The following is a 57,433-nucleotide window of genomic DNA, read 5'->3' as shown; positions in this document are numbered from 1 at the left end:
AGGCGTATCAAAAATTGTTCACGTTATTATTTCTTTTGCGCCATTTGGTGTATTCGGTTTAGTAGCTGAAACCTTATCTGATAAAGGTTTAGTCGCATTAGGCGGTTATGTGCAATTACTTGCAGTATTAATCGGTACAATGTTATTCACTGCTTTTGTTATTAACCCAGCATTAGTTTATTGGAAAATTCGTCGTAATCCGTACCCATTAGTATGGACTTGTGTACGTGAAAGTGGTGTAACTGCATTCTTCACGCGTAGTTCTGCGGCAAATATCCCAGTGAATATTGAATTAGCAAAACGCTTAAATCTTGATGAAGAAACCTATTCTGTTTCTATTCCATTGGGTGCGAACATCAATATGGCGGGTGCTGCAATCACGATCACAATTTTAACGTTAGCTGCAGTACACACATTAGGTGTGGAAGTATCTTTTGTTAGTGCGATTTTATTAAGTATAGTGGCTTCTCTTTGTGCTTGCGGTGCATCTGGTGTGGCAGGTGGTTCATTATTATTAATCCCATTAGCATGTAGCTTATTTGGTATTTCTGATGATGTAGCAGCACAAATGATCGGTGTTGGTTTTATTATCGGTATTTTACAAGATTCAACTGAAACAGCATTAAACTCATCAACTGACGTATTATTTACTGCGGCAGTATGTATGGAAGAAGAACGTAAAAATGCAGCATAATTATGATGCAAATAAGAGAGCGGGCTATGCCCGCTTTTTTTATGTGATTTTATATGCAAAGTGCGGTCTATTTTGGTAGACTTCTGCCACGTTTTATTTCCCTACAAATAGATAAGAAAAATGAACCACTTAATTATTTTTGCTCATCCTAATTCAGCGCATAGTTTTGGACGATCGATTGCCAATCGTATTGAGCAAATTAGTCAAGAAAATGGTGTAAATGTATTTTTTCGTGATCTCTATGAAATGAATTTCAATCCAATTTTATCTCATGAAGAATTGCAGAATGCGAACAAAGGTATTATTCCGGAAGATATTCAGCAAGAGCATGATTTTATTCTTCAAGCGGATTTAATTACGTTGGTTTATCCCCTTTGGTGGATGGGATTTCCATCAATTTTGAAAGGCTATTTAGATCGCGTATTAAGTCACGGTTTTGCCTATAAAACGGAAAACGGCGAATCGGTTGGATTGCTCAAAAATAAGCAAATGCAGCAATTTATTACTATTGGTAGCAATCTCGATAAATATAAAGAATTTGGAGTGGATAAATCGCTTAATCATTGTTTAATTAATGGATTATTTAATTACTGTGGCATTGAAAATGTCGAGTTTGAATTGTTTGGTGATATTCATTTAATTGATGATGGGGCGCGTAAAGCAATGATTGAACTTGCTGCTCAAAAAACAAAAGAAAAATTGACCGCACTTTTAAAGGAAAAAGCGTAATGTCTGAAAAACAAATTAATAATTTTTCATTAATTAGTCGATTATTCGGTAATCTTTTTTATCGTTCTCCTACCGATGAAGTACTTGCAGGCGCGTTTGCTTGGTTACAACAAAAAGGGTTGAGTCAAGTTTGGGCGTTAGATACTGATAAAGAAAGTGAATTAGCGCTGAATAGCTTACAAGCTAAGATTGATCTCGATCTATTGAACCAAGAGTATCAAAAATTATTTGGTACCCATGGTAAAGTCATGACCTCTATTTCAGCTTATGGCATTGATGTTGAAGAATTTATGAATTTTCGCCTTGTACGTAATATGCCAGAGGTGGAAAGTGCGGATCATTTTGCTTTATTATTGCTTACAGCCTCTTGGCTTGAAGATAATTCGGATTCTTTAGTGGCTCAACAAGAATTCTTTGAAACCTTTTTATTGCCTTGTGCAGCGAAGTTTTTAACTCAAGTAGAAAATCAAGCAACTTTGCCTTTTTATCGTGCATTAGCCCTTCTTACACGAGAAATATTGGCAGCAATGGCGGATGAATTGGAAGAAGAATAGGCAATATCTTGCTTTCCTCTAAGTCTTGAGGAAAGCAAGAAATATTTTATAGATAGGTTACAAAATCTTTTGTATCGATAACACGGCATTCACGTTCTGCTTTCTCCATGCCTGTGCCAATCATGACTAACGCAATCACACGATCTTGTTCACGGCATCCGAAAGCTTCTCGTAATGCAGTGCCATTAACCCATTTCCCTGAAATCCACACATTATCAAATCCTTGTGCTTGTGCAGCTAGTTGTAATCCATAAGTTGCACAGCCTGCACTCAACATTTGTTCCCATCCAGGTACTTTAGCGATAGTTGGATCGATTTTTACTACCACACCAATGACCATAGGTGCCCGATGTGCTAAATATTCGGCTTTCTTTAATTTTTCTTCACCCAAATCAAATTCCACAACTGATGATTTGAGTAGCGTTTCCAATTTATTTAATCCATCATTTTCCATTACAACAAAATGATAAGGATGTAATTTCCCATGATCTGGTGCGTGCATTGCTGCTTGGAGAATAAGTTCAAGTTGTTCAGTATTAGGCGCAGGTGCGGTCAATTTTTTGTTTGATTTTCTTGTTGTTAAAAGAGTTAACGCATCCATTTTATTATCTCCTATAAGTAAAAGTGCGGTGGATTATAGCATAGTTTTTGACAAGGCTTTGTGATACGCTAGCGTAAATTTTTTAAAGGTAATTCGTATGTTTCGAGTATTAAAATTATGTTGGAAAGCGCTGTGTTTCATTCGTGATCTCGTGATGAATGTGGTGTTTCTAGGTTTTGTCCTATTGCTAATGGCGATTATTAGCTTTTCAAGTGGTGGAAAAAAATCTACAACATTAACAGAGGAAGGCGCATTATTACTGAATTTAGATGGCTATCTATCGGACAACCGAGATGAAACACTTCGTTGGCAAGATGCATTAAGCGAATTGAATGGTGAGCACGTTCCTAGAAAAATTTCGACGTTTGATGTGGCATTTGCCATTAAACAAGCGGAAGATGATCCTAAAATTAAAGGATTAGTGATTGATCTTAATTATTTTGAAGGGGCAGATTTACCCGCATTAGATTTTATTGGTGACGCTATCAGTCACTTTAAAGATGCAGGAAAACCAGTGATCGCCTATGCAGATAATTATTCACAAGGACAATATTATTTAGCGAGCTTTGCTGATGAAATTTATTTAAATTCAATTGGAAGCGTCGATATTCACGGTTTATCGCAAGAGAATTTGTATTTCAAAGAAATGCTCGACAAATTAGCGGTTACACCACATATTTTCCGCGTAGGGACTTATAAATCAGCGGTTGAGCCATTTTTACGCAACGATATGTCGGCTGAGGCAAAAGCAAATATGCAGCGTTGGTTAGGTGAAATGTGGAATAATTATGTTTTATCTGTCAGCGAAAATCGCAAGATTAAGAAAGATAATGTTTTGCCGAATTCGAAACAATATTTATCGGATATTAAAGCATTAAAAGGCAATAGTACCGCTTATGCCCAACAACGTGGATTAGTAACCGATGTTGTAACTCGTTTAGATTTAGATAAAAAACTCACCTCACTTTTTGGTAAAGGGAGTGACGGGAAAGCGAATCTGATTGAACTTGATGATTATTTGACTCAACTGCCAGATCGTTTAGAACATTACAATGTACCGAATAAAATTGCAGTCGTGAATGTTGAGGGGACGATTATCGATGGTGAAAATGATGAAGAAAATGCAGGTGGTGATACCATTGCACGAATTCTCCGTAAAGCTCACGATGATAACTCAGTAAAGGCCGTTGTTTTACGCGTCAACTCACCGGGCGGTAGTGCTTTTGCTTCTGAAATTATTCGTCAAGAAACAGAAAACTTACAGAAAATCGGTAAGCCTGTTATCGTATCTATGGGCGAAATGGCTGCGTCTGGCGGTTATTGGATTTCATCCACTGCGGATTATATTATTGCCGATGCAAACACTATTACGGGCTCTATCGGTATTTTCGCGATGTTCCCAACTTTTGAAAATAGCATTAAGAAAATAGGCGTGAATGCTGATGGTGTTTCAACCACTGAATTAGCTAATACATCCGCGTTTTCTCCGTTAGCAAAACCAGTGCAAGATATTTATCAGACAGAAATTGAGCATGGTTATGACAGATTTTTAGAAATTGTCAGCAAAGGTCGCCAGCTTTCTAAAACACAAGTAGATAAACTTGCTCAAGGTCAGGTTTGGTTAGGCAGTGATGCCTTCCAAAATGGTTTGGTGGATGAGATTGGTTCTTTTAATGACGCAGTCAATAAAGCAGAGCAATTAGTGAATCAACGCCAAGATACTGCCGTACAAGATTTTAGTGTGGAATGGTTTACAGATGATAACGTTAGTTTAATTAGCACCTTATTGCGCGATACTAAAAAAGGGGCGCAAGAACAGTTAGTTAAATGGCTTGGTCTGCCAGCTCCAATTCAAAAATTACAAAAAGAATTGAATGTATTAACTAAATTTAATGATCCTAAAGGTCAATATTTGTATTGTTTAAATTGCGGGAAGGTTAAGTAATAATTGAAAAAGGGCAGAATTAAATCTGCCCTTTCGCTTATAAAATATACGCTTCTTGAATATGGTGTGGCTTTTGCTCTTCTTCTGGTGGAAGTTTCATATACTCTCCATAATATTGCGTTAAGTGTTCGTGATATCCATTCATTACTTGAAATTGTCGCCCCTCAAATTCTTTATAAATAACGTGATTAAAATATTCCTTCGGCATATAAGATTTTTGCCATCCTCCGCAATCGTCATAATCAGATAATACAAGACCAATATAATCGCATTGTTTTATCGGATATGTTATTTGAAATTGCTCTAGATTTTTTTGCATTTTGGAAAATATTAAATGGCTCAATTTATTAAGTATTGCTTTCCATAAGGTATTTTCTTTTTCTCTTAACCATCTTTTCTTGCAAGAATAGAAACGACGATGAGTTCTTCTATATTTTTTCATAAAAGAGCAGATGATCTTTGGATCATTTGGCACCCCATCATAGATGAATATATCTATAAACATTGAGCTTTTTTTTCCGTCAATTTCGGTTATTTGAGTACGACAATCAAAGATTTTTGCCATTTCTCCAGTCTTTTGAGCAAGGATGTCTTCTGCTGTTTCCATATTGTAGTATTCGTGAGTTTCTTGAAACCAAACATCAACGAACCTTTGATATTCATCACGGTGCATATAAACATCAATGTCATCATCCCAAGGGATAAAACCTTTGTGGCGTATTGCGCCTATTAATGTTCCACCACCGAGAGAATAGCTGATTTTATATTGTTCACACAGTGCGTGGAAATAATCTAATATGTCTAGACAAACGAGTTGTTGTTCTCTAAGTGTCAATTTTTTCATTATTTTTCCTTGTTTGGTGTCAATTTTTGTAAAATGTGGTGATAGTCATCAAGGTTATCCATTTCAAATATATCATCACTGTTAAGTTGTTCCGTATAGATATTCAATTTCTCTATATATTTCATTGGAATTGTGTCCCAATAAAGTTTTGGATTTTTTAACCGCACTTCATTTAAGTAATTTTTGATTAAATTTAGAATGGTATTGCAATCCTGTGTGGTCCAGTATGATATTCCTGACAAACTGGGTTGATTTAGTGAACCAATATCAATGCGTATTACTTGCCCATTACTATTTAAAATCGGTAGCCACTCATTATGCGTTTTAGAACGGATAACCGTGAAATATTTGCTGTGTGATGGCTTAGTTAGAAAAATATTTCGATTAAGTACAACATCCGCATCAATAACATAACAATCATTAAAGAAGTCTTGAGCTAGTGAAAAGGAATAAATACTATTGTATTCTCTATATTTTTCATTATGAATTAGAGTGCAACTATATTTTTCTTGTAGATAATTGAATTGTTCGTGTAAATACCCTGTAACAATGACAATATTGTCGATATTTGCTTGACGTAGAAAAGTGAGTATCCTTTCTAAGTTAGGTGTTCCATGAATATCTAATAGCGCTTTATGAGTGGTTTGTGTGATTTCTTTAAATCGGCTGCCTAGGCCTGCTGCTAAAATGATTGCATTCATTTTTGTTCCCCTTTGTAATAAAGTGTAATGATCACTCCTGCACTTAATAATAAGGTGAGTAGTAAGGTAATGGGCTTAATTGGCTGTTTATAGAGCAGATAACCAAGTCCAATTGCCCATACAGAATATGTGATATTTAATGCCATTGCTTTGATTGGCTTTAACAGATAAATCGTTTGGTAATAGCAGCAGTAAGATAATGCACCAAAGATTATTACACCAGCAATTTGTACATAATTAAAACTAAGTATATCTAGTGAGAAATCTTTCAAGGAAAGAATAAATAGAATCAATAAATAACCAATAGTTGAACCACATAGTCTTAAAAAATACACTTGAAGTCCAGAGAGAGAACGCATTGTATAGGAGGATATCACTATTTCAGATGACCACCCCAATATACAAATTATTAAAAAAATAAAACCGATAGTATTAAAGGTTATTTCTTGTCCTACTTCAATAGCAAGCAACGAAGAAGAAATAATAGCCAAGGCGAATCCGAATTGGGCTGTTTTGCTAATTTTTTCTTTTAGAATCCAATAAGACATCAGTGCTGCTAAAACTGGGAATAGAGAAGAAAGCGGCGCAGCATAATATATCGTTAAATAATGAATGCTTAATAAATATGCCGACATCCCCAATGGTCCGCCTAATACTCCCGATAATACGGGGGACCAAAAAATCTTTTGAAAATTAACCGCTCTTTTTCTCCACAATGTTATGCCTATTGCAAATAGTGAAAAAAAATCAATTAAAAAGAGTAACGAAATTACTTTTCCCAGTGCAGAGAATCCACTTAATGGTAATTCGTTATACATCAGTCCTGATAATGCCCAAAATATAGCGGATAGTATGCCAAATAGATAACCATGCATCATGGCAATTCCTCTAAAAGTTTAAATGCTGCGTCCAATCGTTTTAATGCATAATCGCCAAAATCCTCACCATGTTCTTCTTTTACTTTTGTCCATAAAAACCATAGTACATTTTGGCAAAAACGATGGATTTTTAATCGGTTATGGGCTGTTTGAAGTTCTGTTGAATTGTATTTATTTGTATGATTGCAATAGAGTTCTAATAGAAAATCAGCAGCTTCTATTGATAAATTACCTTCCTCAATAATCGTCGCTATATCAAATAACGGATCATTTAAGCCTGAATATTCCCAGTCGATAAAAAATAACTGGTCGTCTTGCAATAGCATATTTTCAGGGACTAAATCATTATGACATGGACGTAAAATTAAGCCCTTATTGATATTTTCAAACTGCCAGAATACGGTTGAAAGTTTATCCATTCTAGGATCTGCTTGAAAAAAAGCAGATTTGTTTTCTAACAATGAAAAATACTGGCGAAACTCATCAAATACACTAAACACATTGCGGAAAATAAATTCACTATTGTGTAAACGATATAAATTATTCGCAACTTGAGACAAACAACTTTGTTCGTTTAATTGCGTTTGACTTAAAGGCTTGCTATTTTCTAAATAACGAGTCAGTTTTACCCCACTTTTTGCATCCAATACGGGAGTTTCTACATTTAAACCAGCACGATATGCCTGTGCATTATTGAATGCCTCATATTCACGATTAATAAGTGATAAATTAACGGCATTAGGGATTCGCAATACAAACTTCATCCCTGAAATATCAAGTAGAACATTTTGATTGGTCATTCCCCCAATATAAGAAAAAGGAATGGAATGTTGATTAAGAAAATCAAACAGTTTTTCTGGTTTATAGCAAGTTTTAACAAATTCTATAATTTTATTGATTGATTGATTGATTGATTGATTGATTGATTGCATGGCATTTTTGTATTCATTCTTATATTTACGTTTTATTTAATTTTAACACTTCAAAGTTCTTTTTGTAAGATATTGAATCTTATCAATTTATTCAACTTTCGAACCTTTCAACCACTTTCTCACCCAAGCTCGGTTAGCTGAAAGATTATGTAATATAGCTTCGCTTATTGGTAATGGCTCGCCATAAATGATTGAAGCTAAGGTTTCACCTAAGAGTGGGGCGGAGGTAAGCCCACGAGAACCTAAGGCTGCCGTTAAGAAAAGATTCTGAAAATGGGCCGCACTTTGAATAGGTTGTTTACGGCGGCGGAGGTTGAATAAATTGTAATAATCCGCTTGTTGCTGTTCAAAATGGGGTACGTTTCCAACCATTGGGGCAAGATCTCTTACAGAGCAGCGGATGCCTACACGAGCGAGATTACCTGATGTATCCACATCTTGAGTCCAAGGTTGGACGATATTTTGTTGGAGTTTTTGTTGATTTTCTTGTTGTTCTTGTTCGCTAAAATGGCGATCAACATTATCACGAACATGGCTTGCGCCAATGCAATGTGAGGTTCTTAATTGATCGGCTGGGGTGAGATAGCCATCATAACAAAGCACAGATTTCAGTTTGAGTAAATTTTCTGATGTTGGAATTTGGCTGACTTGCCCTCGGATAGGGTAGAGCGGTAGCTTTTCTGTTTGAACAAAATCAGTAATTTTATATCCATTCGCAAGAATGACGACTTCATGGCAGTATTTTTGACCTTGCGTATTTTCTAGTTCCCAACCTTTTTCTTGTTGAGATAGTGCGGAAATTTTTTGTGAGGTTTTAATAACGATACCCTGCTTTTCAAGAAATGAAAAGGCATTTTGAACAAATTGTCTTGGTGCAAGCCAAGCCCCTTGTTTAATCCAACCGCCTTCGCAATTAAGTGGTAATCCCACTTTTTCACTGAGTTGTTCAGCATTCAGCATTTGAAAGATTTCGTTCGGTAAACCAAGTTGAGAAATTTTTGTTAATTTAAGCGCACTTTTTTCGTTGTAAGCACATAGTGCCACGCCACAAAATTCGTGCTCAAACTCTATGTTTTGTTCGATTGCCCAATCAAGTAATTGGCGACCGTAACTGAACGCGTGCAGGTAAAAATCAACGGTGATCCCATTATCATCGCTAAGTTGCGGATAAAACGCGCCTTGTTTATTGCCTGAGGCATTGAGTACGAGCGCGTCATCCTCACAATAAATGGTAACCTTTGCCTCTCGTTTAACTAAGGAAATGGCAGCATAAAGAGAAGCAATACCACCGCCGATAATAGCGACATCTTGTTTTTCCATTTTCGCAGGCTGAGCAAGATACCAAGGTGTCGAAAGTGCGGTCGATTTTGATTGTATTTTTATCCCACTTAAACATTCTCGCTTTTTGCCGAAGCCTTTACGTTTTGTCACATTAAAGCCTGCGGATTCAAGTCCTTTTCTGACAGCACTTGCTGCGGTGAAGGTGGCAAAAGAACCATTGGGTTTCGTGAAACGAAACATCAAGTTATAGAGATCATCATTCCACATTTCAGGATTTTTGCTTGGTGCAAAGCCATCTAAAAACCAAGCATCAATACGTTCATTCATATAATCGCCAAGTTGTGGCAAGTTTTCTGATACATCACCAAGCCATAAATCTAACGTGGTCTCTTCAAAATGAATACGATGACAACCTAGAATCAATGAAGGCCAATAACCTTGCAAATGAGTGCTTAAATCTTCAAATTGCGGATAGGCAAGATGCGCTTGTGAAAGTGCGGTGATTTTTAGTGGATATTTTTCAAAGGAAATAAAATTAAGGCGTTTTAAAGGATGATTCTCGTGTTGCTGGCGAAATTCACGGAACAATTTGGTTGCCGCAAAGAAATTTAATCCTGTACCAAATCCTGTTTCGGCGATGACAAAATTAGCCTTGTTGTGGCTTATCCAACGTTCCAAAAGTTGATTACCTTGTAGAAAAACATAATCTGTTTCTGCCAATCCATTTTCGTTAGAAAAATAGACATCATCGAATTGATCTGAGACGGGAATATGGTTTTGATTGAAGTGAATCTCAGCATGTTGGACGCTAAAGGTCATTTTTTATTCCTTCCTAGCCTAATGAAATTTGCGTATAATAACGCGATTTTCTAAACTGGTCGAACAAATGAATTATTGCTTGAAATATTTTTATTTCGTAGTAATTTTGAGCCGTTATTTTTACATATAAAACAATAAGGAAGAAGCAATGAGAAGAGCTGTAATTACAGGCTTTGGGATTATTTCAAGTATCGGTAACAACAAAGAAGAAGTATTGGCTTCATTAAAAGCAGGAAAATCAGGTATTGAAGTTGTGCCTGAATTTGTGGAAATGAATATGCGTAGCCATGTTGCCGGAACAATCAAATTAAACCCAAGCGAGCACATTGATCGTAAAGTGTTCCGTTTTATGGGTGATGCAGCGGCTTATGCTTATCTTTCTATGCGTGAAGCGATTGAGGATTCTGGCTTAACAGAAGACCAAGTTTCTAATGATCGTACTGGTTTAGTGATTGGCGCAGGTACAGGGTCTGCACATAATCAATTAGTGGCGTGTGATGCGGTACGTGGCCCTCGCGGTGTAAAAGCGATTGGTCCTTATGCTGTAACGAAAACCATGGCATCAAGTGTTTCAGCTTGTTTAGCTACACCTTATAAAATTCGTGGTGTGAACTATTCAATCAGTTCAGCTTGTGCAACTTCTGCACATTGTATTGGTCATGCGGTTGAGTTAATTCAATTAGGCAAACAAGATGTTGTTTTTGCTGGTGGTGCAGAAGAATTATCTTGGGAATGTGCAACTGAGTTTGATGCAATGGGTGCAGTTTCAACTAAATACAATGACACGCCAGAAAAAGCATCGCGTGCTTATGATGCAAACCGTGACGGCTTCGTGATTGCTGGTGGTGGTGCAGTTGTAGTTGTGGAAGAATTAGAACATGCACTTGCTCGCGGTGCAAAAATCTACGCTGAAATTGTAGGTTATGGCGCAACTTCTGATGGTTACGATATGGTTGCACCAAGTGGAGAAGGCGCAGAGCGTTGTATGAAACAAGCAATGGCAACGGTAGATACGCCAATTGATTATATTAACGTACACGGTACATCTACACCCGTAGGTGACGTGAAAGAATTAGGTGCGATCAAAAATGTATTTGGTGATAAAATACCAGCGATTTCTTCAACTAAATCAATGACCGGTCACTCTTTAGGTGCGGCAGGTGCACACGAAGCAATTTACACGTTATTAATGTTAGATAATGATTTTATTGCACCAAGTATTAATATCGAAACCTTAGATGAGGCCGCTGAAGGTTGCAATATCGTTACTGAGACGAAAGAAAATGCAGGATTACAAACTGTCATGTCAAATAGTTTTGGTTTTGGTGGTACAAATGCGACATTAATTTTTAAACGTTATAACGGTTAAAATTCTTCTATGAAAAAAGCCACTTTCGATTGAAAGTGGCTTTTTTGTAAATTAAAAAGAAAAATTAAGCAACAATACCAAATTGTTCTTTCATTAATGCTTCAAAGTCAGTGCAACCACCGATTGGTTTTTCATCAATAAAGATTTGTGGTACGGTTTCTACTGGTTTACCAACAGATTTTGATAAATCTTCTTTAGTAATACCTTCTGCGTGAATATCCACATAACGATAGTCAAAATCAGCAACTTCGCCTTTTAATTTTTCAGCAAGGTTTTTTGCACGCACACAGTAAGGGCAGCCAGGACGACCAAAAATAACAACGAACATAAGATTTCCTTTTTTGAGTTAAAAATTCCAGGCAATTCTACCTGATTTTTATCGTCTACATAAAGTGTTTTTATTCGTGTAATATACGGAACATCGTAGACAATGAGTTAAATATTATGAAATTACTAATGCTTTGCCGCGAACCTCGTCTTTACAGTTGCCAACGCTTAAAAGAAGCGGCTAAACGTCAAGGGCATGAGATGGATATTTTAGATCCGAATAGATGTTTCTTAAAACTCTCACAAAATCCACCGCACTTTCAGATTTTTTATCAAGAAAATTCCGAGTCGAAACCTTATTTATTACCTGATTATGATGCTGTTTTGCCTCGATTTGGCACAACAAGTACGCAAATGGGATGCTCAGTCTTACAGCATTTTGAAGGCAAAGGGACTTTTTGTTTGAATTCATCTCAGGCATTTTTAAATGCACGTGATAAATGGAAAAGTTTGCAACTTTTGCTGAATGCTGGTGTTTCTATTCCCAATTCACTTTTAAGCGGCGGTGAAGTGCAAGCTCAGGCGGCGGTACCTCACATCAGTTCGCCGACAATTTTAAAAACGCTAAATGGTTCACAAGGAATTGGGGTGATTTTAGCTGAAAAGCCACAAAGTGCGGTGAGCATTATGGAAGCTTTTAAACAAACCAATATATCTATGTTGCAGCAAGATTTTATCGAAGAAGCGGGCAACGCGGATATTCGTTGTTTTGTGATTGGTGATCAAGTCGTGGCAACGATGCAGAGAATTGGACAAGATGGTGAGTTTCGGGCAAATTGTCATCGTGGCGGAAAAACCGAAAAAATTATCCTAAGCGATGACGAGAAACAGATAGCCATTCAAGCAACAAAAGCTATCGGTTTAGATATAGCTGGTGTGGATTTAATTTGTTCAAAAAATGGATTATTGGTTTTAGAGGTAAATGCAAGTCCAGGCTTGGAAATGATTGAAAAAACAAGCGGGGTTGATATTGCGTTACAGATGATAAATTATGTTGAAAAGAAGATTCATTTGAATAAGAAAAATAAATAAAATTTGATATTTTTATAGCCTTATTATTCATACCAATTTTTATACACCTCTTCTAATGACCTCACTATCAAAAGTGCGGTCATTTTTCTTTGAGTTTTCTCAGAATATTAAAAAATTATCTAAAACCTGTTTTATATCAAAAAATCCACAGAATTTATAAGCCTATGTTCTTTATTTAGGCGTATTATATTACTCGGAATGAGTATTCATTCTGGTTATCTAAAATAAGGACATTACTATGGCAATTAAAAAAGTGATTACTGTCTGTCCGTATTGCGCTTCAGGTTGTAAGATCAATCTATTGGTTGAGAACAACAAAATTGTGGGTGCTGAAGGTGCAAACGGTAAAACAAACGAACGAGAGCTTTGCCTGAAAGGATATTATGGCTGGGATTTCGTGCATGACACAAAAATCCTCACTCCTCGCCTAACTCAACCGATGATTCGCTACAAACGTGGCGAGCCGTTCACGCCAGTGAGCTGGGAAGAGGCTATTTCCTATTCTGCAAAACGTTTACAAGAAATTAGAGAAAAATATGGCAACGAGTCAATTATGGTAACGGGTTCTTCTCGTGGACCAGGTAACGAAGTGAATTTCGTTATGCAAAAATTTGCTCGTGCGGTATTAGGCAATAACAACATTGACTGTTGTGCACGTGTCTGACATGGCCCATCTGTAGCAGGTCTGCTCAAATCAGTGGGTAATGGCGCGATGTCCAACTCAATCGTTGAGATTGAAGACACTAAATGTGTGTTTATCTTTGGCTATAATGCCTCAACGTCTCACCCTATTGTAGCGCGTCGTATTAACCACGCTAAAGCAAAAGGGGCGAAGATTATTGTTTGTGACCCTCGTAAAATTGAAACCGCTCGTATTGCTGACATTTATGCGCCACTTGCTAACGGCAGTAACGTCGCATTTTTGAATGCAATGATGAACGTGATTCTTGAAGAAGGATTACAAGATCAAAAATTCATTGATGAACATACCGAAAATTTCGATGCGTTCTATGAAACTGTAAAAGCTTATACACCTGAATCAACTCAACATATCACTGGCGTTGAGCCTGAAATGTTGAGAGAAATTGCCCGCACTTATGCGAAAGCAGAAACTGCGACAATTCTCTGGGGTATGGGGGTATGTCAGTTCCGTCAAGGTGTGGAAACTGTACGTGCGTTGGCAAGCTTGGCAATGCTTACTGGTAACTTAGGTAAACCAAATGTTGGTGTAAACCCTGTGCGTGGGCAAAACAACGTACAAGGCGCATGTGACATGGGGGCTTTATATAATACTTTACCTGGTTATCAAAGCTATGCGGATCCAGAAATCAACGCTAAATTTGCGAAAGCATGGGGCGTGCCGTCTATTCCAACCAAACCAGGTGTACCATTGAGTGAAGTGCCACATGCAGTGGCAGAAGGTAAACTCAAAGCATTCTATATTATGGGTGAAGATACTTTACAAACTGAACCTGATTTGAATGCAATGAAACAAACCTTTAAAGATCTTGAGTTTATTATTGTTCAAGATATCTTTATGACTCAAACTGCAGCGGAAGCAGATGTGATTTTACCAGCAACATCTTGCGCAGAACACGAAGGTGTTTATAGTGCGGCTGACCGTGGTTTCCAACGTTTCTATAAAGCGGTGGATCCTGTTGGTGATGTGAAAGACGACTGGGAAATCATCAGCCTTATGGCACAAGCTTTGGGTTATCCAATGCATTACAACAACACCAAAGAAATTTGGGATGAGTTGCGTGAGCTTTGCCCAATTTATAAAGGTGCAACTTACGAAAAAATGGAAGGTTTGGGTTATATTCAATGGCCATGTACAGATGAAGGCCCTGAAGATCAAGGCACTACATACTTATATGAAGGTCAAATCTTCGACCGTCCAAATGGTAAAGCTGAATTCTTTGCTTGCGATTGGGAACCACCAATGGAAGAAGTTTCTGAAGAATATCCATTAGTCCTTTCTACCGTGCGTGAAGTTGGTCACTATTCTTGCCGTTCAATGACGGGTAACTGCCGTGCACTTGCTGCATTGGCTGATGAGCCAGGATTTGTTCAAATGAACGACCAAGATGCGAAAGCTTTAGGCATTAAGAATAATGAGCTTGTGTGGATTTCTTCATCTCGTGGTAAAGTTATATCTCGTGCTGATGTAAGTTCTCGTACTAACAAAGGTGCGTGTTATATGACTTACCAATGGTGGATCGGAAAATGTAACGAACTCACTGCTGAACATTTAAATCCGGGATCTCGTACTCCGGAATATAAATACAGCGCGGTGCGTATCGAAAAAATTGAAGATCAACGTTGGGCTGAGCACTATGTTGTCACTGAATATACTAAGCTCAAATCTCGTTTAAAAGAAACCGCACTTGTGGCTTAATATAATATTTATCATGATGAGGACAGGCTTCATGCCTGTCCTTTTTTATGTCTAATGAAATATTATATAGGTAAGAATATTAGAAATGTTAAAAAGAGCGGTTTATTCAAAGGCAATTTCTTTAATACGTAATTCATCACCACTTTGTCGTTGCAAGTGTATGCTGCCGCAATTTGGACAAGAATCATGATGAGCTTGTATCTCAACTAATTTTTGGCACTGCCAACACCAGGCTTGTGCTGCTATAGGAATGAGATGAAGTTTGCAGCCTTCAGCAGCCGTACCTTGAAAGGTTATGTCAAAACAAAATTCTAATGCGTCAGGTTCTACACAAGAGAGTGCGCCAATTTCTAGCCAAAGATCCGTGACTTTTTTTATATCGTGACTTTTACATTGTTGTTCTACTATTTCCAGCATATTTTGACAAAGAGACAATTCGTGCATAGTTTTTCCTTTTGTTTTTCTTCCTTAAAATAAATGCCTTTATCAATTCAAGATAAAGGCATTTCTCTAAAAAACATTGTCAATTTCAACCGCACTTTACGCGAGCATATTTACAACTGCAAATGAAACTTTTAATAGCGCAGCGTTGATTAAGTCGATAAAGAATGCACCGACCATTGGAACGATTAAAAATGCTTTGTGTGATGGCCCAAAACGGCTGGTAATGGCTTGCATATTTGCAACGGCTGTTGGTGTTGCACCTAAACCGAAGCCACAGTGACCAGAGCTTAATACAACCGCATCATAATCTTTACCCATTGCGCGATAAGTAACATAGATAGCAAATAGCGCCATAAAGACAACTTGTACTGCAAGGATGATTAATACATCTACCGCTAAGCCTGCAAGTTCCCAAAGTTTTAATGACATTAAGGCAATAGCCAAGAAGATAGATAAACCTACGCTACCCAATACATCAATAGCAGATTCAGCCACTTGGAAACGGAAAATGTTGGTTAAAATATTGCGGATAATTACACCGGTAAATAAACACCATACGAATGTTGGTAATTGGAATGCGGTGCCTTTTGTTTGAGCATCTAAATATTGGCCGATAAGCAAACAGATAGACATCATTGCAATAGTTTCAATCAAAGAGCGTGAAGTAATTTTACGTTTGTAAGTTGGATGTTCAAAAGCCTCTTGGATATCATCTACTTCATCATTTTCAGGATTTTCACCTTGTTTTTGACGATTTAATAAGAAACGAGCAACAGGACCACCGATGATACCACCAAAGACTAAACCAAAGGTTGCACATGCCATCGCGATTTCAGTAGCACCTTGTAAATTGAATTGATGAACGAATGTATCAGCCCATGCTGCACCAGTACCATGACCGCCAGTTAATGTGACAGAACCTGCTAATAAACCGTATGCTGGGTGGATACCTAATGCTAATGAACCTGCGATACCGATGATATTTTGGCAAATAATTAGCAAACCAGCGACGAATAAAAATACGATAAGTGGTTTTCCACCTTTAATTAAACGGGAAAAGTTTGCACTTAAACCAATGGAAGTGAAGAACACTAACATCATGGTAGTTTGCAAATTCTTATCGAAGTTAAAGGATGTCCCGTCAACTTTATTCCAAATTAAAAGAGCAATGGCAACAATAAAACCACCAACAACTGGCTCAGGAATGTTGAAGGTTTTTAAGATGCTGATTCGTTTAACGAGAAAATAACCCAAGAGCAAGACTAAGCTTGCTAGTGCAAGGGTTTCATACGTGCTAAATGTATGACTCATAAATTGGATCTCCCTATGTTGTGTTTAAATTATGTGTTGTGTTGCGGTTCGATTACCACTATTTCAACATTGGTATGTAATCCACGTGGTAATGTCGAACCTTTTCTGCCTCGTTCAGCACGGAACTTCTGCAGATCCTCCGGTTTTAATACAATTTTTCGTTTTCCGGAATGAAATTCAAGACTTGCTTGATCTGAAATGAGCAATAATTTCACTAACAATTCACTGCGCTCTTTTGCATTTGCTGCAGGAATTGTCACAATTTTATTGCCTTTGCCTTTTGATAATGCCGGTAAATCTTTTGCCGGGAAAATTAACATTCTGCCAGCGGATGTCATAGCGACAACAAGTGCGGTGGCATTCGCCAGCGTCTTAGGCTCCATCACTTTGGCATTTTCCGGTAAAGAAATCAAGGTTTTTCCTGCTTTATTACGTGCAATTAAATCTTCAAATTTACAAATAAAACCATAACCCGCATCAGAAGCCATCAATAATTCTTGCTGTTCGCTGGCCATTACGACATATTCAATGGTCGCACCAGCTGGTAAATTTAGTTTACCTGTGAGAGGTTCACCTTGAGAACGTGCGGAAGGCAATGAAAGTGGATCGAGCGCATAACTCCGCCCTGTACTATCAATGAATACAACGGCTTGATTACTCTTACCACAAGCGTGAGCTCGATAATTATCACCCGCTTTGTAGCTCAATGATTTAGGATCGATATCGTGTCCTTTAGCACAACGTACCCAGCCCATTTCTGATAAGATGACAGTAACAGGCTCTGCTGGCGTCATATCACTTTCAGAGATCATTTTGGCTTCTTCACGTTCGACCAGTTGAGACATACGTGGACTTACATATTTTTTCGCATCTTCTTGAATTTCTTTTTTGATAAGCGTATTCAAACGGCGTTCCGATCCTAAAATTGCTTCTAAATTTAACCGCTCTTTTTCAAGTTCATCTTGTTCAGCTTTGAGTTGGTTTTCTTCTAATTTCGCTAAATGACGTAAGCGTAAATTTAAAATTGCATCGGCTTGTTCATCGCTTAAATTAAAGCGTGCCATAAGCTCTGCTTTTGGATCATCTTCATGACGTATAATTTCAATAACCTCATCAATATTTAAAAAGGCTATCATTAAACCTTCTAAAATATGCAAGCGAGAGAGTACTTTATCTAAGCGATATTGAAGGCGACGAGTTACGGTTGTACGACGGAAGGCAAGCCATTCATTTAAGATTTCTAATAAGCCTTTTACCGCAGGTTTATGATCAAGCCCGATCATATTCATATTTACACGGTAGCTTTTTTCAAGATCTGTAGTCGCAAATAAGTGTGCCATTAATGCATCGGTATCGACGCGATTTGAGCGAGGAACTAGCACAATCCGAATTGGATTTTCGTGATCCGCTTCATCACGAATATCTTCTAGCATTGGCAGTTTTTTTGCCGTCATTTGTTCGGCTATTTGGGCAATAATTTTGGATGGCGAAGATTGATGCGGAAGTGCTGAGATAATAATTTCACCGTCTTCTTTTTTCCAAGTTGCACGCATTTTTATTGAGCCACGACCTTGCTCATAAATTTTACAAATTTCTGATTTGGGCGAAATAATTTCCGCTTCTGTTGGAAAATCTGGACCTTGAACAATTTTAAGTACATCATCTAATCCCGCTTTCGGATTATCTAGCAACATTACTGCCGCATCAGCAATTTCGTTAATATTGTGTGGTGGAATATCTGTCGCCATACCCACTGCAATACCTGTTGTGCCGTTCAATAAAATATGAGGTAAACGAGCAGGTAAATATTGTGGTTCAGCCAAGGTTCCATCAAAGTTTGGTTGATAATCTACCGTTCCTTGTCCGAGTTCACTCAGCAAGATTTCAGAGATTTTAGATAGGCGCGATTCCGTATAACGCATGGCTGCGAAGGATTTTGGATCATCTGGTGCCCCCCAGTTACCTTGACCATCTACAAGTGGATAACGATAAGAGAAGGGTTGTGCCATTAACACCATCGCTTCATAACAAGCACTGTCGCCATGTGGATGGAATTTACCGAGTACATCACCGACGGTACGGGCAGATTTTTTGTATTTTGCCGTAGCGTTTAAGCCAAGTTCAGACATCGCATACACGATACGGCGTTGAACGGGTTTTAAACCATCGCCGATAAAAGGCAACGCACGATCCATGATGACATACATGGAATAGTTGAGATAAGCCCTTTCGGTGAAGGTACGTAGAGGCATTTGTTCAATGCCTTCATAATTGATATTTGTCATTTTGGTTTCTGTTAATTGAATATATTCTTAATTTATTAAAATTCGGATTTGCTGAGATTAATTTAGTCTAAACAGATAAATCAACCTGATCGCCTTTCGCTTGTAACCAATTTTTACGGTCTTCGGAACGTTTTTTCGCTAATAACATATCCATGAGTTCTAATGTATTCGCGCCTTGGTTTTCCTCTAAATCATAAGTTAATTGAACAAGGCGACGAGTGTTAGGATCCATTGTTGTTTCACGTAATTGCGATGGGTTCATTTCACCCAAACCTTTAAAACGTTGAACATTCGGTTTGCCTTTTTTATTTTTCAACCGATCTAAAATCGTCTCTTTTTCACTTTCATCTAATGCGTAGAAGACTTCTTTATTTAAGTCAATACGATAAAGTGGTGGCATTGCGACGTAAACGTGACCGTCTTGTACTAATTTCGGAAAATGGCGTAAGAACAAGGCGCAGAGTAGGGTGGCAATATGCAAACCATCCGAGTCAGCATCCGCGAGAATGCATACTTTACCATAGCGAAGTTGTGATAAATCATTGCTGTCAGGATCGATCCCTAGAGCCACAGCTATGTCGTGAATTTCTGTTGAACCTAATACTTGATCAGGTGAAACTTCCCATGTATTTAAGATTTTTCCACGTAACGGCAAAATCGCTTGATACTCGCGATCACGCGCTTGTTTTGCTGAGCCGCCCGCAGAGTCGCCCTCCACTAAAAATAATTCCGTTTTTTCTAAATCCTGTGAGCCACAATCTGCTAATTTTCCTGGTAATGCAGGCCCACTAACAAGTTTTTTACGTACGACTTTTTTAGCTGCGCGTAATCGGCGTTGTGCAGAACTGATTGCAATTTCTGCTAATTTTTCAGCATCTTGTACGTTTTGATTTAGCCATAGACTGAACGCATCTTTTAAAACACCGCTGACAAACACCGCACTTTGGCGTGATGATAAGCGTTCCTTAGTTTGCCCCGCGAATTGCGCATCTTGCATTTTAAGGGAAAGAATGTAAGAACAACGCTCCCAAATATCATCAGCGGTAAGTTTTACGCCACGTGGTAATAGATTTCTAAATTCGCAAAATTCACGAATGGCATCTAACAAGCCTTGGCGTAGGCCATTAACATGTGTTCCGCCTTGAATTGTTGGAATTAAGTTTACATAGCTTTCGCCAATCAGTTCGCCACCTTCTGGTAACCAAAGTAATGCCCAGCTAACCGCTTCATTTATTCCTTTAAATTCACCAACGAATGGTTTTTCTGGAAGGGTTTCAAAGCCGTTAACTGCTTCGATAAGGTAATCGGAAAGACCATCTTCATATAACCAAATGTCTTGAGTATTGTTTACTTTATCAATGAATTTGATTTCAAGCCCTGAGCAGAGTACCGCTTTCGCTCTTAATAAATGGCGTAGGCGGCTAACGGAAAATTTTGCGCTGTCAAAATATTTTGGATTCGGTTTGAAGTGAACGGTTGTTCCAGTTGTGCGTCTACCACAAGTCCCAATAACTTCCAATTCTTCTACTTTACTGCCGTTTTCAAAGGAAATTTTATACACTTCACCATTGCGTTTGACTTGAATATCCACGCGTTCAGAAAGTGCATTCACCACAGAAATCCCCACACCGTGTAAACCACCCGCAAATTCATAATTTTTATTAGAGAATTTACCACCCGCATGTAGTTTAGTCAGAATTACCTCTACGCCGGAAATGCCTTCCGTAGGATGAATATCCACAGGCATACCGCGACCATTGTCTGTGACTTCAATGGATTGATCAGGGTGTAAAATTACTTCAATTTTTGTGGCAAAACCCGCAAGAGCTTCATCCACGCTGTTATCAATAACTTCTTGTGCGAGGTGATTAGGGCGAGTGGTGTCTGTATACATACCGGGGCGAATTTGCACCGGCTCGAGATCTTTAAGAACGGTAATTTCTTGAGCTGAATAATTGGTTGTCATGGTTAGATGAGTCGTTAATTTTTAAATTTGAGAAAATTCTATCAAAAAGTGCGGTGATATTCGACCGCACTTTTAATCGTATAAACTAGGCGTATTTTCATCTGGACGCGTTTTGAAACGACGATGTAGCCACATGTATATCGTTATGTCCTTCATTATTTCCTTTTCAACGATTTGATTCATTCGCGTAGCAATCGCTGTTTCATCTTGTAAATCCGTAAAATCAACAGGCGCTGAAATGCTCACAGTATAGCCTGAACCATCTTTATTGCGTAATGGCGCAAATGGAATCACTTTGCTGTTTTGTGAGGATTTCAATAAATAATAACTACCCGTGGTTGTGCAAGCATCGGGCACAGCAAAAAATGGTACAAAAACGGCATTTTTTCTGCCGTAATCATGATCAGGCGCATACCAAATAGTTTCTTCATTGCGTAAAGCTTTGATCATTCCGCGTAAATCTTTACGATCAAGCATATCTTTATTAGAGCGTAAACGACCTTGCGTTTGTAGCCAATCAAGCAAAGGATTATCATTTGGACGATAAACGCCAATGCCGGGATGGTGCAAACCAAGAATGCGTGCGCCAAGTTCTAGCGTTAAGAAATGAACACCGACGAGAACAATTCCATCTTTTTGATTTTCTTTTAGATAATGTAATCCTTCAACTTTTGACCATTTTTTGATACGTGAATCCGACCAAAACCAAGCCATACCTGTTTCGATAATTGCCATGCCTACTGAACGAAGATTTTCTTGCAAAATCGCCTCACGCTCGTTTTCAGGCATATCAGGGAAACAAAGTTCAAGATTACGGCGTGCAATGGCAGCTCGGCGTTTGCCTACTTTTAAATGTGAAAACAGCCAACCGAGACCATTACCAATATGGCGCAAAATAGGATAGGGAAGACATAGAATACTTCGCCAAATTGCCATGCCTAGCCAAAAGAGCCAGTATTTTGGAGCTAAAAAGTGCGGTTGAAATTGAGGGAGTTTTTCGTTTTTCATTGTTCTTTCCACGTAAGTTAGGGGCGTAGTTTATCGTAAATTTGAGTTGTGGTAAAATCGTCACAATTTTGGTTATTCAAATAGAGAGATTTTAAAATGGCTCAATATTCAGCAGAATTTAAGCAAGCAAAAGTACTCGTATTAGGCGATGTGATGCTTGATCGCTATTGGTTCGGCGCAACCAACCGCATTTCACCAGAAGCACCTGTGCCAGTGGTTCGTGTACAGGAAAATGAAGAGCGCGCGGGTGGTGCGGCAAATGTCGCGATGAATATTGCTTCACTCAATGTACCTGTTCAGTTAATGGGATTGATTGGACAAGATGAAACTGGTTCTGCGCTTTCCCACTTATTAGAAAAACAAAAAATCGATTGTAATTTTGTTGCATTAGAAACCCATCCAACCATTACTAAATTACGTATTTTATCTCGTCATCAACAGCTGCTCCGCCTTGATTTTGAAGAAGATTTCAATAATGTAGATTGCAAGGATTTATTAGCGAAGTTAGAAAGTGCGGTGAAAAATTACGGTGCTTTGATTCTTTCTGATTATGGTAAAGGCACGCTAAAAGATGTTCAGAAAATGATTCAAATTGCACGCAAAGCGAATGTTCCAGTATTGATCGATCCAAAGGGGACTGATTTTGAACGTTATCGTGGTGCGACATTATTGACACCAAATATGTCTGAATTTGAAGCCGTTGTGGGCAAATGCAATACAGAAGAAGAGATCATAGAGAAAGGTTTAAAATTAATTTCTGATATTGAATTAACCGCACTTTTGGTAACTCGTTCTGAAAAAGGGATGACATTATTACGTCCAAATCAAGAACCCTATCATTTGCCAACTGTCGCAAAAGAAGTGTTTGATGTGACGGGAGCCGGTGACACCGTTATTAGTGTATTAGCAACTGCATTAGCAGATGGACGTTCTTTCGAAGAATCTTGTTACCTAGCCAATGTCGCCGCTGGAATTGTGGTGGGTAAATTGGGAACTTCAACGGTTTCGACTGTGGAACTTGAAAATGCGATTCATGCTCGCCCTGAAACTGGATTTGGCATTATGAGTGAAGCTGAATTAAAAGATGCTGTCGCACAAGCAAAAGCGCGCGTTGAAAAAATTGTGATGACTAATGGCTGTTTCGATATTTTGCATCCAGGGCATGTTTCTTATTTAGAAAATGCACGCAAATTGGGCGATCGTTTAATTGTCGCGGTAAACAGTGATGATTCCGTTAAACGCTTAAAAGGTGATAGTCGCCCAATTAATAATCTTGAAAATCGAATGGCGGTATTGGCTGGTTTGGCATCTGTGGACTGGTTGGTACCATTCACTGAAGATACACCACAACGTTTAATCAGTGAAATTCTACCGGATCTTTTAGTCAAAGGTGGCGATTACAAACCTGAAGAGATTGCTGGCGCAAAAGAAGTTTGGGCAAATGGCGGTGATGTTAAAGTGCTAAACTTTGAAAATGGTTGTTCAACAACAAATGTGATTGAAAAAATTAAATTATTGAAAAATTAGATGAAAGGTTGGGGAGTCCCAACCTTTTTTGTTGCTTTAATATTCATATGAAATTATCAGAGAAAGTATCGTTTTGAAGTAACAGGTTTATTTATATCAAGGACAACTAATTTGAGGAGTTACGATGATTTATTTTTCAGACAAAGAATTGGATGATTTATTACTCGAGGATATTTATCGTGGTGATTTAACCACTCACGCCCTTGGTATTGAAAATATTCCAGCAAACATTCTTTTTAAGCGTAAAAATGCAGGGATTGTGGCGGGCGTTTCTGTTGCGGAAAAATTATTAAAAAAATTGGATATTCAACCGCACTTATATGTAAAAGAAGGGGATTGGGTTGAATCAGGTGCTTTGCTGATAAGTGCGGAAGGAATGTCTGAACAATTACATCAAGCTTGGAAAGTGGTTCAATTGGTGCTTGAATGGTCATGTGGGGTTGCGCAATATACGGCAGAAATGATTGCGAATGCCAAAGCGGTTAACCCAAGCGCTGTTGTGGCTTGCACACGTAAAAGTATTCCTAATACGCGTAAACTTGCGACGAATGCTGTATTAGCCGCTGGTGGGCATATTCATCGACAAGGCGTCAGTGAAACTCTTTTGGTTTTCACTAATCATCGAAATTTACTTTCTGATCCAAATGATTGGGTGAAAATTGTGAATAGATTACGTCGAGAAGCACCTGAAAATAAAATAACTTTAGAAGCAGATAATTTTGCTCAATTTGAGCAAATGTATGTAGCAGAGCCTGATATTATTCAACTTGATAAATGGTCATTAGATGATGTGAAAAAGGCTTTAGATCTACTTCACTCAAAACAGAAAGATATTCTGCTTTCTGTCGCTGGAGGAGTAAATAAAAATAATGTATCAGATTACGCCAAATTAGGTATTCGTTTATTTATTACTTCTGCACCTTATTATGCACCACCAGAGGATATAAAAGTGGTGATTGAAAAGATATAAGTATATAGTTTATCATTATATAAATAAGTGTATAATGATGCTTTCTTACTTAAAATAAGGATGTGCTATGAAACTTAAATCATTGTTAATTGCCGGCTTGCTCGGTTCCCTTTCTTTTTCAGCATTAGCTGATCGCATTATCACAGACCAACTCGATCGAAAAGTGACAATTCCCGATCACATTAATAGAGCTGTGGTGTTACAGCACCAAACTTTGAATATTGCTGTGCAGTTGGATGCCACAAAACAGATTGTGGGAGTGCTTTCCAACTGGAAGAAACAACTAGGCAAAAACTATGTTCGCCTTGCGCCGGAGTTGGAAAATATGGCTATGCCGGGCGATTTGAATTCCGTTAATATTGAAAGTTTGTTGGCGTTAAAACCAGATGTAGTGTTTGTGACTAACTATGCACCGCCCGAAATGATCAAGCAAATCAGTGACGTGAATATTCCTGTGGTAGCCATTTCCTTGCGTACCGGTGAAGCGGGCGAAAAAGGTAAACTTAATCCAACATCAACTGATGAAGATAAAGCTTATAATGACGGCTTAAAACAGGGGATTGAATTGATTGCTGAGGTGTTTGAGAAAAAACAGCAGGGTAATGAATTGATCAAAGCGGCTTTTGCTAATAGAAAATTATTGGCTGATCGTTTAGGAAATATTCCAGTAGACAAACGTATCCGTACTTATATGGCAAATCCTGATTTAGGCACTTATGGTTCTGGTAAATATACGGGGCTTATGATGGAGCATTCGGGGGCTTATAACGTCGCAGCGGCAACTATTAAAGGTTTCAAACAGGTTTCTCTAGAAAATGTGTTGGAATGGAATCCTGCAGTGATTTTAGTGCAAGATCGTTATCCTGATGTGGTACCAAAAATTTTGAATGATCAAGGTTGGGCAAATATTCAAGCGGTAAAAGATAAAAAAGTTTTGTTGATGCCGGAATATGCTAAAGCCTGGGGATATCCGATGCCGGAAGCCTTAGCGTTGGGTGAAGTATGGTTGGCGAAAGCGCTTTATCCGCAACGTTTCCAAGATGTGAATTTAGATAAAATGGTGAACGATTATTATCAAAAATTCTACCGCACATCTTATAAAGCCGACAATGCAGCCCAATAGTTACCCTAAAATTCTCTTTGGCTTAATGCTATTGCTTGTGATTACCGCCGTCATTTCTTTGGGAATTGGGCGGTATTCCTTGTCTGTAGCGCAAATTGGACAAATTCTGTGGGCAAAAGCGACCGCACTTGAGATCGACCCAGTGCAGCAGCAAGTGATTTTTCAAGTGCGTTTACCTCGAATTTTAACCGCACTTTGCGTGGGTGCCGGTTTGGCATTGAGTGGTGTGGTATTACAAAGCATTTTTCGTAACCCGTTAGTGGATCCGCATATTATCGGCGTGACCTCCGGTTCAGCCTTCGGTGGCACCTTGGCAATTTTCTTTGGATTCAGTTTATATGGCTTATTTGCTAGCACTATTTTATTTGGCTTCGGCACGCTTGCCTTGGTTTTTCTATTTAGCTTCAAATTTAATCAACGCAGCTTGTTGATGCTTATTCTTACCGGCATGATTTTAAGCGGGCTTTTTTCAGCCCTCGTCAGTCTATTGCAATACATTTCCGATACAGAAGAAAAATTGCCAAGCATTGTGTTTTGGTTGATGGGGAGTTTTGCCACCTCTAACTGGGAAAAATTCGCTTTTTTCTTTGCCCCGTTTTTGGCGTGTAGCTCAATTTTACTCGGCTTAAGTTGGCGCTTGAATTTACTGTCTTTAGATGAGAAAGAAGCCAAGGCATTAGGTGTGAAAGTGGCGCCATTACGTTGGTTAGTGATCTTTTTAAGCGGTTCGTTAGTAGCGTGTCAGGTGGCAATTAGCGGTAGTATCGGTTGGGTCGGTCTGATTATTCCTCATCTTAGTCGTATGCTGGTGGGCGCCAATCATCAACGTTTATTGCCTTGCACCATGCTGGTCGGCGCAACTTATATGTTACTCGTGGACAATGTTGCGCGTTCCTTGTCTGATGCTGAAATTCCGATCAGTATTTTGACCGCACTTATCGGTGCACCCTTGTTCGGCGTATTGGTGTATAAACTAAAAAGCGGAGGCATGAATGAATAAAGCGCTCTCCGTGGAAAATTTAGGCTTTTATTACCAAGCGGAAAACTTTCTGTTTCAAAAACTGAATTTTGATTTGAATAAAGGGGATATCCTGGCGATTTTAGGGCAAAATGGTTGTGGGAAAAGCACCTTGTTGGATTTACTGCTTGGTATTCACCGCCCGATTCAGGGCAAGATTGAGGCGTATCAATCTATCGGTTTTGTGCCCCAATTCTTTTCTTCGCCTTTTGCTTATTCGGTGTTGGATATTGTGTTAATGGGACGCTCAGCCCATATTAATACTTTTGCTAAACCCAAAATGCATGATTATCAAATCGCCATGCAGGCACTGGATTATTTGAACTTGACCCATTTGGCAAATCGCGAATTTGCTTCGCTTTCAGGTGGGCAGCGACAACTGATTTTAATTGCTAGAGCCATTACTTCCGAATGTAAATTAATGCTGTTGGATGAGCCAACTTCAGCATTAGATCTTGCAAATCAAGATATTGTACTGTCTTTACTTATAGATTTGGCACAATCACAGAACATGACTGTTGTATTCACAACACATCAACCTAATCAAGCTGTAGCGATAGCCAATAAAACTTTATTGTTAAATAAACAAAATTTTAAATTTGGCGAAACAAGGAATATTTTAACCTCAGAAAATTTGACCGCACTTTTTCATTTACCGATGTTTGAACAACAAGCCCAATATAAAGAATCTTTTTTTACGCATTTTGTTCCCTTGTATAAAACGTTATTAAAGTAAGGAAAACTTGTGGAATCAATTACTGTTTTTAGTGCAGGTAGTTTTCGTTATGCTCTGCAAGAATTATCTGATATTTTTCGACAAATTCATCATATAGAGATTAAAGCATTTTGTGGTCCAGCCGGAATATTGCGTCAACAAATTGAGCAAGGGAATAGATGTGATATTTTTATTAGTGCAAATCCTGAAAATGTGCTTCAATTAGCTGATTCTAAAAAAATTTATCAAAAATTAACGATAGCCTTTAATCAATTAGCATTAACTATGTTAAATTTAGAACACTTCCGTCATAAATCCATTTTTGAATTGCTATTTGATCGCTCTTTACGCCTCGCAACATCAACGCCATCTTGTGATCCTTGTGGAGATTATACTTGGCTGTTATTTGATAAAATTGAGCAATGTTTTCCTGGTGAAGGGGAGGCATTGAAACGACGAGCGTTGAAATTAGTAGGCGGAAATTCTTCAAATATAGTTCCAAAAGGGAAAATTGCATCTCATTATTTATTATTGAATGGTTATGCTGATATGATGATCGGTTATGCACATTATCAATTAAGATCTGAAGTTAAGCCAAGTAAATACGATGTATCTATAAATACAAATTCTAGTATTGGTCTGAATAATCAAGCATTTTTGACTCATATGTTCCCTATTGAATTTGAGGTAAAAGCTGAATATGTCATGGCTTTATTAAACAATGTTGAAAGTGCGGCTAAATTTTTTCAATTTTTACGATCTGATATAGCTAAACAAATCATTAAAAATCATGGCTTTTTGCTGGAATAAACCTTGCATTTGAATTTATTCATCGCTAGAATGCAAGCTCCTTGTCATCGCTGAGTTAGAGATCGGCGAATGATGTATTAACAACACTACCTTTTAGGAGTAAAAAATGTCTCTAAGTACTGAAAAAAAAGCAGCAATCGTTGCTGAATTTGGTCGTGATGCGAAAGATACTGGTTCTTCTGAAGTTCAAATCGCACTATTAACTGCACAAATCAACCACTTACAAGCTCACTTCGCAGAGCACAAAAAAGACCACCATGGTCGTCGTGGTTTATTACGTATGGTTTCTCGTCGTCGTAAACTTTTAGACTACTTAAAACGTACTGATCTTGCTTTATACCAAAGCACTATCGCTCGTTTAGGTTTACGTCGCTAATTTTTATTACGATAGTAAAAAACCAAGCCCTCGAATCTCGAGGGCTTTTTTTATGATTTTATTTTAATTTTATAGGCGCTCTTTAGACTAGCATCAAAATATTTGGTTTATATATTCTTAACTTGCCATCTTCTAATTTTCACATAATAAACATACATCTAATTTTAGTTGTTTGTTATGAAATTGCTGTAATGTACTACGATGACCTACGCTGAGAATGATCATTTTGGGCAAACCCTCTTTAATTGTTTGGTAGAGTAAATGCTCGGTTGTTTCATCCAATGCTGAAGTTGTTTCATCAAGAAATACGACATCTGGTTTTGTGAGTAAAATACGAATAAACGCCACTCTTTGAAGTTCACCAGGTGATAAAATCGCTTGCCAGTCATTTTTTACATTAAGCGCGTGTATATATTTTCCTAGCGCACAATCCTTCATGGTTTGTTCTAATTCTGCGTGACTTGGATTGATATTTGGATAACAAATTGCCTCTCGTAAAGTACCCTGCGGCATATAAGGTCGTTGTGGCAGGAATAAACTTCCCATGCATGGATGCTCCGCAATACCTATGGTTTCAAAAGGATAGATTCCTGCAATTGCTTTTAGCAGCGATGTTTTTCCTGTTCCAGATGCACCTTGAATCAATAGGGCATCTCCATTTTCTAAATGAATATTTAAATTATTGAGTAGAACATTGCCTTGTTCATCTTTAATGCCAAAGTTTTTTAAGGCCACACGATGAGAACAATGAAAAGGATGATGAACGTTTTGTTTATCTAATTCATCCATTTTTGTTATAAAACCATAAAGACGATTCAAGCGTGCTTGATAGAGTGTGAATTGCTCATAGAATAAGCGGAAAAATGAGAGTGCGGTCATTAATCGGTTAAATGCTTGGACCGTTTGATGCATATCTCCTAACTTTATTTGACCAGAAAAGAAACGTGGTGCTTGCAACATTAAGGGCAATAATTTGGCCACGCGAGTTACCCCTGAGTTGAAACTATTCAAGCCCAACATTTTTAATACAATGGACCAACGGTTATGAATAATTTGACGGAATTGATGTTGTAAGAAAGTTTGTTCTTTTGGCTCGCCATTATAAAAAGCAATGCTTTCTGCATTGTCTCGTACACGGATTAAGGAATAACGATAATCGCCATTGAGTTTCTCTTTTATAAAATTCAGCTTAATTAGAGGGCGACCAATCCACACGGACATGAGTGTTGCAAAAATAATAAAAGCATAAATGAAGAAAACAACGCCTTTTTCGATATTAAATCCGAATAAAGTTAATACACCAGAAAGTGACCATAAAATAATCGTAAATTCAATGGTCGTGAGCACCGAGTTAATCACGCCTCGCACAATTTGTACGGTACTGGTAATAAATTCTCTCGCATCTTGTTCAATACGTTGATCGATATTATCTGGTAAATCTCGTTCGTATTTTAGTCGATAGTATTTTTTCTTATTTAGCCAGCGTTTAACAAGTGTTGCATTAAGACTTTCCAACCAACGAATTTCAAAAACTTGTTGAAAGAAGTAATCAGCAATGGCATGTATAACTTGTGCTACCACAAGAAGAGCATTTAGTTTTGCAAAGAACCAAAATTTCTCAATGTTTAATTCTTGCATTGAGCTATACAATCCATTGTAAAAAAATGAATTAAGCACACTAAATCGTACTTCCAACAATATCATTATAAATAGCACTAACAACATTAAAATTAGTTTAATGCTAGTTTTTTTATTAATCGATGGTGACACGATACACCAGAATTTTTTGCCGAAAGTAGTTTGTTTTAAGGCTAACATTGTTGTGCTAAAGCATAATATCACCCAAAAAAGAGCGGTTAAAATCCAGTTTAAACTATTATTAAGTTCGGTTTGCCAGTTCATTGATTATCCATAAAGTAAAAAACGAAAAAGGGCGAAATATTCGCCCTTATTGTGCACTCAATTAAAATTCAACTTTAGTGTTAAAGATAAATTCACGTCCATAACCTAATGCAACAGGGATTAACGTGTTTGTTGCATTACCAGAGGTGGATGGATAATAAGTTTTATCTGTTAAGTTTTTACCGTTAAGTTGGAAAGACACTTTCTTGCCAGAGATTTTAGTATCGTAAGCAATAAAGGCATCATATACCACGGCATGAGGTAGTTTATATGCTTTCGTATAAGTATTGTTGTAGGCATACCAGGAACCTAAATAACGAGCGCCTCCACCAACACGGATGTTGCCAAAATCAAATTCACCCACGTTATAAGCTAGGAATAGGGAAGCTTGATGTTTTGGTACACCAGAAAGTTGTTTACCAACAGCTAACTTATTGTTGTTATTTTCTAAAGTTTTTACTTTTGTGTAAGTGTAGTTTGCAGCAATACTTAGGTTGTCTGTAAGTTGTCCATTTAGATCAAACTCAATACCACGAGAGCGTTGTTTACCTACAATTTGCAGTTCACTTTTATTATTTACTTCAATTGTTTCAGCAACATTACGCTTGTTTATATCAAATAAAGCTACAGTTGCGTTTAAATATGAGTTTTCATATTTTAAACCAGTTTCAAAAGATTTACCTTGTTCAGCGGGAAGCTCTCCATTGACAATAAGTGTTCTATTATTTTGAGGACGGAATGATTCTGCATAGTTAAAAAATGTTGCAATATTTGGAGTAAATTTGTATACGCTGCCTAATTGATAGAGAAGTTTCCCATCTTTTTGAGCTAGATATCCACTTCTAGTGTTATTTAATGTTGAGCGACCAACAATTTGATCAAAATATTCATAACGAAGACCGCCTGTTATAATAAAATTATCAGTGATATATGCTGTATCTTGAATATAAAGCCCTAACGTTTTTAGGTGATTAAATTGGTAGGCGTTACTATTTTCATTTTTCTTGAACGCTACTGGATTTGTATAATTTGGGTTATCAATATTGATAATCTTTCCATCATTTATATTTCTAGTGTTATAAATTGGTCCCAAATCCATTTTATTTCTCATAAGATCTGTACCAACAACTAGGCGATTTGCAATATCTCCGATAGCAAATTCTCCAACAGCATTTACAGAAATGCTATGGATTTGTTGATCTCCAATTTGTTGTTCAATATCTCGAGTAGCACTACGAGCTTTTAATTTAAGAGCTGTAACTTTGCCTTGTTTATTACGTTTTTCTGGTAAATCAAAGTTTGAAACATTTATATCTTTAATACGAGCTTGGTTATAAAAATATTTATAGCGAGAATAACTATAAGCAGCATTTAATTTCCAACTATCACTTAATTTGTGCTCAATTTTAAAATCAATGTTATCGGTTTTTGCGGTTGTTTCATTATTTGGTTCATCTAAACGACGCGATACAGGAATATCTGGTAATGCATTAGTTGCTGTTAAAAGATTTGTACCACGATCAAATGGCTCAAGAATATCTTTGTGTTCATAAGAAAGAAGCACTTTAGTTTTATCATTTTCCCAAGAAAGTGATGGTGCGTAAGTCGTATTTTTCACTTTGCCAAAATTACGCCAGTAGTCTTTTTCTTGTTTGTCATAGATAAAGCGGTAAGCAAAACCATTTCCCAAACCACCAGTGAAATCTAATTGTGTTCCCCAGAGGCTATGATTACCTAAGGTTCCACCAACAACATAACGTGGCGTTTGTTGTGGTTTTTTAGTAATGATATTAACTACACCACCTGGATCTTGAATACCATAAAGTACAGATGCAGGTCCTTTTAAAACTTCAACGGTTTCAGTTGTCGCGCTAAAGTTTTTAGCTGGGCCGGCTTGTAAACCGTTACGCATAATTGAGTTATCGCGGTTTCCACCAAAACCACGTTTTTGGATGGCATCAAACATACCTCCTAGCGTATTCGCTTGACTCACACCACTGACGTTATAAAGCGCATCAATAAGTGATTCAGATTTGCGATCTTCTAGTAGTTTGGTCGAAAGAATATTTACTGTGTTTGGCGTGTCGAATACTGGTACTTCAGCTTTTGATACGACGGATGTTCCTGTCGTTTGATAGCCATTTTGTTTAATACCTGTATCTTGAACATTAATTTGTTCAATCGTTTCAGTACTAGCTTTATGTTGTGTTTCCGCTAACACAGAAACAGAAACTCCGGCAAAAAGTGCGGTGTAAACTAAGCTTAATTTAAAATTCATAAATTGCTTCCCAAAAGTTAAATCTAGGTTAAAAAAGAGTGGCGAGTATAAAAAAATATAACAATTCAAGCAATGAAAATTATTATTATTTAATGGTATTGCATTAATCAATAGTATTTTTAAAAAGGCTATAAAAAAACACCGCACTTTGGATGGCAAAGTGCGGTGTTTTTTAGAAGGCTTTATTAGTATTTATAGATTTCGTTATATAAGCCACTCTCAAATTGTACTAATGGGGCTCGTTTGGTTTTGCTTTCCAAATCGCCTGTTGAGTAGCCATTAATAAATTGTACAAAGGCCACTTTTTCCCCTCGAGCATTTGTCATAAATCCGGCTAGGTTATAAACCCCTTTCAAAGAGCCGGTTTTAGCAATCACATTTTTGACTAATGGCGGGCTAATTAATCCACCACGACCACTGATCGTGCCATCTACACCTGCGATGGGAAAAGTTTCCATTAAATGCAATTTATCTTCGTTTTTAGCGATGTATTCTAAAACGGACAGCATCGTTTTAGGTGCTACAAGATTATGGCGAGACAGACCCGAACCATCGGCTAAAATACTGTTACCAAAACGAATTCCTTGTTTTTGCAATATGGATTTAATCGCTAATGTACCTAATTGAAAGGATGCTGGGCGTTTATAGTAATTGAATGCCACTGCTCGGAATAATGAATCGGCAATTTGGTTATCCGATTTTTTCATCATTTTTTTCAATAAATCTGGTAATGGTTTGGATAAATGTTTCGCTAATAGCTGACCTTGTTGTGGTTTCTGTGGCAACATGACTTTGCCATTAAACTCAATACCTAATTGTCTTAATTGACGTTGAATAATCGCGGCCGCATAAGCATCCGTATCTTGCACAGCAAAGCTTAAGCCAAAAGGTTTAGATTGACGGGCTAAACATCCTTTTACTTGATAGCGATTATTGTCGTGTACAACAACGTCGAGCTGACAATAAGGCGCTTCATTGCTATCCACTACATAGACTTGTCCGAACACTTGAATTGGAAATTGTGCAGGCACATTGATTTTTACTGTTTCACCAGGATTTTGATTGGCATCTAGTTCTGCATAAAAACAGTTGTTATCAATATTCGCAGCGGATGGCGGAGAGTTGAAACACATTGTGAGATCGTTCCAAATCCAACCTAATCCCCGGTCGTGACTGGAAAAAACAGAGGTATCTAATACTAAATCGCCATTAATTTTTTTGATACCTTGTTTTTTTAATTCTGCAAGTAAGCTATAAAGCTGGCCACTTGTGAGATCTGGATCGCCTGTGAAACGCACGATTAAGTGACCCTCTAAATTCCCATTTTGAATTTTCCCATTACTCAAAAGAGCGGTCTCAAATTGGAATTGATCACCTAATGCAAGTTTAGCGGCAACAGCTGTAAAAACTTTTTGTGTGCTCGCAGGAAGCATAAAGGTTGAACCATTATAATCCGCAATAATTTGGTTTTGATTTATATTTTTTGCGATGAAACCTACGCTAGAGCCTTCAGGCAGTTTTTGTATTAAGTCTGAAACATTAATGTTTGCGAAGGTTGGAAGGCTAAAGCTTATGGAAAGTAAAAAGGATCCAAGTACGGTGGAAATTGAAGATAATTTTTTCATATTAGGTTTGTTATGGTTGCTATTTTTTTTTAGACGAACAATAATAAGCCCTGAATGAAATTGAGTAAATCATTTTCTCATTTCAAGTTTATTTTTAATAATACTGCGGCAAGATTTTAGGATTTTGTCGTGGTTTTTGTTTTATTTAGTAAAAGGAAAAACAATGCAACAAATTCCAATGACTGTGCGTGGCGCAGAACAATTACGTGAAGAATTGGATTTCTTAAAGAATGTACGTCGTCCAGAAATTATTAAAGCGATAGCAGAAGCCCGCGAGCACGGTGATTTAAAAGAAAATGCAGAATATCATGCGGCTCGTGAGCAACAAGGTTTTTGTGAAGGCCGTATTCAAGAGATTGAAGGTAAACTTGGTAATGCTCAAATTATTGATGTAACAAAAATGCCAAATAACGGTAAAGTTATTTTTGGTGCAACAGTTGTGCTTGTAAATACGGATACAGACGAAGAAGTCACTTATCGCATTGTGGGCGATGATGAGGCTGATATTAAATCTGGTTTGATTTCGGTTAATTCTCCCATTGCGCGAGGTTTAATTGGTAAAGAATTAGATGATACCGTTAATATTACAACGCCTGGCGGTGTCGTTGAGTTTGATATTATTGAAGTGAATTATATTTAAATAAAAAAGTGCGGTTAAAAATGACCGCACTTTTGTTGTTATTTGCGTGGAAGCTGAATTTTTGCTTCTTCGCTTGGGCGATAAAGCACCAAAATATGCCCGATAGTTTGTACTTGTGCAGCTTTAGTTTCACGCACAATCGCATCGATAATAAGTTGTTTTGTTTCGCGATCTGCACCAGCAACTTTTACTTTAATAAGTTCGTGATGATTAAGTGCATTTTCAATTTCAGCCAGTACGCCTTCGGTTAAGCCATTTCCACCAAGCATAACGACTGGGTTAAGATGGTGAGCAAGACCTTTTAAAAATTGTTTTTGTTTGGTTGATAAGGTTGTCATAAGGATTCCTAATTAAAAAGAGCGGTTGATTTTCTCAATGTTTTTCACTGATTTCAATCAGCCTCGGCTTGAATTCGGCAGATTGTAACCAAATATAAGCAAAACTACTACCAAAAATAGAAGATTATGGGAAAGAAAAAACGTTCAGCGAGTTCTTCTCGCTGGCTAAATGAGCATTTTAGTGATCAATTTGTGCAAAAAGCGCATAAACAAAAGTTGCGTTCACGTGCTTATTTTAAGATTGATGAAATTCAGCAAACAGATAAATTATTTAAACAGGGAATGACTGTGGTCGATCTTGGTGCAGCACCTGGCGGTTGGTCGCAATATGTGGTGGGGCAAATTGGTGGCAAAGGTCGAGTGATTGCTTGTGATATTTTGGAAATGGATCCCATTGTAGGCGTTGATTTTCTACAAGGCGATTTCCGTGATGAAAATGTTTTGAATGCTTTATTAGCGCGCGTAGGCGAAGATAAAGTTGATGTTGTGATGTCTGATATGGCACCCAATTTTAGTGGAATGCCATCAGTGGATATTCCACGCGCAATGTATTTGGTCGAGCTTGCTTTAGATATGTGTAAACAGGTCTTGGCAACCAAAGGAAGCTTTGTTGTTAAAGTTTTCCAAGGTGAAGGCTTTGATGAATATTTAAGAGAAATTCGTTCTTTATTTAATGTGGTGAAAGTGCGTAAGCCTGAAGCATCACGCGGACGCTCTCGTGAAGTATATATTGTGGCGACAGGCTATAAAGGTTAATTGCTTTGATAGCTTTTCATCGCTAATGATGTGTAGTATCTTGTAAAAAATTTTTTAACTTAGGAAAGGTAGGTTAGACTTTGAACGATATGGTCAAAAATCTGGTGCTTTGGGTGGTAGTGGCAGTCATTATGATGACAGCATACCAGAGTTTTAATTCCTCTTCGGTAGATAATTCTACTGATTATACAACCTTTGTTTACGATGTCAGCAATGGACAAGTGACAGAAGCGCGTTTTGATGCCAATGAAATTACGGTAACGAAAACGGATGGTTCTAAATATTCAACCGTAATGCCGCCACTTGAAGATAAAAAATTGCTTGATGACTTGTTAAGCAAAAAAGTGAAAGTGGAAGGTACGCCATTTGAAAAACGTGGTTTCTTATCCCAAATTTTAATTTCTTGGTTCCCAATGTTATTCCTTGTTGGTGTATGGGTATTCTTTATGCGCCAAATGCAAGGCGGTGGTGGCAAAGCAATGAGCTTTGGTAAAAGCCGTGCCAAAATGCTGAATCAAGATCAGATTAAGGTGACTTTTGCGGATGTCGCAGGTTGCGATGAAGCAAAAGAAGAAGTGGGCGAAATCGTTGATTTCTTACGTGATCCGAATAAATTCCAAAACTTGGGCGGTAAAATTCCAAAAGGTATTTTGATGGTTGGTCCCCCAGGTACTGGTAAAACTTTACTTGCTCGTGCTATAGCAGGAGAGGCAAAAGTTCCATTCTTCACTATTTCTGGTTCTGATTTCGTAGAAATGTTTGTGGGTGTTGGCGCATCTCGTGTACGTGATATGTTTGAACAGGCTAAGAAAAATGCACCTTGCTTAATCTTTATTGATGAAATCGATGCGGTGGGGCGTCAACGCGGTGCAGGTTTAGGTGGTGGACATGATGAACGTGAACAAACCTTAAACCAAATGCTCGTTGAAATGGATGGGTTTAGCGGTAATGATGGTGTAATTGTTATTGCAGCGACTAACCGCCCAGATGTACTTGACCCAGCTTTAACTCGTCCAGGCCGTTTTGACCGACAAGTTGTTGTTGGTTTGCCTGATGTGAAAGGTCGTGAGCAAATTTTAAAAGTGCATATGCGCAAAGTGCCTGTAGCACAAGATGTTGATGCAATGACATTAGCGCGTGGTACGCCGGGCTATTCTGGTGCAGATTTAGCAAACTTAGTGAATGAGGCTGCTTTATTTGCTGCTCGAGTGAATAAACGTATGGTCACCATGCTTGAGTTTGAAAAAGCGAAAGATAAGATCAATATGGGGCCAGAGCGTCGTACCATGATTATGACAGATAAGCAAAAAGAGTCGACAGCTTATCATGAAGCAGGTCATGCGATTGTAGGTTATTTAGTTCCTGAGCATGATCCTGTACACAAAGTGACTATTATTCCTCGTGGTCGTGCGTTGGGTGTGACATTCTTCTTGCCTGAAGGTGATCAAATTAGTATTAGCCAAAAACAATTAGAAAGTAAGCTTTCTACCTTGTATGCGGGTCGTTTGGCAGAAGATTTGATTTATGGTGAAGAAAATATCTCAACGGGTGCATCAAATGATATTAAAGTAGCGACTAATATCGCGCGTAATATGGTGACGCAATGGGGATTCTCTGACAAATTAGGTCCGATTCTTTATACGGAAGATGAGGGCGAGGTTTTCTTAGGCCGTTCAATGGCGAAAGCAAAACATATGTCAGATGAAACCGCTCATGCAATTGATGAAGAAGTTCGTGCAATTGTAAATCGTAACTATGCGAGAGCAAGACAGATTTTGATCGACAATATGGATATTCTTCATGCGATGAAAGATGCATTAGTCAAATATGAAACTATTGAAGAAGAACAAATCAAACAATTGATGAATCGTGAACCAGTCACTCCGCCATCAGGATGGGAAGAGCACACTGGGCAAGCTGCTTATGTAAATAGCAATAATGCTCAAAGTGCGGGTGAAAATTCGGTAGATTCTAATTCCTAATCAACTATCTAATCAACAAGGCCTTTCTTCGGAAAGGCTTTATTTTTCCCTAATGATTTTTTTCTTCAGTGTATTCCGTTATAATCGCTCGACTAAAATTAATCTAAAAATCTACCGCACTTTATGAAACTTTACGCGAACAATAAATGTCTTGATTTAAGCGTGCCTCAAATTATGGGGATCCTTAATTTTACGCCTGATTCTTTTTCTGATAGCGGACAGTTTTTTAGCTTGGATAAAGCGCTTTTTCAAGTTGAAAAAATGTTGGAAGAAGGTGCGACAATTATTGATATTGGTGGTGAATCTACGCGCCCTAATGCAGATGAAGTATCTGAACAAGAAGAATTGCATCGTGTTGTGCCAGTAGTGGAGGCGGTGCGAAGCCGTTTTGATTGCTGGATTTCTGTCGATTCGTCAAAAGCAGTTGTGATGCGTGAAGCGGCAAGTGTTGGAATGGATTTGATTAATGATATTCGTGCTTTGCAAGAGCCAAATGCGTTAGAAACCGCAGTAAAACTAGCTTTACCTGTTTGTATTATGCATATGCAAGGTCAACCTAGAACGATGCAGGCAAATCCTCATTATGAGAATGTTGTACAAGATGTATTCGCTTTTTTACAGAAACGTACCAATGAATGTCTTTCTGCTGGTGTTAAAAAAGAAAACTTAATTTGGGACATGGGATTTGGTTTTGGTAAGTCTGTACAGCATAATTATCAATTATTAAAAAATCTGAATGAATTTTGTCAGATAGGCTATCCAGTGTTAGCGGGATTATCTCGCAAATCAATGATTGGCGCTGTGCTTGATAAACCCGTCGATCAGCGAGTGATAGGTAGTGCGGCAGGTGCGCTTATTGCAGCGCAAAAAGGTGCAAAAATTTTACGCGTACATGATGTTGCAGCAACATCAGATATGCTCAGAGTTTGGCAGGCAACAGAAAATGCCTGATGGTTTTATAACTATAAAAAATTAAAGGAATTTTATTATGGCAAATCGTAAATATTTTGGAACAGATGGTGTACGTGGAAAAGTGGGCACTTATCCAATTACACCAGATTTCGCATTAAAATTAGGTTGGGCCGCGGGAAAAGTGTTGGCTTCTCAAGGTTCGAAAATGGTTTTAATCGGTAAAGACACCCGAATTTCGGGATACATGTTGGAATCAGCCCTTGAAGCAGGTTTAGCTGCTGCGGGGTTATCTGCTGCATTTACTGGCCCTATGCCTACACCTGCCATTGCTTATTTAACCAGAACTTTCCGTGCTGAAGCGGGTATTGTGATCTCAGCCTCTCATAATCCTTATTATGATAATGGCATTAAATTCTTTTCAGCAAAAGGCACTAAATTACCTGATGAAATTGAAGAAGCCATTGAAGCGATGTTAGAGCAACCGATGGATTGTGTGGAATCTGCCGAATTAGGTAAAGCAAGCCGTATTAATGATGCGGCAGGACGCTACATTGAGTTTTGTAAAGGCACATTCCCTGCACACTTAGGATTGGAAGGTTATAAGATCGTGGTAGATTGTGCAAATGGTGCAACCTACCATATTGCGCCTAATGTATTGAGAGAGCTAGGTGCGGAAGTCATTGAAATTGGTACGGATCCAAATGGTTTGAATATTAATGAAAAATGTGGTGCAACTGATGTGACAGCATTGCAAGCCAAAGTAGTTGAAATGAAAGCTGACGTTGGCTTAGCTTATGATGGTGATGGTGACCGCATTATGATGGTCGATCATTTAGGAAATAAAGTCGATGGCGACCAAATTCTCTTTATTATTGCGCGTGAAGCATTGCGCTCAGGTCAATTAAAAGGCGGTGTCGTTGGCACATTAATGAGTAATATGAGCTTAGAGATTGCGTTGAAAATGCTTGGCGTTCCTTTCTTACGTGCAAATGTGGGTGACCGTTATGTATTGGAAAAAATGGTTGAAAACGATTGGACGCTTGGTGGTGAGAATTCAGGTCATATTATCATTGCGGATAAGAATACAACGGGTGATGGCATTATTGCTTCATTAGCTGTATTGGCGGCGATGGCTCAGCATAAATTATCATTAAATGAATTAGCGAGTGCGGTTAAATTATTCCCTCAAGTGCTAATCAATGTACGTTTTGCAGGCGGGGAAAATCCACTTGAAAGTAATGCCGTAAAATCTGTTGCCGTAGACGTTGAAAAACGTTTAGAAGGCAAAGGTCGTATTTTATTGCGTAAATCGGGTACGGAACCACTTATTCGTGTTATGGTGGAATGCCAAGACGCTGAACTAGCACAACAATGTGCAGAAGAAATTGCAGAAGCAGTTAAATCGCATTAATTTTTTAACCGCACTTTATTTAGTGCGGTTTATTTTTATTAAATACTTAGGAAAGCAAATGAATATTTTTATTATGCGTCATGGAGAGGCTGAAGTAATAGCTAATAGTGATAAAGCTCGTCGCTTAACTGCCTATGGTATTAAACAAACTTTTTCTCAAGGAGAATGGTTAAAACAGTATTTAAGTACGCTAGTAATTAATTCACTAGACCGTATTTTAGTGAGCCCTTATGTCAGAGCTCAAGAAACCTTTCATCAAGTTAATCAAGCTTTTGATTTTGTATTAGAAAATAAATTTGAAACTTGGGAAGGAATAACCCCTTATGGCCATGCGCATTCAGTCATTGATTATTTAGAAGTGCTGAAACATGATGGGGTTAAATCTGTGTTGATTATTTCTCATTTACCTTTAGTGGGAGAAATCGTTGCTGAACTGTATGGAAAACGAAATCCAATACCATTTTATCCTGCAACGATTGCTCAATTATTATGGGATGGTAATAAATCAGAAATATTGATACATCAAGCATCTAGAGAAATTCATAAGATTGATTAAATCTAAAACATATATTCATATACATTTCTTTACAAAAAATAAAGTTTTTCTATGGAACTTTTTAAAATATATTTAATATCAATATGTTAATGCTCTTTTTGCACTTGTTTATTTATCAGAAATGTAAATTTTTGTATTAGCTATTTTCTTTTAATAAAATTTCCGTAAACTACGCCCTATCAAAGCAATAGGGCTTTGCCGTAATCGAGATTTATTCTATGGAGAAAATTATGAAAAAATTAACACTAGCATTAGTTTTAGGTTCAGCTTTAGCGGTAACTGGTTGTTTCGATAAAGAAGAAGCTGCACAAAAAGTTGACGCAGCTAAACAAGCGGCAACATCAATGGTTTCTGAAGCAAAAGACGCAGCAACTAATGCTGTTGCTGATGTTAAAGATGCGGCTAAACAAGCTTCAACTGAAGTGAAAAACACTGCAGTAGATAAAGCTGCTGAAGTTAAAGATGCTGCAATGGCACAAGTTGAACAAGTAAAAGATGCTGCAGCAGCTAAAGTTAGCGAAATGAAAGATGCTGCAACCTCTAAAATTGATGAAATGAAAGACGCAGCATCATCAAAAATGGATGCAATGAAAGATGCTGCTACTTCTAAAATGACTGAAGTTAAAGATGCAGTTTCTGAAAAAGCAACTCAAGCAGCTGATGCAGTAAAAGAAGCTGCAAAATAATGCTTTAATCAATTTAAATGATAAAATCCCTGTTAAAGAAATTTAATAGGGATTTTTTATTTAGGAAAACAAAATATGTTATGTGCAATTTATAAAAGTAAAAAGAAACCGGGAAGTTATCTGTATATTGCGAAAAGAGAGGATTTTTCTCAAGTGCCAGAAGTGTTACTGAGCCACTTTGGAAAACCAGAATTAGTCATGATGTTTAATTTACTTGGGAGCAAACCGCTACATAATGTAGATAGTAATGAGGTATTGGAAAAAATTAAACAACAAGGATTTTATTTGCAAATACCAAAACAAGATGATGGTTTATTTAATAGCTTGAGTGAGATCAAATAAATTGTTTATTTTTGATACGAAAAAGAGAAAATTTGCGTTATCTCAAATTTTTAAAGGAAAAATTCTTTTAAAATCCACCGCACTTTTTAAAGGAGAGAAAAATGAGTAGCTTTTTTGTTGCGGGGACAGATACAAATGTGGGAAAAACCACGGCAACCCGCGCGATTATTCAAGCCTTGCAAAAGCAAGGTGTGCAAGTTGTTGGGTATAAACCCATTGCTTGTTGCGGTGAGGAAAGTATTTACCCTGCGATGCAAGAAGAAAATACATCAGATTATGATAATTTATCAAATTCAGATGTATTAACATTAATGGATTCAACAAAAGAAAATGTGTCCTACAAGGATATTAATAGTTATACCTTTAGCCATAGCGCACCGATGCTGACACAAGATAGGACGCGTATTAAGTTAGATAAAATTAATCATGATTTAACTCGATTAAATCAAAATTATCAGTCTGTGGTGGTTGAGGGCTCGTTTGGTTTAATGACTCCAATGGCGGAAGGAAAAAGTTTTGCTGATTGGGTTGCTCAACGAAAAATGCCTGTAGTTCTTGTGGTTGGTATTAAAGATGGTTGTGTGAATCACGCGTTGTTGACTGTGCAAGCGATTCAACAGCTAGGTGTGCCTCTATTGGGCTGGATAGCTAACCGTGTTAATCCATTATTAAGCCATTATGCAGAAATTGTTGATTTGCTTGTTGAGCATATTGATGCTCCACTTTTAGGTAAAATTCCTTATTTGCATAAAGCAGAAGAGCAAGAATTGGGACATTATTTGACGGATATTGATCGATTAATGTATATGCAAACAGAGTTAGTCAAATAATAAAGTGCGGTTAAAGTTTTTTATATTTAGATAAGGGCGTAAATAACGCCCTTATTTCATGGAAGAAAGATATCTTATCTTTAAGTTATTCTGGTCTTACACCTAACATATGACAAATTGCATAAGTTAATTCACTACGATTTAGCGTATAGAAATGGAAGTCATTCACGCCTTCGCGAGATAAAATTTTCACCATATCCATCGCAACACTAGCCGCTACAAGATTACGAGTAGTTTGATCATCGTCTAATCCTTCATAAGCGTTAACAAGCCATGCAGGAATTTTCACATTAGTGAAAGAAGCCATTTTTTGTAATTGCTTAAAGTTAGTTACAGGTAAAATGCCCGGCACGATTTCAGTATCAATACCAATTGATGCACAACGATCACGGAAACGTAGGTAGCTTTCAATATCAAAGAAAAATTGAGTGATAACATGATTTGCACCTGCATCAATTTTACGTTTTAAATTAATCAAGTCTGCTTGTGCTGATTTTGCTTCTGGATGAACTTCTGGGTAAGCTGCTACAGAAATATCAAAATCAGCGACAGAGCGGAGTAGTTCCACAAGATCTGACGCATAAAATGGTTTTTTAGCATATCCTTTGGGTTCGTCACCGCGTAACGCAACGATGCGACGAATACCACTGTCCCAGTAATCTTTAGCAATTTGTTTTAATTCTTCAGGTGTGGCATCAATACCAGTTAAATGCGGAGCAGCCTCTAAGCCAGTTTCTTGTTTGATTGCTTTTACAATACCATGAGTGCGGTCACGCTCGCCAGAGTTTGCGCCGTAAGTAACAGAAACAAATTTCGGTTTTAACACTTTTAAACGATGAATCGAATCCCATAAAAGCGTTTCCATTTTTTCATTTTTGGGTGGGAAAAATTCAAAAGAAACATTAATTTTTTTATTAAAGTCAGCGATGTGCTGATTAAGCGTGTCAATTTCTTTAGCGTAGCTCATAAAAATTCCTATAGCTAGTATGATGATATTTGAGTTAACAATAAAATAACTTTATGTATGAGTCAATTTTAATAAATTCATTAAAAACATTAATTTAGTTAATGTAAATAGGTTTCAGCAAAAATACTAAAATATTGCATAAAAAATTAGCATTAATGAAATAAATATGTATAATACACCGACCCTGTAAATGTGCGAATTCCCATCGTACATTATTTTATCGAGATCTCACTCGAAGGGGTGGCGATTAAGATCAATGGTTGTGTTCATAAGAACACTGGGTATCAAACTAATTTTTGGTAATTAATTAATGAAAACTTTTGTAGCAAAACCAGAAACGGTTAAACGCGACTGGTACGTAGTAGATGCGACAGGTAAAACTTTAGGTCGTTTAGCGACTGAATTAGCACGTCGTCTTCGTGGTAAACACAAGGCTGAGTACACTCCACACGTAGATACTGGTGATTACATCATCGTTATCAACGCAGACAAAGTGGCAGTAACTGGTCGTAAAGAAACAGATAAACTTTACTACTGGCACACTGGCTATGTAGGTGGTATTAAACAAGCGACTTTCAAAGAAATGATCGCTCGCCGTCCTGAAGCAGTGATTGAAATTGCGGTTAAAGGTATGTTGCCAAAAGGTCCATTAGGCCGTGCAATGTTCCGTAAATTGAAAGTGTACGCGGGTGCTGAACACCAACACGCTGCACAACAACCACAAGTATTAGATATTTAATCACGAGGTTTAGAAAATGGCAGAGAATCAAAACTACGGCACAGGTCGCCGCAAAAGCTCTTCAGCTCGTGTATTTATCAAACCGGGCAGTGGTAAAATCACTATCAACCAACGTGAATTAGACGTTTACTTCGGCCGTGAAACTGCGCGCATGGTAGTACGTCAACCATTAGAATTGGTTGAATTAACTGATAAATTAGACCTATACATTACTGTTAAAGGTGGTGGTATTTCTGGTCAAGCGGGTGCAATCCGTCACGGTATCACTCGTGCATTGATGGAATACGATGAAACATTACGCCCAGCACTTCGTGCAGCTGGTTTCGTTACTCGTGACGCACGTCGCGTTGAACGTAAAAAAGTGGGTTTACACAAAGCACGTCGTCGTCCACAATACTCAAAACGTTAATTTTTATTTTTGTTTCGAAAAAGAAAAGCAGAGAGAAATCTCTGCTTTTTTGTTATCTAACTTATTGATTATAAAACAATAAAAAAGAATTGTTTGGCAAATGACTTACGCTTTGTGGTAGAATACACACCCCTTATAAAATATAGAATATTTTTGGATCTTCGGAGGAATAAATGTCCAGCGCATCAAGTAAACGTTCAGTAATGACCCTTTTTTCAAATAAAGATGATATTTACTGTCATCAGGTAAAAATTGTTTTAGCTGAAAAAGGTGTACTTTATGAGAACGAAGAAGTTGATTTGCAAGCATTACCAGAAGATTTAATGGAATTAAATCCGTATGCTACGGTGCCTACGTTAGTTGATCGTGATCTTGTTTTGTTTAGTTCACGAATTATTATGGAATATCTTGACGAGCGTTTTCCGCATCCACCATTAATGCAAGTGTATCCAGTTTCTCGAGCAAAAGATCGTCTTTTGATGTTACGAATTGAACAAGATTGGTATCCAACTCTCAAGAAAGCAGAAAATGGTACAGAAAGTGAAAAAGCTGAAGCACTCAAACAATTAAAAGAAGAACTTTTAGCGATTACACCAGTTTTCCAGCAAACGCCTTATTTCATGAATGAAGAGTTTGGTTTAGTGGACTGTTATGTTGCGCCATTATTATGGAAATTAAAACATTTAGGTGTGGAATTTACAGGTCCAGGTAGTAAACCGATTAAGGGATATATGGATCGTGTATTTAGTCGAGATTCATTTTTGCAGTCTGTAGGTGAAGCTGCACCAAAAAATTTAATGGATGATAAATAATGGAATACAAAGCTTCCCCTAAGCGTCCCTATTTATTACGCGCCTATTATGATTGGCTAGTAGATAATAGTTTCACGCCTTATTTAGTTGTTGATGCGACTTACTTAGGCGTCAATGTTCCTGTCGAATATGTAAAAGATGGACAGATTGTATTGAATTTGTCTGCCAATGCTACGGGAAATTTACAACTTACAAATGATTTCATCCAGTTTAATGCCCGATTTAAAGGTGTCTCTCGTGAATTGTATATTCCAATGGGCGCAGCGCTTGCGATTTATGCTCGTGAAAATGGTGATGGCGTGATGTTTGAGCCAGAGGAGATTTACGATGAACTTAATTCTGAGCCAGATACTGAACAACCAACAGGTTTTCATGAGGCTGTAGAGAGTCCTAAAAAACGAGAAGAAAAAAAGAAAACAAAATCAGCTTCTCATTTAAGAATTGTTGATTAAGAAAAAACGCGATGAAGTTATCGTCGCGTTTATTTTTATAAATTGTCCTGTTTTGCAATAAAGTTGAGAATTTTTTCTTCAATTCCTTTTGAATCTAATCCCAAATCTTTCAATGCCTCTTGCTGTGTTGCTTGTGGAATAAAATAATCTGGCAAACCAAACTGTAAAAGTGCGGTTGATTTTCCAGATGAATTTAGTACTTCCGCTACAGCAGATCCAGCTCCACCTTGAATTGCATTTTCTTCTAATGTGACTAAATAATCGTGAGTTTGTGCAAGCACATTAATCATTTCAATATCAATCGGTTTCACAAAACGCATATCGACAACTGTTGCATTGAGTTTTCCTGCAGCCTCTAAAGCAGATGGTAACAGGGTACCAAAATTTAAAATCGCAATTTTTTGACCTTCTCGAATTAAACGTGATTTACCGATAGGAAGTATTTCTAAAGGTGTTAGTTCAACACCAATGGCATTTCCGCGAGGATAGCGCACTGCCGCAGGTTTCCCACATTGATAACCTGTATAGAGCATTTGACGGCATTCATTTTCATCACTTGGCGTCATGATGATCATATTGGGAATGCAACGCATAAAGCTGAGATCAAATGCCCCTTGGTGTGTTGGACCATCAGCGCCTACGATACCCGCTCGATCAATCGCAAATAATACAGGCAGATTTTGAATAGCAACATCGTGAATCAATTGGTCGTAAGCACGTTGTAGAAATGTCGAGTAAATCGCAACTACGGGTTTATATCCGCCAATAGCAAGTCCAGTGGCAAACGTAACGGCGTGTTGCTCTGCAATCGCTACATCAAAATATTGTTCTGGGAAACGCTGAGAAAATTCCACCATGCCAGAACCTTCACGCATTGCTGGTGTGATACCAATAATTTTGGAATCTTTTTCTGCCATTTCGCATAGCCAATCACCAAAAATTTTCGAATAAGTTGGTTTAGTATTGTGTTTAGGCAATTCACCACTGATTGGGTCAAATTTTGGTACGCCGTGGAAACCAATCGGATCTTTTTCTGCTGGCGCGTATCCTTTACCTTTTTTCGTTTTGATATGTAAGAATTGTGGTCCCTTCAGATTGCGCATATTCGTAAGTGTTGCCACTAATTCATCAATATTATGCCCATCCACTGGGCCAATATAATTAAAACCGAGTTCTTCAAATAATGTACTTTCTGGCGAGAACATCACTCCTTTCATATGTTCTTCAGTTTTTTTCATAAAGTTTTTTACAGGTGGAACTTTATCGAGAATTTTTTTACTTCCATCTCGTAATGTGGAGTAGATAGAACCAGAGAAAATACGAGCAAGGTGATTATTTAACGCGCCAACATTTTCTGAAATAGACATTTCATTGTCATTTAAAATGACCAACATATCAGTGTGAACAGAACCTGCGTGATTCAGCGCTTCAAAAGCCATTCCTGCAGTAATTGCGCCATCACCGATGACGCATACCGTTTTTCTACCAGCATTTTCTCGCTCTGCGGCGACAGCAATACCTAATCCAGCACTAATAGAAGTAGAGGAGTGGCCAACACTTAATACATCAAATTCACTTTCTTCACGCCAAGGGAAAGGATGAATACCATCTTTTTGGCGAATTGTGGACATTTGATCTCGACGACCGGTTAAAATTTTGTGGGGATAAGCTTGATGTCCAACATCCCAAATTAACTGATCAAATGGTGTTTTATACACGTAATGTAGTGCAACAGTTAGCTCTACAGTGCCTAAACCTGATGCTAAATGCCCGCTAGTTTGACTAACAGATTCTAAAAGATAACCACGTAATTCTTGGCAGAGTTGTGGTAGCTGCTCTTTATTTAAAAGACGCAAATCTTCTGGTGAATTAATCAAAGATAATAAGGGGTAATTGTTCATATTGTTAGTCATTTTAAAAACGTTATAATTTTAACCGCACTTTGTCAGCATTGATGCGGTTGGTATTAACTTTTTCTAGTAATAATGAATTCAGCTAATGCACGAAGTGCGGTCGTATCAAAAGGAATTTTTTCTAATTCAGACAAAGCACTTTGATATAGATCTTGCGCTTTTTGTTTTGCGCCACTTAATCCAAGTAATTTTGGATACGTACTTTTATCTAAATCAAGATCCGCGCCGACTTGTTTGCCAGTTTCTGCACTATCACCCTCAATATCTAAAATATCGTCTTGAACTTGAAAGGCTAAGCCAATGGCTTCCGCATATTGTGTTAAGGATTGTTCTAACCTTTTGTCGGCAAAATGCGGAGAACAAATAAAACCTAATTTTAATGCGGCAATCAGCAATGCGCCCGTTTTGTTACGATGGATTAATTCTAATTTGCTTAAACTAATTTGTTTATGTTCAGAGATAAGATCTAAACTTTGCCCTAAGCACATTCCTTGTACGCCAGAGCCTTGAGCTAAAATTTTAACTAAAGCCAGTTTTTGTTCAGAAGAAATATTTGGCGTTTTAGTTAACATTTCAAAAGCAAAACTTTGCAGCGCATCGCCCGCAAGAATAGCCGTAGCTTCATCAAATTGGATATGACAAGTAGGATGCCCACGACGCAAATTATCATTATCCATTGCAGGTAAATCATCGTGAATTAAGGAATAGGCATGAATGGCTTCAATAGCAGCGGCAGCGTAATCTAAGGTTTGTTTCTCAGCCCCAAGCATTTGACCTGTTGCGTAAACTAAAAAAGGTCTAACCCGTTTACCACCAAGTAATAATGCGTATTTCATCGCGTCAAGCAAAGGTGCATTATAACTTGCAATACCCTCAAATTGGGCTTCTAAAAAGCGATTGATACGAGTTTGAACCTGCTGTAATTCTTCAGAAAAGTTACCCATTAAGCATTCCCTTCATAATCATTCAGTGGGGCATCTTCAGTTTTTTGCAATAAGATCTGAATACGTTGTTCTGCTTGTTGTAAACGTTCTTGCCCTAACTTAGCCAGTTGCACACCTTGTTCAAATTCTTTTAACGCTTCTTCTAACGGCAGATCGCCATTTTCTAAATGTGTAACAATATTTTCTAACTGCGCTAATGTTGTCTCAAAATCTTGCGAAGATGCGGGTTTACGCGCCATGGAATTATCCTTTTTCACGGTAAAAATTGCTTGCCATTGTACTGTATTTTACTTGAGTTGTTAAAAAATTATTTCAAGCTAGGACCAGTGGACTTTTCACTATCTTTGCGTAAAATACTCGCCACTTTAAATACCCAAGCTATTCATATGAAATTTATCGTTAAACTTTTTCCTGAAATCATGATTAAGAGCGAAACTGTGCGTAAACGTTTCGCAAAAATTTTAACCTCTAATATCCGCAATATTTTACAGAAATATGATGAAGAAACTGCAGTTGTGCGTCACTGGGATTACATTGAAGTGCGGTCAAAAAATGAAGAAAATCGTGAAGAATTAATCGCCTTGTTACAACGTATTCCCGGTATTCATCATTTTTTAGAAGTTGAAGAAAAACTGTTTACCGATTTACATCATATTTTTGAATTGACGCTTGCTGATGTCGCGCAACAACTTCAAGGCAAAACCTTTTGCGTTCGAGTAAAACGTAAGGGAAAACATAAATTTAGTTCGATTGAAGCAGAACGTTATATCGGCGGTGGATTAAATCAACATATTGAAAGCGCAAAAGTGCGGTTAAAAAATCCAGATGTAACAGTTCGTATTGATATTGAAGATGACAAAATGATGTTAGTTAAAGCACGTCACGCAGGGATTGGCGGTTATCCGATTGGGACGCAAGAGGATGTGCTTTCTTTGATTTCAGGGGGATTTGATTCAGGTGTATCGAGTTACATGTTGATTCGTCGTGGTTCTCGAGTTCATTATTGTTTCTTTAATCTTGGCGGCGCAGCCCATGAAATTGGCGTTAAACAAATGGCTTATCATATTTGGCAACGCTATAGCGCTTCACATAAAGTACGCTTTATTGCGATTAACTTTGAGGGGGTTGTCGGTGAGATTTTAGAGAAAGTCGATAACGGCCAAATGGGCGTTGTATTAAAACGGATGATGGTGAGAGCAGCAAGTAAAGTCGCTCAACGTTTTAATATTGAAGCGATTGTGACAGGGGAGGCATTAGGGCAAGTTTCTAGCCAAACTTTAACCAATTTACGCTTGATTGATGAAGCCGCTGATGCCTTAGTATTACGCCCGTTAATTACGCATGATAAAGAACAGATTATCGCGATGGCGAAAGAAATTGGTACTGACGATATTGCAAAATCTATGCCAGAATTTTGTGGGGTGATTTCAAAAAATCCTACGATCAAAGCTGTTCGTGAAAAGATTATAGAAGAAGAAGGGCATTTTAATTTTGAGATTCTTGAAAGTGCGGTGCAAAATGCGAAATATTTAGATATTCGCCAGATCGCAGAAGAAACAGAAAAAGAAGTGGGGGAAGTCGAGGCAATTTCTGTATTAGGTGAAAATGAAGTAATTTTGGATATTCGTAGCCCAGAAGAAACGGATGAAAATCCATTTGAATCGGATACACATGAAGTCATTCAAATGCCGTTCTACAAACTTTCCTCTCAATTTGGTAGCCTTGATCAAAGTAAAAATTACGTGTTGTATTGTGAACGTGGTGTGATGAGCAAATTACAAGTCTTATATTTGAAAGAAAATGGTTTCTCAAATGTGCGTGTATTTGCAAAAAACATTCATTAATTAGGACATAAAATATGCGTAATCAAACTAAACAGCATCTTGAACAGCTTCAAATTACCATGCAGCAGCTTAATTTATGGCAAACGATGCCCCCTGCTGCAGAGGCATTTTTAAGTGAAGAGCCTTTTTCAATTGATACGATGTCTGCCGAAGAGTGGCTACAGTGGGTATTTATTCCACGCATGCAGGCATTGTTAGAAAGCGGTGCTACTTTACCAAATAAAATTGCTATTTCTCCTTATATTGAAGAAGCAATGAAGGAATTTGATGATTTACAACAACTATTAATTCCTTTGGTTGCTTTAGAAGAACTTCTGAACAAGAAAGAATGTTAGAAATTTTATATCAAGATGAGTTTCTCGTTGCGGTGAATAAGCCTGCAGGAATGTTGGTTCATCGCAGTTGGTTAGATCCTCACGAAACTCAATTTGTGATGCAAACCTTGCGAGATCAAATTGGCCAACATGTATTTCCTATTCATCGTTTAGATCGACCGACATCTGGCGTGTTGTTATTTGCATTAAGCAGTGAAATTGCGAATTTAATGTGTGAACAGTTTGAACAAAAGTGCGTTCAGAAATCTTATTTGGCTGTAGTACGAGGGTATCTACAGGGAAAAGAGCGGATAGATTATCCACTAAAAATTCAATTAGATAAAATCGCAGATAAATTTTCTCAAGAAGATAAAGAGCCTCAAGAAGCGATTACTGATTATGAAGGATTAAAAATAGTCGAAATGCCTTATCCTGCTGGGCGTTACCAAACGACACGTTATTCTTTAGTTAAATTAATTCCTCATACAGGCAGAAAACACCAATTACGTCGCCATATGAAACATATTTTTCACCCAATTTTAGGGGATACACAATATGGTGATTTGCATCAAAATCGTGTGTTAACCTTGCATCTTGGCTGTTCTCGGTTATTTTTACATTCTAATAGTTTGTCATTTATTCATCCAATAACGAAAGAGCAAATAACAATTACAGCAGGTTTAGATGAACAATGGCATCAATTAATGAATCAATTTGGATGGGAAAATGTTTGATATTAATTTAACACACGAACAGCAACAAAAAGCAGTTGAACAAATTCAAGAACTTATGGCAAAAGGGATTAGTAGTGGAGAAGCGATTCAAATAGTGGCGAAAGCACTACGAGAAATTCATAAAAATGATAAAAAAACTCCAGAAAATTAAATTTTTTGTGATCTACTTATCATTTTTGAATATTGCTGATTGCATAACCGATCAAAATATTTGAATATAATGTCCATGCGAGGTGATAAGGCGAGAGTCTTATTGATTTATTGTTTTAGTAGGCGAAGCCTAGAGAGGTCTTTTATGGAAGTTGGTGTTGTGAAATGGTTCAATAATGCAAAAGGATTTGGTTTCATTTCCGCAGAAGGCGTGGATGCCGATATTTTTGCACATTATTCAGTGATTGAAATGGATGGTTATCGTTCATTAAAAGCAGGTCAGAAGGTGCAATTTGAAGTTATCCACGGAGACAAAGGATCTCATGCCACGAAAATAATTCCACTTGTGGATAATCAAGAGTAATAATGCGAATACTCTAAATTTTTTCTCTATTAGTCCTAACTCAAAAAGACAAGAATTGCAGCTTGTCTTTTTTATTTTAATAAATTCTTTAAACTAGTTTTCATTGCTGCCATTTGATTTTCAAATTGTGCTTTGCTTTCTCTTTCGTCGATCATATAGGTAATTGTTTCCGAAAGCGTCATCTTCATTTTTCGAGAATATTTAGAAAGACGTAGCCAAACCGCATATTCCAAATCAATGGATTTTTTCTTGGTATGTTGTTTTTCACCATTAAAAAAGCGTTTACGGCGTGCACGAATAGCTTGATCAAGCTTAATTGGTAAGGCTGGAGAAAGATGATTCTTAATCCATTCTTCAATTTTTTCTGGATAATTTTGGGATTCTAATAATTCTTGGGCTTTAGCTTCTTGTAAACTTCGTTCTTCATAACGAGTAATGTTTTCCCCTTCGCGATGTTTACGAATTAGGTAAATCCATTTCCAATTTGCTTCTTGATTTTCGAGTTTTTGGTATTTCATTTTTTATCATTGAGTGACGTCGTAACTGCATTAATATACGTGTTTTTATGCTGATTTTCTAGTGGATTTTCACAAGGCTATTAAATATGCGATAATGTGGCTAATTTTTCTAGAAAGAGACCAGCCGTGAGTTCATTATTTTCTCAACAACAAGCTATTGAGCAATCTTTAAATTGGCAGGCATTACAACCTGATTTGGCAATTCAAGATTTTCCTTTAGAACCAGTGGATTTCTGGACATTACAATCGAATGCCACGCAGGCTATTGATTTATTTTTACGCCATCCAACGCGTTCCTTATTGATGATGAAAGTAGGTGAGCCGGTTGAATATGCGGAATTATTACAAAATTTTATATCGCAAAACCATCACAAAGAGCGGTCAATTTTCGGTGTGAATTATGTGATAGAGCAAGGCGACTCTTTTTCTTTTCCTCATGTTTATACTGAGCCAGCAAAATCTTTAGATGATAATTTTGCCAGTCAAGGTGAGGCGTTAAGCGCATTGTATTGCGATCAATTCCAGCTTTTTGGTAGTTTTCGGATTCATCCAAGTTCACAAGATATTCAATTAGTGCCAGGATTAGTGCATAAAGCTAATGGTGGTGTTTTGATTTTAAGTGCGGCAACATTGTTATCTCAATTTGATTTATGGGGGCGATTAAAACAAATTCTGCAAACCCAAACTTTTGATTGGTATTCAGCCCATCCATTTAAAAATTTACCTTGTGATATACCAGGCTATGCGCTGAACTTAAAAGTGATTGTACTTGGTAATCGTACTGAATTAGCCACTTTGGCTGAGTTAGAAGAAAACCTTTATTCTTTTGCCGATTATGCTGAAATTGAAAGCTATGTTTCTGTGGCTGAAGTGGAGGAACAAAAAACGTGGGCGGGTTATGTACAACAAATGGCTCAAGAGCAAAATATTGAGCTAGATTTTTCGGCGTTAAATAAACTCTATCAATTATTAGTTCGTGAAAGTGAAGATCGCTTTTTAATTAATGCATCTCCTCTAAAATTAAAAGAAATATTACAAGATGCCTCAACTTTTGCAGAAAAAACAGCATTAAGTGCGGAGGATTTTGAGGATATTTTTCAACAAAAATTGGCGCAATATGGTTTCCTAAAAGAACAAACTTATGCCGATATTTTAAATGAGCAAGTTTATGTCGAAACTCAAGGAGAAATTGTTGGGCAAATTAATGGCCTTTCAGTAATTGAATATCCTGGTACGCCCGTATGTTTCGGCGAACCTTCGCGTATTAGTTGTATTGTGCAATTCGGCGAAGGGGAAGTGATCGACGTTGAAAGAAAAAATGAACTAGCGGGAAATATTCATGGTAAAGGCATGATGATTGCGCAAGCTTGTCTTTCCAATATATTAGATTTGCCATCGCAATTGCCATTTTCTGCCTCATTAGTGTTTGAACAGTCTTATGGTGAAATTGATGGTGATAGTGCATCTTTGGCGATTTTCTGTGTGCTTGCAAGTGCTTTGGCCGATTTGCCTTTGCCTCAAAATATCGCAATTACAGGATCGATTGATCAATTTGGACTTGTTCATTCTGTTGGTGGGGTAAATGATAAGATTGAAGGCTTTTTTACTATTTGCCAACGTCGTGGTTTAACTGGAAAGCAAGGTGTAATCATTCCAATGACGACTATTCAGCAACTGAGTTTGTCTGATGAAGTGAAAAGTGCGGTAAAAAATGGTGAATTTTTTATTTATCCTGTAGAAGATATTTATCAAGCTTGCGAATTATTATTTAATCGTGATTTGCTAGATGAAAACAAAGATTATACAGAAAAAACTGAGCCTTTATCTCGTCTTATTCAACGTCGAATTGAGGGGAGAGCTGATTCAGAAAGAAAAGGTTTTTGGAATTTCTTCCGCCCTTAATAGATAAAAGCGAACATTTGTTCGCTTTTATTTCTTCTATAATCTATCAAAGTGACTGCTCCGACAAGTTTTGCGAACAAGTGTTAGCTATTTACACTTTGATATGTTCTCTTTAGAATGTTTTATATCAGTTTAAAACTGAATTTATCATATATAAAGGAACCTAAAATGCAAAACACTTGTACACCTAATAAAAAAAGTAGCTATTCTTATGATGATTTGCTCGCGTCAGGTCGTGGCGAATTATTTGGCAAAGAAGGGCCACAATTACCCGCTCCAACCATGTTGATGATGGATCGCATTATTGAAATGAATGAGGATACAGGTGCTTTTAGTAAAGGATATATTGAAGCCGAACTTGATATTAAACCTGAATTGCCGTTCTTTGGTTGTCATTTCATTGGCGATCCAGTAATGCCAGGTTGTTTGGGATTGGATGCTATGTGGCAGCTTGTTGGGTTTTATTTAGGCTGGATTGGTGGCAAAGGAAAAGGCAGAGCATTAGGGGTTGGTGAAGTAAAATTTACAGGACAAATTTTGCCAACAGCTAAAAAAGTGGTGTACCGAATCCATATGAAACGAGTAATTAATCGTAAACTAGTTATGGGAATGGCTGATGGTGAAGTTGAAGTTGATGGCCGCGTTATTTATACAGCAACAGATTTAAAAGTTGGACTATTCCAAGATACCTCAGCATTTTAATTTTTCTTTATTAATTCATACAAAAGAGCGGTGAAAATTTTTCTTAGATTTTCACTGCACTTTTTTTATCCTTCTATCAATAAGCAACGTTCAATTACATCATATAAAGGTCATTGGAACATGCTAGTCTCTAAGGAAAGTTGTCCTTTTTCTATACGGATTTCTTTAGCAAATTTTTTTATAAGCACATCACGCATATTGTTTTTATCTAATGTATAAACAGGAATATTTTCCAGTAATTTAGCGACATTCTCATTTAAAAAAGGCATGATTGTTTGCATTTGTTGCATATATTGCTGTGGTTCTCCTGACCAACGTAAAATACGCATTTTCTTTAAGTAAACCGCGCCTTCTTCGGGATTATAATAAGGAATTGTATCGAAGGTCAGATTTAATTTTCCTGGCAATTTTTTATTGCCAAATTGAAATAAACCCTCTAAAGTACCGCTCATTTCTACACGTTTATCATTAGTTTGCCCAATTTGGGTACTCAAATTTCTTACTTGATAATCAAGAAAAAATAATCCTGGTAAGCCAAATTTATCCTCAATAGCGCCTTTCTCTTGTAGATATTGATTAATTTGATATTCAGTTATTGAAAAAGGTGAAGCCGATATATTAGGGGATACCGTTAAAGTTAAAATAGACGTTAACGTAAGAAATAATAATTTAATTTTTTTCATATTTAATTTTTAGTTAAGTTAAAAGCAAAATAAAAATAGTGGATAAATATACCACAAATAGCAATGGAGTGATGTAGTAATGAGCCCTGAATTTAAAGAATATGTTAACCAATTAGTTATAGCACATCGTGATGAAAGAATTTATCCTTTTCAATATGAAGGCAAGAAATTTTGGTTGAAGCAACCTGAAAAATTGAAAGGGATTTGGTTATTATTGAAACCGTATCCGAAGCAATCTTTTAAAAATGAACTACAAACTTTGTTAAATCTTGCTGAAAAAAATGCACCTGTTCCAATAGTCTCTTATCATGATGAGGATTTTTTTGTTTTGGAAGATGCGGGAGCCACTGTATCACAATGGCTATGTGATAAGAAGATAGATGATCAGCAAAAATTTTCGATTATTTATGACGCTTGTCTCGCTTTGATTGATTTACATACTAAAAATCTGGTGCATGGTCGTCCTGCTATTCGAGATATTACTTGGGATAAGGGAAAAGTTACTTTTCTTGATTTTGAATCTCGTTCAAGTAGTCAAAATCAAAATTGGTTAATCGTTCGAGATATGCTATTTTTCTTTGATAGTTTATGTCGAGAAGAAGATATTTCAGATGATTTTATTCAAAAAGTAGCATTGTATTATAAAGCACATTGTGAGGTACAAAATTGGCATAATATGATTATATATTTGCAGCGTTTTCTCTGGATTTACTATCTTTTGTTACCTTTTAAACCTATTGCAAAGACAGACTTAATTGCCGTTTATCGATTATTTGAAATTTTATTAATAAAGTAAAAATGATGAAGAAAACACTTTTTATTATTGTATTATCAAGCATATTAGCTGCTTGTACTGTAGGTGGTGGCGTCAGCGCTGGTGGCGGAAGTAACGGCGTTGGATTAGGACTAGGGATTGGCTCTGGTATTCGATTCTAGTGATGATGAAAAGTGCGGTAAGTTTTAGTAAAGTTTTTAAGGAACTTAGTAAAACTTCTTGCATTTTAAATTTTTACCACTATAATGCACCTCATGTTTCGGACGCGGGGTGGAGCAGCTTGGTAGCTCGTCGGG

At 37.4% G+C, this 57,433-nt stretch carries 58 protein-coding genes and 1 tRNA gene (2 of these 59 only partly in view); 37 read left to right on the top strand and 22 right to left on the bottom strand.

Annotated features, from left to right (window positions below; translation table 11 throughout):
- From sstT to HMPREF9096_RS03745, 3 genes are all read left to right on the top strand, one after another.
- On the top strand, positions 1-694 hold the 3' portion of the coding sequence (gene sstT / locus HMPREF9096_RS03735) for a serine/threonine transporter SstT (RefSeq protein ID WP_009500594.1). 551 nt of this gene lie to the left of the window's left edge; the window shows 694 of its 1,245 coding nt (coding positions 552-1,245); its start codon lies off the left edge, out of view; the stop codon is at positions 692-694.
- Positions 695-814: 120 nt separating this feature from the next.
- On the top strand, positions 815-1,423 hold the full coding sequence (locus HMPREF9096_RS03740; RefSeq protein WP_009500593.1) for an NAD(P)H-dependent oxidoreductase: 609 nt from the start codon (positions 815-817) through the stop codon (positions 1,421-1,423).
- Positions 1,423-1,977, top strand: coding sequence for a molecular chaperone (locus HMPREF9096_RS03745; RefSeq protein WP_009500592.1), 555 nt, complete (start codon positions 1,423-1,425; stop codon positions 1,975-1,977). The genes HMPREF9096_RS03740 and HMPREF9096_RS03745 overlap by 1 nt, the downstream gene beginning before the upstream one ends.
- A gap of 46 nt (positions 1,978-2,023) precedes the next feature.
- Here the strand turns inward: HMPREF9096_RS03745 and HMPREF9096_RS03750 are convergent, their stop codons facing one another.
- Complete coding sequence (locus HMPREF9096_RS03750) at positions 2,024-2,578, bottom strand: NAD(P)H nitroreductase (protein ID WP_009500591.1); 555 nt, start codon at positions 2,576-2,578, stop codon at positions 2,024-2,026.
- Positions 2,579-2,675: 97 nt separating this feature from the next.
- Here HMPREF9096_RS03750 and sppA point away from each other — a divergent pair, with 97 nt between their 5' ends.
- Positions 2,676-4,523 carry a signal peptide peptidase SppA gene (sppA, locus tag HMPREF9096_RS03755; protein WP_009500590.1) on the top strand — a complete coding sequence of 616 codons (1,848 nt, stop codon included), beginning with the start codon at positions 2,676-2,678 and terminating at the stop codon, positions 4,521-4,523.
- A gap of 37 nt (positions 4,524-4,560) precedes the next feature.
- On the opposite strand, the gene HMPREF9096_RS03760 is transcribed toward sppA, so the two are convergent.
- The 5 genes from HMPREF9096_RS03760 to mnmC form a co-directional block, all read right to left on the bottom strand.
- On the bottom strand, positions 4,561-5,367 hold the full coding sequence (locus tag HMPREF9096_RS03760; protein WP_009500589.1) for a phosphorylcholine transferase LicD: 807 nt from the start codon (positions 5,365-5,367) through the stop codon (positions 4,561-4,563).
- A complete protein-coding gene (locus tag HMPREF9096_RS03765) occupies positions 5,367-6,068 on the bottom strand; it encodes an NTP transferase domain-containing protein (RefSeq protein WP_009500588.1) in 702 nt (233 codons plus the stop codon). Before HMPREF9096_RS03765 ends, HMPREF9096_RS03760 begins: the two co-directional genes overlap by 1 nt.
- Positions 6,065-6,943, bottom strand: a complete 879-nt coding sequence (locus HMPREF9096_RS03770; protein WP_032803484.1) for a DMT family transporter — start codon at positions 6,941-6,943, stop codon at positions 6,065-6,067. The genes HMPREF9096_RS03765 and HMPREF9096_RS03770 overlap by 4 nt, the downstream gene beginning before the upstream one ends.
- Complete coding sequence (locus HMPREF9096_RS03775) at positions 6,943-7,878, bottom strand: phosphotransferase family protein (RefSeq protein WP_009500586.1); 936 nt, start codon at positions 7,876-7,878, stop codon at positions 6,943-6,945. Before HMPREF9096_RS03775 ends, HMPREF9096_RS03770 begins: the two co-directional genes overlap by 1 nt.
- A gap of 87 nt (positions 7,879-7,965) precedes the next feature.
- Positions 7,966-9,978, bottom strand: coding sequence for a bifunctional tRNA (5-methylaminomethyl-2-thiouridine)(34)-methyltransferase MnmD/FAD-dependent 5-carboxymethylaminomethyl-2-thiouridine(34) oxidoreductase MnmC (gene mnmC, locus HMPREF9096_RS03780; protein WP_009500585.1), 2,013 nt, complete (start codon positions 9,976-9,978; stop codon positions 7,966-7,968).
- Between the two features lie 148 nt (positions 9,979-10,126).
- Here mnmC and fabB point away from each other — a divergent pair, with 148 nt between their 5' ends.
- The gene (fabB, locus tag HMPREF9096_RS03785) at positions 10,127-11,347 is read left to right on the top strand and encodes a beta-ketoacyl-ACP synthase I (RefSeq protein ID WP_009500584.1); all 1,221 of its coding nucleotides are present in this window, start codon (positions 10,127-10,129) and stop codon (positions 11,345-11,347) included.
- Positions 11,348-11,411: 64 nt separating this feature from the next.
- Here fabB and HMPREF9096_RS03790 read toward each other — a convergent pair whose 3' ends face one another.
- Entirely contained in the window at positions 11,412-11,675 is a 264-nt protein-coding gene (locus tag HMPREF9096_RS03790) for a GrxA family glutaredoxin (RefSeq protein WP_005628952.1), read from the bottom strand.
- A gap of 116 nt (positions 11,676-11,791) precedes the next feature.
- Here HMPREF9096_RS03790 and HMPREF9096_RS03795 point away from each other — a divergent pair, with 116 nt between their 5' ends.
- Both HMPREF9096_RS03795 and fdhF read left to right on the top strand, forming a co-directional pair.
- Positions 11,792-12,706 carry a RimK family alpha-L-glutamate ligase gene (locus HMPREF9096_RS03795; protein WP_009500583.1) on the top strand — a complete coding sequence of 305 codons (915 nt, stop codon included), beginning with the start codon at positions 11,792-11,794 and terminating at the stop codon, positions 12,704-12,706.
- 244 nt (positions 12,707-12,950) lie between these two features.
- Positions 12,951-15,104, top strand: a complete 2,154-nt coding sequence (gene fdhF / locus HMPREF9096_RS03805) for a formate dehydrogenase subunit alpha (protein ID WP_080950181.1) — start codon at positions 12,951-12,953, stop codon at positions 15,102-15,104.
- 102 nt (positions 15,105-15,206) lie between these two features.
- Here fdhF and hypA read toward each other — a convergent pair whose 3' ends face one another.
- The 5 genes from hypA to htrB form a co-directional block, all read right to left on the bottom strand.
- Complete coding sequence (gene hypA / locus HMPREF9096_RS03810) at positions 15,207-15,548, bottom strand: hydrogenase maturation nickel metallochaperone HypA (protein WP_005633520.1); 342 nt, start codon at positions 15,546-15,548, stop codon at positions 15,207-15,209.
- 96 nt (positions 15,549-15,644) lie between these two features.
- Positions 15,645-16,859 carry a sodium/glutamate symporter gene (gene gltS / locus HMPREF9096_RS03815; protein ID WP_009500581.1) on the bottom strand — a complete coding sequence of 405 codons (1,215 nt, stop codon included), beginning with the start codon at positions 16,857-16,859 and terminating at the stop codon, positions 15,645-15,647.
- A 29-nt stretch (positions 16,860-16,888) separates the two neighbouring features.
- Positions 16,889-19,144: a DNA topoisomerase IV subunit A gene (gene parC / locus HMPREF9096_RS03820; RefSeq protein WP_009500580.1), complete on the bottom strand. Its 2,256-nt coding sequence runs from the start codon at positions 19,142-19,144 to the stop codon at positions 16,889-16,891.
- Positions 19,145-19,211: 67 nt separating this feature from the next.
- Positions 19,212-21,110 carry a DNA topoisomerase IV subunit B gene (gene parE / locus HMPREF9096_RS03825; RefSeq protein ID WP_009500579.1) on the bottom strand — a complete coding sequence of 633 codons (1,899 nt, stop codon included), beginning with the start codon at positions 21,108-21,110 and terminating at the stop codon, positions 19,212-19,214.
- Positions 21,111-21,182: 72 nt separating this feature from the next.
- Positions 21,183-22,118 carry a lipid A biosynthesis lauroyl acyltransferase HtrB gene (gene htrB / locus HMPREF9096_RS03830; protein WP_009500578.1) on the bottom strand — a complete coding sequence of 312 codons (936 nt, stop codon included), beginning with the start codon at positions 22,116-22,118 and terminating at the stop codon, positions 21,183-21,185.
- A 96-nt stretch (positions 22,119-22,214) separates the two neighbouring features.
- On the opposite strand from htrB, the gene hldE reads away from it, so the two are divergent.
- The 7 genes from hldE to rpsO all read left to right on the top strand — a co-directional run bounded on the left by hldE (position 22,215) and on the right by rpsO (position 28,657).
- Positions 22,215-23,645, top strand: a complete 1,431-nt coding sequence (hldE, locus tag HMPREF9096_RS03835) for a bifunctional D-glycero-beta-D-manno-heptose-7-phosphate kinase/D-glycero-beta-D-manno-heptose 1-phosphate adenylyltransferase HldE (RefSeq protein WP_009500577.1) — start codon at positions 22,215-22,217, stop codon at positions 23,643-23,645.
- A gap of 124 nt (positions 23,646-23,769) precedes the next feature.
- Positions 23,770-24,615, top strand: a complete 846-nt coding sequence (gene modD / locus HMPREF9096_RS03840) for a ModD protein (RefSeq protein ID WP_009500576.1) — start codon at positions 23,770-23,772, stop codon at positions 24,613-24,615.
- A 67-nt stretch (positions 24,616-24,682) separates the two neighbouring features.
- A complete protein-coding gene (gene molA, locus HMPREF9096_RS03845) occupies positions 24,683-25,738 on the top strand; it encodes a molybdate ABC transporter substrate-binding protein MolA (RefSeq protein ID WP_009500575.1) in 1,056 nt (351 codons plus the stop codon).
- Positions 25,725-26,738, top strand: a complete 1,014-nt coding sequence (gene molB, locus HMPREF9096_RS03850; RefSeq protein ID WP_009500574.1) for a molybdate ABC transporter permease MolB — start codon at positions 25,725-25,727, stop codon at positions 26,736-26,738. Before molA ends, molB begins: the two co-directional genes overlap by 14 nt.
- Complete coding sequence (gene molC / locus HMPREF9096_RS03855; RefSeq protein ID WP_009500573.1) at positions 26,731-27,492, top strand: molybdate ABC transporter ATP-binding protein MolC; 762 nt, start codon at positions 26,731-26,733, stop codon at positions 27,490-27,492. The genes molB and molC overlap by 8 nt, the downstream gene beginning before the upstream one ends.
- Positions 27,493-27,501: 9 nt before the next feature.
- Positions 27,502-28,281: a substrate-binding domain-containing protein gene (locus tag HMPREF9096_RS03860; RefSeq protein WP_009500572.1), complete on the top strand. Its 780-nt coding sequence runs from the start codon at positions 27,502-27,504 to the stop codon at positions 28,279-28,281.
- A gap of 106 nt (positions 28,282-28,387) precedes the next feature.
- Complete coding sequence (rpsO, locus tag HMPREF9096_RS03865) at positions 28,388-28,657, top strand: 30S ribosomal protein S15 (protein ID WP_005628925.1); 270 nt, start codon at positions 28,388-28,390, stop codon at positions 28,655-28,657.
- 132 nt (positions 28,658-28,789) lie between these two features.
- Here the strand turns inward: rpsO and HMPREF9096_RS03870 are convergent, their stop codons facing one another.
- The 3 genes from HMPREF9096_RS03870 to dacB all read right to left on the bottom strand — a co-directional run bounded on the left by HMPREF9096_RS03870 (position 28,790) and on the right by dacB (position 34,462).
- Positions 28,790-30,559, bottom strand: a complete 1,770-nt coding sequence (locus HMPREF9096_RS03870) for an ABC transporter ATP-binding protein/permease (RefSeq protein ID WP_009500571.1) — start codon at positions 30,557-30,559, stop codon at positions 28,790-28,792.
- A 61-nt stretch (positions 30,560-30,620) separates the two neighbouring features.
- Complete coding sequence (locus HMPREF9096_RS03875; protein ID WP_009500570.1) at positions 30,621-32,837, bottom strand: TonB-dependent siderophore receptor; 2,217 nt, start codon at positions 32,835-32,837, stop codon at positions 30,621-30,623.
- A gap of 185 nt (positions 32,838-33,022) precedes the next feature.
- Positions 33,023-34,462: a serine-type D-Ala-D-Ala carboxypeptidase gene (gene dacB, locus HMPREF9096_RS03880; RefSeq protein WP_009500569.1), complete on the bottom strand. Its 1,440-nt coding sequence runs from the start codon at positions 34,460-34,462 to the stop codon at positions 33,023-33,025.
- A 163-nt stretch (positions 34,463-34,625) separates the two neighbouring features.
- Here dacB and greA point away from each other — a divergent pair, with 163 nt between their 5' ends.
- Positions 34,626-35,102: a transcription elongation factor GreA gene (gene greA, locus HMPREF9096_RS03885; RefSeq protein WP_005637913.1), complete on the top strand. Its 477-nt coding sequence runs from the start codon at positions 34,626-34,628 to the stop codon at positions 35,100-35,102.
- A 38-nt stretch (positions 35,103-35,140) separates the two neighbouring features.
- On the opposite strand, the gene yhbY is transcribed toward greA, so the two are convergent.
- Positions 35,141-35,440, bottom strand: coding sequence for a ribosome assembly RNA-binding protein YhbY (gene yhbY, locus HMPREF9096_RS03890; protein ID WP_005628915.1), 300 nt, complete (start codon positions 35,438-35,440; stop codon positions 35,141-35,143).
- Positions 35,441-35,566: 126 nt separating this feature from the next.
- On the opposite strand from yhbY, the gene rlmE reads away from it, so the two are divergent.
- From rlmE to bioD, 8 genes are all read left to right on the top strand, one after another.
- Positions 35,567-36,196: a 23S rRNA (uridine(2552)-2'-O)-methyltransferase RlmE gene (gene rlmE / locus HMPREF9096_RS03895; protein WP_005637911.1), complete on the top strand. Its 630-nt coding sequence runs from the start codon at positions 35,567-35,569 to the stop codon at positions 36,194-36,196.
- Between the two features lie 89 nt (positions 36,197-36,285).
- The gene (ftsH, locus tag HMPREF9096_RS03900; RefSeq protein WP_009500568.1) at positions 36,286-38,178 is read left to right on the top strand and encodes an ATP-dependent zinc metalloprotease FtsH; all 1,893 of its coding nucleotides are present in this window, start codon (positions 36,286-36,288) and stop codon (positions 38,176-38,178) included.
- A gap of 123 nt (positions 38,179-38,301) precedes the next feature.
- Positions 38,302-39,129 (top strand): dihydropteroate synthase, encoded by an 828-nt coding sequence (gene folP / locus HMPREF9096_RS03905; protein ID WP_009500567.1) that lies wholly within the window; start codon positions 38,302-38,304, stop codon positions 39,127-39,129.
- A gap of 37 nt (positions 39,130-39,166) precedes the next feature.
- Positions 39,167-40,501 (top strand): phosphoglucosamine mutase, encoded by a 1,335-nt coding sequence (glmM, locus tag HMPREF9096_RS03910; protein ID WP_009500566.1) that lies wholly within the window; start codon positions 39,167-39,169, stop codon positions 40,499-40,501.
- Between the two features lie 58 nt (positions 40,502-40,559).
- Complete coding sequence (gene sixA / locus HMPREF9096_RS03915) at positions 40,560-41,057, top strand: phosphohistidine phosphatase SixA (RefSeq protein WP_032803439.1); 498 nt, start codon at positions 40,560-40,562, stop codon at positions 41,055-41,057.
- 218 nt (positions 41,058-41,275) lie between these two features.
- Positions 41,276-41,743, top strand: a complete 468-nt coding sequence (locus HMPREF9096_RS03920) for a hypothetical protein (protein ID WP_009500564.1) — start codon at positions 41,276-41,278, stop codon at positions 41,741-41,743.
- Positions 41,744-41,818: 75 nt separating this feature from the next.
- The gene (locus HMPREF9096_RS03925; RefSeq protein ID WP_005631587.1) at positions 41,819-42,085 is read left to right on the top strand and encodes a YcgL domain-containing protein; all 267 of its coding nucleotides are present in this window, start codon (positions 41,819-41,821) and stop codon (positions 42,083-42,085) included.
- A gap of 101 nt (positions 42,086-42,186) precedes the next feature.
- Positions 42,187-42,915 carry a dethiobiotin synthase gene (gene bioD, locus HMPREF9096_RS03930; RefSeq protein ID WP_009500562.1) on the top strand — a complete coding sequence of 243 codons (729 nt, stop codon included), beginning with the start codon at positions 42,187-42,189 and terminating at the stop codon, positions 42,913-42,915.
- An 85-nt stretch (positions 42,916-43,000) separates the two neighbouring features.
- Here the strand turns inward: bioD and metF are convergent, their stop codons facing one another.
- Positions 43,001-43,882, bottom strand: a complete 882-nt coding sequence (gene metF / locus HMPREF9096_RS03935) for a methylenetetrahydrofolate reductase (RefSeq protein ID WP_005631590.1) — start codon at positions 43,880-43,882, stop codon at positions 43,001-43,003.
- Positions 43,883-44,192: 310 nt separating this feature from the next.
- On the opposite strand from metF, the gene rplM reads away from it, so the two are divergent.
- From rplM to HMPREF9096_RS03955, 4 genes are all read left to right on the top strand, one after another.
- Positions 44,193-44,621, top strand: coding sequence for a 50S ribosomal protein L13 (gene rplM, locus HMPREF9096_RS03940; protein ID WP_005628896.1), 429 nt, complete (start codon positions 44,193-44,195; stop codon positions 44,619-44,621).
- A gap of 16 nt (positions 44,622-44,637) precedes the next feature.
- Positions 44,638-45,030: a 30S ribosomal protein S9 gene (gene rpsI / locus HMPREF9096_RS03945; RefSeq protein ID WP_005631594.1), complete on the top strand. Its 393-nt coding sequence runs from the start codon at positions 44,638-44,640 to the stop codon at positions 45,028-45,030.
- Positions 45,031-45,203: 173 nt separating this feature from the next.
- Positions 45,204-45,842, top strand: coding sequence for a stringent starvation protein SspA (gene sspA, locus HMPREF9096_RS03950; protein ID WP_005633569.1), 639 nt, complete (start codon positions 45,204-45,206; stop codon positions 45,840-45,842).
- The gene (locus HMPREF9096_RS03955) at positions 45,842-46,294 is read left to right on the top strand and encodes a ClpXP protease specificity-enhancing factor (RefSeq protein WP_009500560.1); all 453 of its coding nucleotides are present in this window, start codon (positions 45,842-45,844) and stop codon (positions 46,292-46,294) included. Before sspA ends, HMPREF9096_RS03955 begins: the two co-directional genes overlap by 1 nt.
- Positions 46,295-46,329: 35 nt before the next feature.
- On the opposite strand, the gene dxs is transcribed toward HMPREF9096_RS03955, so the two are convergent.
- The 3 genes from dxs to xseB are packed head-to-tail and all read right to left on the bottom strand — an operon-like array spanning position 46,330 to position 49,390.
- Positions 46,330-48,207 carry a 1-deoxy-D-xylulose-5-phosphate synthase gene (gene dxs, locus HMPREF9096_RS03960; RefSeq protein WP_009500559.1) on the bottom strand — a complete coding sequence of 626 codons (1,878 nt, stop codon included), beginning with the start codon at positions 48,205-48,207 and terminating at the stop codon, positions 46,330-46,332.
- 53 nt (positions 48,208-48,260) lie between these two features.
- On the bottom strand, positions 48,261-49,151 hold the full coding sequence (gene ispA, locus HMPREF9096_RS03965) for a (2E,6E)-farnesyl diphosphate synthase (protein WP_009500558.1): 891 nt from the start codon (positions 49,149-49,151) through the stop codon (positions 48,261-48,263).
- On the bottom strand, positions 49,151-49,390 hold the full coding sequence (gene xseB / locus HMPREF9096_RS03970) for an exodeoxyribonuclease VII small subunit (protein ID WP_005628882.1): 240 nt from the start codon (positions 49,388-49,390) through the stop codon (positions 49,151-49,153). Before xseB ends, ispA begins: the two co-directional genes overlap by 1 nt.
- Positions 49,391-49,537: 147 nt before the next feature.
- Here xseB and thiI point away from each other — a divergent pair, with 147 nt between their 5' ends.
- From thiI to cspD, 5 genes are all read left to right on the top strand, one after another.
- Complete coding sequence (gene thiI, locus HMPREF9096_RS03975; RefSeq protein WP_009500557.1) at positions 49,538-50,995, top strand: tRNA uracil 4-sulfurtransferase ThiI; 1,458 nt, start codon at positions 49,538-49,540, stop codon at positions 50,993-50,995.
- 14 nt (positions 50,996-51,009) lie between these two features.
- On the top strand, positions 51,010-51,330 hold the full coding sequence (locus HMPREF9096_RS03980) for a YqcC family protein (protein ID WP_005637880.1): 321 nt from the start codon (positions 51,010-51,012) through the stop codon (positions 51,328-51,330).
- Positions 51,324-52,043 (top strand): tRNA pseudouridine(65) synthase TruC, encoded by a 720-nt coding sequence (truC, locus tag HMPREF9096_RS03985; protein WP_009500556.1) that lies wholly within the window; start codon positions 51,324-51,326, stop codon positions 52,041-52,043. Before HMPREF9096_RS03980 ends, truC begins: the two co-directional genes overlap by 7 nt.
- Complete coding sequence (locus HMPREF9096_RS03990; protein ID WP_005628875.1) at positions 52,036-52,194, top strand: YoaH family protein; 159 nt, start codon at positions 52,036-52,038, stop codon at positions 52,192-52,194. The genes truC and HMPREF9096_RS03990 overlap by 8 nt, the downstream gene beginning before the upstream one ends.
- A 144-nt stretch (positions 52,195-52,338) precedes the next feature.
- Positions 52,339-52,557, top strand: coding sequence for a cold shock domain-containing protein CspD (gene cspD, locus HMPREF9096_RS03995; protein ID WP_009500555.1), 219 nt, complete (start codon positions 52,339-52,341; stop codon positions 52,555-52,557).
- 71 nt (positions 52,558-52,628) lie between these two features.
- Here cspD and matP read toward each other — a convergent pair whose 3' ends face one another.
- Positions 52,629-53,075, bottom strand: a complete 447-nt coding sequence (matP, locus tag HMPREF9096_RS04000) for a macrodomain Ter protein MatP (RefSeq protein WP_005628871.1) — start codon at positions 53,073-53,075, stop codon at positions 52,629-52,631.
- A gap of 126 nt (positions 53,076-53,201) precedes the next feature.
- Between matP and HMPREF9096_RS04005 the strand changes: the two genes are divergently transcribed.
- Positions 53,202-54,977: a Lon protease family protein gene (locus tag HMPREF9096_RS04005; RefSeq protein ID WP_032803437.1), complete on the top strand. Its 1,776-nt coding sequence runs from the start codon at positions 53,202-53,204 to the stop codon at positions 54,975-54,977.
- A 168-nt stretch (positions 54,978-55,145) separates the two neighbouring features.
- Positions 55,146-55,679: a bifunctional 3-hydroxydecanoyl-ACP dehydratase/trans-2-decenoyl-ACP isomerase gene (gene fabA, locus HMPREF9096_RS04010; RefSeq protein ID WP_032803434.1), complete on the top strand. Its 534-nt coding sequence runs from the start codon at positions 55,146-55,148 to the stop codon at positions 55,677-55,679.
- 110 nt (positions 55,680-55,789) lie between these two features.
- On the opposite strand, the gene HMPREF9096_RS04015 is transcribed toward fabA, so the two are convergent.
- Entirely contained in the window at positions 55,790-56,362 is a 573-nt protein-coding gene (locus tag HMPREF9096_RS04015; RefSeq protein WP_009500551.1) for a DUF1439 domain-containing protein, read from the bottom strand.
- A 79-nt stretch (positions 56,363-56,441) separates the two neighbouring features.
- Here HMPREF9096_RS04015 and HMPREF9096_RS04020 point away from each other — a divergent pair, with 79 nt between their 5' ends.
- From HMPREF9096_RS04020 to HMPREF9096_RS0108765, 3 genes are all read left to right on the top strand, one after another.
- The gene (locus HMPREF9096_RS04020; protein WP_009500550.1) at positions 56,442-57,158 is read left to right on the top strand and encodes a hypothetical protein; all 717 of its coding nucleotides are present in this window, start codon (positions 56,442-56,444) and stop codon (positions 57,156-57,158) included.
- 5 nt (positions 57,159-57,163) lie between these two features.
- Positions 57,164-57,298, top strand: coding sequence for a hypothetical protein (locus HMPREF9096_RS09465; protein WP_032803432.1), 135 nt, complete (start codon positions 57,164-57,166; stop codon positions 57,296-57,298).
- A 103-nt stretch (positions 57,299-57,401) separates the two neighbouring features.
- Positions 57,402-57,433 (top strand) — tRNA-OTHER (locus HMPREF9096_RS0108765) (it continues 43 nt past the right edge of the window).

Origin of the sequence: Haemophilus sp. oral taxon 851 str. F0397, assembly GCF_000242295.1 — a bacterium.
Classification (GTDB): domain Bacteria; phylum Pseudomonadota; class Gammaproteobacteria; order Enterobacterales; family Pasteurellaceae; genus Haemophilus.
The sequence above is the reverse complement of the archived record's forward strand: the minus strand, read 5'-3'. Positions and strand labels throughout refer to the sequence as shown.

Coding starts and splice junctions, on each gene's coding strand:
- HMPREF9096_RS03745 (WP_009500592.1), top strand. CDS start 1,423: ATGTCTGAAAAACAAATTAATAATTTTTCATTAATTAGTCGATTATTC.
- matP (WP_005628871.1), bottom strand. CDS start 53,075: ATGAAATACCAAAAACTCGAAAATCAAGAAGCAAATTGGAAATGGATT.
- HMPREF9096_RS04015 (WP_009500551.1), bottom strand. CDS start 56,362: ATGAAAAAAATTAAATTATTATTTCTTACGTTAACGTCTATTTTAACT.
- cspD (WP_009500555.1), top strand. CDS start 52,339: ATGGAAGTTGGTGTTGTGAAATGGTTCAATAATGCAAAAGGATTTGGT.
- molB (WP_009500574.1), top strand. CDS start 25,725: ATGCAGCCCAATAGTTACCCTAAAATTCTCTTTGGCTTAATGCTATTG.
- rlmE (WP_005637911.1), top strand. CDS start 35,567: ATGGGAAAGAAAAAACGTTCAGCGAGTTCTTCTCGCTGGCTAAATGAG.
- dacB (WP_009500569.1), bottom strand. CDS start 34,462: ATGAAAAAATTATCTTCAATTTCCACCGTACTTGGATCCTTTTTACTT.
- HMPREF9096_RS03955 (WP_009500560.1), top strand. CDS start 45,842: ATGGAATACAAAGCTTCCCCTAAGCGTCCCTATTTATTACGCGCCTAT.
- hldE (WP_009500577.1), top strand. CDS start 22,215: ATGGCTCAATATTCAGCAGAATTTAAGCAAGCAAAAGTACTCGTATTA.
- HMPREF9096_RS03760 (WP_009500589.1), bottom strand. CDS start 5,367: ATGAAAAAATTGACACTTAGAGAACAACAACTCGTTTGTCTAGACATA.
- HMPREF9096_RS03870 (WP_009500571.1), bottom strand. CDS start 30,559: ATGAACTGGCAAACCGAACTTAATAATAGTTTAAACTGGATTTTAACC.
- glmM (WP_009500566.1), top strand. CDS start 39,167: ATGGCAAATCGTAAATATTTTGGAACAGATGGTGTACGTGGAAAAGTG.
- greA (WP_005637913.1), top strand. CDS start 34,626: ATGCAACAAATTCCAATGACTGTGCGTGGCGCAGAACAATTACGTGAA.
- parC (WP_009500580.1), bottom strand. CDS start 19,144: ATGACAAATATCAATTATGAAGGCATTGAACAAATGCCTCTACGTACC.
- sixA (WP_032803439.1), top strand. CDS start 40,560: ATGAATATTTTTATTATGCGTCATGGAGAGGCTGAAGTAATAGCTAAT.
- HMPREF9096_RS03990 (WP_005628875.1), top strand. CDS start 52,036: ATGTTTGATATTAATTTAACACACGAACAGCAACAAAAAGCAGTTGAA.
- HMPREF9096_RS03775 (WP_009500586.1), bottom strand. CDS start 7,878: ATGCAATCAATCAATCAATCAATCAATCAATCAATCAATAAAATTATA.
- rpsI (WP_005631594.1), top strand. CDS start 44,638: ATGGCAGAGAATCAAAACTACGGCACAGGTCGCCGCAAAAGCTCTTCA.
- ftsH (WP_009500568.1), top strand. CDS start 36,286: ATGGTCAAAAATCTGGTGCTTTGGGTGGTAGTGGCAGTCATTATGATG.
- thiI (WP_009500557.1), top strand. CDS start 49,538: ATGAAATTTATCGTTAAACTTTTTCCTGAAATCATGATTAAGAGCGAA.
- sspA (WP_005633569.1), top strand. CDS start 45,204: ATGTCCAGCGCATCAAGTAAACGTTCAGTAATGACCCTTTTTTCAAAT.
- rpsO (WP_005628925.1), top strand. CDS start 28,388: ATGTCTCTAAGTACTGAAAAAAAAGCAGCAATCGTTGCTGAATTTGGT.
- HMPREF9096_RS03980 (WP_005637880.1), top strand. CDS start 51,010: ATGCGTAATCAAACTAAACAGCATCTTGAACAGCTTCAAATTACCATG.
- HMPREF9096_RS03740 (WP_009500593.1), top strand. CDS start 815: ATGAACCACTTAATTATTTTTGCTCATCCTAATTCAGCGCATAGTTTT.
- htrB (WP_009500578.1), bottom strand. CDS start 22,118: ATGAAAAACGAAAAACTCCCTCAATTTCAACCGCACTTTTTAGCTCCA.
- HMPREF9096_RS03920 (WP_009500564.1), top strand. CDS start 41,276: ATGGAGAAAATTATGAAAAAATTAACACTAGCATTAGTTTTAGGTTCA.
- rplM (WP_005628896.1), top strand. CDS start 44,193: ATGAAAACTTTTGTAGCAAAACCAGAAACGGTTAAACGCGACTGGTAC.
- HMPREF9096_RS03750 (WP_009500591.1), bottom strand. CDS start 2,578: ATGGATGCGTTAACTCTTTTAACAACAAGAAAATCAAACAAAAAATTG.
- sppA (WP_009500590.1), top strand. CDS start 2,676: ATGTTTCGAGTATTAAAATTATGTTGGAAAGCGCTGTGTTTCATTCGT.
- xseB (WP_005628882.1), bottom strand. CDS start 49,390: ATGGCGCGTAAACCCGCATCTTCGCAAGATTTTGAGACAACATTAGCG.
- bioD (WP_009500562.1), top strand. CDS start 42,187: ATGAGTAGCTTTTTTGTTGCGGGGACAGATACAAATGTGGGAAAAACC.
- modD (WP_009500576.1), top strand. CDS start 23,770: ATGATTTATTTTTCAGACAAAGAATTGGATGATTTATTACTCGAGGAT.
- HMPREF9096_RS03790 (WP_005628952.1), bottom strand. CDS start 11,675: ATGTTCGTTGTTATTTTTGGTCGTCCTGGCTGCCCTTACTGTGTGCGT.
- truC (WP_009500556.1), top strand. CDS start 51,324: ATGTTAGAAATTTTATATCAAGATGAGTTTCTCGTTGCGGTGAATAAG.
- HMPREF9096_RS03795 (WP_009500583.1), top strand. CDS start 11,792: ATGAAATTACTAATGCTTTGCCGCGAACCTCGTCTTTACAGTTGCCAA.
- gltS (WP_009500581.1), bottom strand. CDS start 16,859: ATGAGTCATACATTTAGCACGTATGAAACCCTTGCACTAGCAAGCTTA.
- dxs (WP_009500559.1), bottom strand. CDS start 48,207: ATGACTAACAATATGAACAATTACCCCTTATTATCTTTGATTAATTCA.
- folP (WP_009500567.1), top strand. CDS start 38,302: ATGAAACTTTACGCGAACAATAAATGTCTTGATTTAAGCGTGCCTCAA.
- molA (WP_009500575.1), top strand. CDS start 24,683: ATGAAACTTAAATCATTGTTAATTGCCGGCTTGCTCGGTTCCCTTTCT.
- mnmC (WP_009500585.1), bottom strand. CDS start 9,978: ATGACCTTTAGCGTCCAACATGCTGAGATTCACTTCAATCAAAACCAT.
- HMPREF9096_RS03765 (WP_009500588.1), bottom strand. CDS start 6,068: ATGAATGCAATCATTTTAGCAGCAGGCCTAGGCAGCCGATTTAAAGAA.
- HMPREF9096_RS04020 (WP_009500550.1), top strand. CDS start 56,442: ATGAGCCCTGAATTTAAAGAATATGTTAACCAATTAGTTATAGCACAT.
- fabB (WP_009500584.1), top strand. CDS start 10,127: ATGAGAAGAGCTGTAATTACAGGCTTTGGGATTATTTCAAGTATCGGT.
- HMPREF9096_RS03925 (WP_005631587.1), top strand. CDS start 41,819: ATGTTATGTGCAATTTATAAAAGTAAAAAGAAACCGGGAAGTTATCTG.
- fabA (WP_032803434.1), top strand. CDS start 55,146: ATGCAAAACACTTGTACACCTAATAAAAAAAGTAGCTATTCTTATGAT.
- molC (WP_009500573.1), top strand. CDS start 26,731: ATGAATAAAGCGCTCTCCGTGGAAAATTTAGGCTTTTATTACCAAGCG.
- HMPREF9096_RS03875 (WP_009500570.1), bottom strand. CDS start 32,837: ATGAATTTTAAATTAAGCTTAGTTTACACCGCACTTTTTGCCGGAGTT.
- yhbY (WP_005628915.1), bottom strand. CDS start 35,440: ATGACAACCTTATCAACCAAACAAAAACAATTTTTAAAAGGTCTTGCT.
- HMPREF9096_RS03770 (WP_032803484.1), bottom strand. CDS start 6,943: ATGCATGGTTATCTATTTGGCATACTATCCGCTATATTTTGGGCATTA.
- hypA (WP_005633520.1), bottom strand. CDS start 15,548: ATGCACGAATTGTCTCTTTGTCAAAATATGCTGGAAATAGTAGAACAA.
- HMPREF9096_RS09465 (WP_032803432.1), top strand. CDS start 57,164: ATGAAGAAAACACTTTTTATTATTGTATTATCAAGCATATTAGCTGCT.
- metF (WP_005631590.1), bottom strand. CDS start 43,882: ATGAGCTACGCTAAAGAAATTGACACGCTTAATCAGCACATCGCTGAC.
- ispA (WP_009500558.1), bottom strand. CDS start 49,151: ATGGGTAACTTTTCTGAAGAATTACAGCAGGTTCAAACTCGTATCAAT.
- parE (WP_009500579.1), bottom strand. CDS start 21,110: ATGACAACCAATTATTCAGCTCAAGAAATTACCGTTCTTAAAGATCTC.